56 protein-coding genes and 2 pseudogenes (2 of these 58 running past the window's edge) are annotated in these 54,438 nt (G+C 61.2%); 37 read left to right on the top strand and 21 right to left on the bottom strand.

All coding sequences use genetic code 11. The annotated features are described in order from the left end of the window. Positions 1-826: the beginning of a DUF3488 and transglutaminase-like domain-containing protein gene (locus LG371_RS10345; protein ID WP_225748427.1), read on the bottom strand. It extends 1,157 nt beyond the left edge of the window; the window shows 826 of its 1,983 coding nt (coding positions 1-826); its start codon is at positions 824-826; its stop codon lies off the left edge, out of view. Between the two features lie 145 nt (positions 827-971). Beyond that, entirely contained in the window at positions 972-1,496 is a 525-nt protein-coding gene (locus LG371_RS10340; RefSeq protein WP_067592448.1) for a hypothetical protein, read from the bottom strand. Between the two features lie 503 nt (positions 1,497-1,999). Between LG371_RS10340 and LG371_RS10335 the strand changes: the two genes are divergently transcribed. Together LG371_RS10335 and LG371_RS10330 are read left to right on the top strand one after the other, a co-directional pair. Then, the gene (locus tag LG371_RS10335) at positions 2,000-2,458 is read left to right on the top strand and encodes a hypothetical protein (protein ID WP_225748426.1); all 459 of its coding nucleotides are present in this window, start codon (positions 2,000-2,002) and stop codon (positions 2,456-2,458) included. Between the two features lie 59 nt (positions 2,459-2,517). Further along, entirely contained in the window at positions 2,518-2,907 is a 390-nt protein-coding gene (locus LG371_RS10330; protein ID WP_067592262.1) for a hypothetical protein, read from the top strand. A 157-nt stretch (positions 2,908-3,064) separates the two neighbouring features. Here the strand turns inward: LG371_RS10330 and LG371_RS10325 are convergent, their stop codons facing one another. From LG371_RS10325 to parC, 4 genes and pseudogenes are all read right to left on the bottom strand, one after another. Then, a complete protein-coding gene (locus tag LG371_RS10325; RefSeq protein ID WP_225748430.1) occupies positions 3,065-3,787 on the bottom strand; it encodes a class I SAM-dependent methyltransferase in 723 nt (240 codons plus the stop codon). A 323-nt stretch (positions 3,788-4,110) separates the two neighbouring features. Next, a pseudogene (locus tag LG371_RS12445) lies at positions 4,111-5,684 on the bottom strand (sigma-54-dependent transcriptional regulator). Then, complete coding sequence (locus tag LG371_RS10310; protein WP_225748424.1) at positions 5,677-7,278, bottom strand: PAS domain-containing sensor histidine kinase; 1,602 nt, start codon at positions 7,276-7,278, stop codon at positions 5,677-5,679. Before LG371_RS10310 ends, LG371_RS12445 begins: the two are co-directional and overlap by 8 nt. Further along, positions 7,278-9,587: a DNA topoisomerase IV subunit A gene (gene parC / locus LG371_RS10305; protein ID WP_225748423.1), complete on the bottom strand. Its 2,310-nt coding sequence runs from the start codon at positions 9,585-9,587 to the stop codon at positions 7,278-7,280. Before parC ends, LG371_RS10310 begins: the two co-directional genes overlap by 1 nt. Positions 9,588-9,848: 261 nt before the next feature. Between parC and LG371_RS10300 the strand changes: the two genes are divergently transcribed. The 4 genes and pseudogenes from LG371_RS10300 to LG371_RS10285 all read left to right on the top strand — a co-directional run bounded on the left by LG371_RS10300 (position 9,849) and on the right by LG371_RS10285 (position 11,912). Beyond that, positions 9,849-10,106, top strand: coding sequence for a SemiSWEET family transporter (locus LG371_RS10300; RefSeq protein ID WP_023886953.1), 258 nt, complete (start codon positions 9,849-9,851; stop codon positions 10,104-10,106). A 119-nt stretch (positions 10,107-10,225) separates the two neighbouring features. After that, positions 10,226-10,402, top strand: a pseudogene (locus tag LG371_RS10295) (cysteine methyltransferase); the annotation flags it as partial. 89 nt (positions 10,403-10,491) lie between these two features. After that, positions 10,492-10,752 carry a methylated-DNA--[protein]-cysteine S-methyltransferase gene (locus LG371_RS10290; RefSeq protein ID WP_305054844.1) on the top strand — a complete coding sequence of 87 codons (261 nt, stop codon included), beginning with the start codon at positions 10,492-10,494 and terminating at the stop codon, positions 10,750-10,752. A 158-nt stretch (positions 10,753-10,910) separates the two neighbouring features. Further along, positions 10,911-11,912, top strand: coding sequence for a BtrH N-terminal domain-containing protein (locus LG371_RS10285; RefSeq protein WP_225748422.1), 1,002 nt, complete (start codon positions 10,911-10,913; stop codon positions 11,910-11,912). A 242-nt stretch (positions 11,913-12,154) separates the two neighbouring features. On the opposite strand, the gene LG371_RS10280 is transcribed toward LG371_RS10285, so the two are convergent. Continuing rightward, positions 12,155-13,201: a 2,3-butanediol dehydrogenase gene (locus tag LG371_RS10280; RefSeq protein ID WP_067592291.1), complete on the bottom strand. Its 1,047-nt coding sequence runs from the start codon at positions 13,199-13,201 to the stop codon at positions 12,155-12,157. 167 nt (positions 13,202-13,368) lie between these two features. On the opposite strand from LG371_RS10280, the gene LG371_RS10275 reads away from it, so the two are divergent. From LG371_RS10275 to LG371_RS10255, 5 genes are all read left to right on the top strand, one after another. Further along, positions 13,369-14,262 (top strand): ABC transporter ATP-binding protein, encoded by an 894-nt coding sequence (locus LG371_RS10275; protein WP_225748421.1) that lies wholly within the window; start codon positions 13,369-13,371, stop codon positions 14,260-14,262. Positions 14,263-14,348: 86 nt separating this feature from the next. Further along, positions 14,349-15,596, top strand: a complete 1,248-nt coding sequence (locus LG371_RS10270; protein WP_225748420.1) for an ABC transporter permease — start codon at positions 14,349-14,351, stop codon at positions 15,594-15,596. After that, the gene (locus LG371_RS10265) at positions 15,593-15,883 is read left to right on the top strand and encodes a phosphopantetheine-binding protein (protein ID WP_370632689.1); all 291 of its coding nucleotides are present in this window, start codon (positions 15,593-15,595) and stop codon (positions 15,881-15,883) included. The genes LG371_RS10270 and LG371_RS10265 overlap by 4 nt, the downstream gene beginning before the upstream one ends. Before the next feature lie 78 nt (positions 15,884-15,961). Continuing rightward, positions 15,962-16,438: a hypothetical protein gene (locus LG371_RS10260; protein ID WP_225748419.1), complete on the top strand. Its 477-nt coding sequence runs from the start codon at positions 15,962-15,964 to the stop codon at positions 16,436-16,438. 3 nt (positions 16,439-16,441) lie between these two features. Then, a complete protein-coding gene (locus tag LG371_RS10255) occupies positions 16,442-17,557 on the top strand; it encodes a beta-ketoacyl synthase N-terminal-like domain-containing protein (protein ID WP_225748418.1) in 1,116 nt (371 codons plus the stop codon). A gap of 127 nt (positions 17,558-17,684) precedes the next feature. Here LG371_RS10255 and LG371_RS10250 read toward each other — a convergent pair whose 3' ends face one another. Then, positions 17,685-18,167, bottom strand: a complete 483-nt coding sequence (locus LG371_RS10250; RefSeq protein ID WP_225748417.1) for an SgcJ/EcaC family oxidoreductase — start codon at positions 18,165-18,167, stop codon at positions 17,685-17,687. A gap of 94 nt (positions 18,168-18,261) precedes the next feature. Then, the gene (locus LG371_RS10245) at positions 18,262-18,837 is read right to left on the bottom strand and encodes an NADPH-dependent F420 reductase (RefSeq protein WP_067592315.1); all 576 of its coding nucleotides are present in this window, start codon (positions 18,835-18,837) and stop codon (positions 18,262-18,264) included. Positions 18,838-18,954: 117 nt separating this feature from the next. On the opposite strand from LG371_RS10245, the gene LG371_RS10240 reads away from it, so the two are divergent. The 3 genes from LG371_RS10240 to LG371_RS10230 all read left to right on the top strand — a co-directional run bounded on the left by LG371_RS10240 (position 18,955) and on the right by LG371_RS10230 (position 20,881). Continuing rightward, positions 18,955-19,845, top strand: coding sequence for a LysR family transcriptional regulator (locus LG371_RS10240; protein WP_225748416.1), 891 nt, complete (start codon positions 18,955-18,957; stop codon positions 19,843-19,845). Positions 19,846-19,964: 119 nt separating this feature from the next. Then, positions 19,965-20,681, top strand: coding sequence for a beta-ketoacyl synthase chain length factor (locus LG371_RS10235; protein WP_067592319.1), 717 nt, complete (start codon positions 19,965-19,967; stop codon positions 20,679-20,681). Beyond that, positions 20,678-20,881, top strand: a complete 204-nt coding sequence (locus LG371_RS10230; RefSeq protein ID WP_067592321.1) for a DUF4926 domain-containing protein — start codon at positions 20,678-20,680, stop codon at positions 20,879-20,881. Before LG371_RS10235 ends, LG371_RS10230 begins: the two co-directional genes overlap by 4 nt. Before the next feature lie 106 nt (positions 20,882-20,987). Here LG371_RS10230 and aspA read toward each other — a convergent pair whose 3' ends face one another. Beyond that, positions 20,988-22,385, bottom strand: a complete 1,398-nt coding sequence (aspA, locus tag LG371_RS10225) for an aspartate ammonia-lyase (protein ID WP_067592328.1) — start codon at positions 22,383-22,385, stop codon at positions 20,988-20,990. Between the two features lie 130 nt (positions 22,386-22,515). On the opposite strand from aspA, the gene LG371_RS10220 reads away from it, so the two are divergent. Further along, entirely contained in the window at positions 22,516-23,298 is a 783-nt protein-coding gene (locus LG371_RS10220) for a polyamine aminopropyltransferase (RefSeq protein ID WP_067592330.1), read from the top strand. A gap of 113 nt (positions 23,299-23,411) precedes the next feature. Here LG371_RS10220 and LG371_RS10215 read toward each other — a convergent pair whose 3' ends face one another. The 3 genes from LG371_RS10215 to LG371_RS10205 all read right to left on the bottom strand — a co-directional run bounded on the left by LG371_RS10215 (position 23,412) and on the right by LG371_RS10205 (position 25,925). Beyond that, entirely contained in the window at positions 23,412-23,864 is a 453-nt protein-coding gene (locus LG371_RS10215; RefSeq protein WP_225748415.1) for a hypothetical protein, read from the bottom strand. A gap of 75 nt (positions 23,865-23,939) precedes the next feature. Beyond that, a complete protein-coding gene (locus LG371_RS10210; protein WP_225748414.1) occupies positions 23,940-24,098 on the bottom strand; it encodes a hypothetical protein in 159 nt (52 codons plus the stop codon). 204 nt (positions 24,099-24,302) lie between these two features. Then, entirely contained in the window at positions 24,303-25,925 is a 1,623-nt protein-coding gene (locus LG371_RS10205; protein ID WP_225748413.1) for a M48 family metalloprotease, read from the bottom strand. A gap of 142 nt (positions 25,926-26,067) precedes the next feature. Between LG371_RS10205 and LG371_RS10200 the strand changes: the two genes are divergently transcribed. From LG371_RS10200 to LG371_RS10185, 4 genes are all read left to right on the top strand, one after another. Then, entirely contained in the window at positions 26,068-26,292 is a 225-nt protein-coding gene (locus LG371_RS10200; RefSeq protein ID WP_156503508.1) for a hypothetical protein, read from the top strand. Between the two features lie 31 nt (positions 26,293-26,323). Then, positions 26,324-26,977 (top strand): (d)CMP kinase, encoded by a 654-nt coding sequence (gene cmk / locus LG371_RS10195; protein ID WP_067592336.1) that lies wholly within the window; start codon positions 26,324-26,326, stop codon positions 26,975-26,977. A 198-nt stretch (positions 26,978-27,175) separates the two neighbouring features. Continuing rightward, positions 27,176-28,852, top strand: coding sequence for a 30S ribosomal protein S1 (gene rpsA, locus LG371_RS10190; RefSeq protein ID WP_067592338.1), 1,677 nt, complete (start codon positions 27,176-27,178; stop codon positions 28,850-28,852). Between the two features lie 11 nt (positions 28,853-28,863). After that, on the top strand, positions 28,864-29,166 hold the full coding sequence (locus LG371_RS10185) for an integration host factor subunit beta (RefSeq protein WP_067592341.1): 303 nt from the start codon (positions 28,864-28,866) through the stop codon (positions 29,164-29,166). Positions 29,167-29,251: 85 nt separating this feature from the next. Here the strand turns inward: LG371_RS10185 and LG371_RS10180 are convergent, their stop codons facing one another. After that, on the bottom strand, positions 29,252-29,929 hold the full coding sequence (locus tag LG371_RS10180) for a hypothetical protein (protein WP_225748412.1): 678 nt from the start codon (positions 29,927-29,929) through the stop codon (positions 29,252-29,254). A 171-nt stretch (positions 29,930-30,100) separates the two neighbouring features. After that, positions 30,101-30,652 (bottom strand): nitroreductase family protein, encoded by a 552-nt coding sequence (locus LG371_RS10175; RefSeq protein WP_225748411.1) that lies wholly within the window; start codon positions 30,650-30,652, stop codon positions 30,101-30,103. A gap of 149 nt (positions 30,653-30,801) precedes the next feature. Between LG371_RS10175 and LG371_RS10170 the strand changes: the two genes are divergently transcribed. From LG371_RS10170 to LG371_RS10130, 9 genes are all read left to right on the top strand, one after another. Further along, positions 30,802-31,251: a peroxiredoxin gene (locus LG371_RS10170; RefSeq protein ID WP_067592347.1), complete on the top strand. Its 450-nt coding sequence runs from the start codon at positions 30,802-30,804 to the stop codon at positions 31,249-31,251. Between the two features lie 8 nt (positions 31,252-31,259). Continuing rightward, positions 31,260-31,724 (top strand): methylated-DNA--[protein]-cysteine S-methyltransferase, encoded by a 465-nt coding sequence (locus LG371_RS10165; RefSeq protein ID WP_067592349.1) that lies wholly within the window; start codon positions 31,260-31,262, stop codon positions 31,722-31,724. Further along, complete coding sequence (gene xerD / locus LG371_RS10160; RefSeq protein ID WP_067592358.1) at positions 31,718-32,623, top strand: site-specific tyrosine recombinase XerD; 906 nt, start codon at positions 31,718-31,720, stop codon at positions 32,621-32,623. The genes LG371_RS10165 and xerD overlap by 7 nt, the downstream gene beginning before the upstream one ends. A gap of 182 nt (positions 32,624-32,805) precedes the next feature. Beyond that, positions 32,806-33,330, top strand: coding sequence for an RNA pyrophosphohydrolase (locus LG371_RS10155; RefSeq protein ID WP_225748410.1), 525 nt, complete (start codon positions 32,806-32,808; stop codon positions 33,328-33,330). A 12-nt stretch (positions 33,331-33,342) separates the two neighbouring features. After that, a complete protein-coding gene (gene trpC, locus LG371_RS10150; RefSeq protein WP_225748409.1) occupies positions 33,343-34,134 on the top strand; it encodes an indole-3-glycerol phosphate synthase TrpC in 792 nt (263 codons plus the stop codon). 86 nt (positions 34,135-34,220) lie between these two features. After that, a complete protein-coding gene (locus LG371_RS10145; RefSeq protein ID WP_067592365.1) occupies positions 34,221-34,586 on the top strand; it encodes a hypothetical protein in 366 nt (121 codons plus the stop codon). Between the two features lie 96 nt (positions 34,587-34,682). Beyond that, complete coding sequence (guaA, locus tag LG371_RS10140; RefSeq protein ID WP_225748408.1) at positions 34,683-36,248, top strand: glutamine-hydrolyzing GMP synthase; 1,566 nt, start codon at positions 34,683-34,685, stop codon at positions 36,246-36,248. A gap of 171 nt (positions 36,249-36,419) precedes the next feature. Then, the gene (locus tag LG371_RS10135; protein WP_225748407.1) at positions 36,420-37,058 is read left to right on the top strand and encodes an MBL fold metallo-hydrolase; all 639 of its coding nucleotides are present in this window, start codon (positions 36,420-36,422) and stop codon (positions 37,056-37,058) included. A 218-nt stretch (positions 37,059-37,276) separates the two neighbouring features. Further along, positions 37,277-37,732, top strand: coding sequence for an MliC family protein (locus tag LG371_RS10130; RefSeq protein ID WP_067592371.1), 456 nt, complete (start codon positions 37,277-37,279; stop codon positions 37,730-37,732). A gap of 165 nt (positions 37,733-37,897) precedes the next feature. On the opposite strand, the gene glmU is transcribed toward LG371_RS10130, so the two are convergent. Together glmU and LG371_RS10120 are read right to left on the bottom strand one after the other, a co-directional pair. After that, the gene (glmU, locus tag LG371_RS10125) at positions 37,898-39,268 is read right to left on the bottom strand and encodes a bifunctional UDP-N-acetylglucosamine diphosphorylase/glucosamine-1-phosphate N-acetyltransferase GlmU (RefSeq protein WP_225748406.1); all 1,371 of its coding nucleotides are present in this window, start codon (positions 39,266-39,268) and stop codon (positions 37,898-37,900) included. Between the two features lie 134 nt (positions 39,269-39,402). After that, positions 39,403-39,690 (bottom strand): hypothetical protein, encoded by a 288-nt coding sequence (locus tag LG371_RS10120; RefSeq protein ID WP_067592376.1) that lies wholly within the window; start codon positions 39,688-39,690, stop codon positions 39,403-39,405. Between the two features lie 243 nt (positions 39,691-39,933). On the opposite strand from LG371_RS10120, the gene LG371_RS10115 reads away from it, so the two are divergent. Continuing rightward, positions 39,934-40,644 carry a hypothetical protein gene (locus LG371_RS10115; RefSeq protein WP_225748405.1) on the top strand — a complete coding sequence of 237 codons (711 nt, stop codon included), beginning with the start codon at positions 39,934-39,936 and terminating at the stop codon, positions 40,642-40,644. Between the two features lie 364 nt (positions 40,645-41,008). Next, positions 41,009-41,590: a hypothetical protein gene (locus tag LG371_RS10110; RefSeq protein ID WP_156503509.1), complete on the top strand. Its 582-nt coding sequence runs from the start codon at positions 41,009-41,011 to the stop codon at positions 41,588-41,590. 81 nt (positions 41,591-41,671) lie between these two features. Here the strand turns inward: LG371_RS10110 and LG371_RS10105 are convergent, their stop codons facing one another. Both LG371_RS10105 and LG371_RS10100 read right to left on the bottom strand, forming a co-directional pair. Then, positions 41,672-42,493, bottom strand: coding sequence for a class I SAM-dependent methyltransferase (locus tag LG371_RS10105; RefSeq protein WP_067592384.1), 822 nt, complete (start codon positions 42,491-42,493; stop codon positions 41,672-41,674). 262 nt (positions 42,494-42,755) lie between these two features. Further along, positions 42,756-43,421, bottom strand: a complete 666-nt coding sequence (locus LG371_RS10100) for a peptidoglycan DD-metalloendopeptidase family protein (protein WP_067592452.1) — start codon at positions 43,419-43,421, stop codon at positions 42,756-42,758. A 218-nt stretch (positions 43,422-43,639) separates the two neighbouring features. On the opposite strand from LG371_RS10100, the gene LG371_RS10095 reads away from it, so the two are divergent. The 7 genes from LG371_RS10095 (at position 43,640) to LG371_RS10065 (ending at position 52,263) form a co-directional block, all read left to right on the top strand. Continuing rightward, positions 43,640-44,272 (top strand): DJ-1/PfpI family protein, encoded by a 633-nt coding sequence (locus LG371_RS10095; protein ID WP_225748403.1) that lies wholly within the window; start codon positions 43,640-43,642, stop codon positions 44,270-44,272. A gap of 179 nt (positions 44,273-44,451) precedes the next feature. Continuing rightward, positions 44,452-44,937 carry an FxsA family protein gene (locus LG371_RS10090; protein ID WP_067592390.1) on the top strand — a complete coding sequence of 162 codons (486 nt, stop codon included), beginning with the start codon at positions 44,452-44,454 and terminating at the stop codon, positions 44,935-44,937. A 139-nt stretch (positions 44,938-45,076) separates the two neighbouring features. Beyond that, complete coding sequence (gene murI, locus LG371_RS10085; protein ID WP_067592393.1) at positions 45,077-45,892, top strand: glutamate racemase; 816 nt, start codon at positions 45,077-45,079, stop codon at positions 45,890-45,892. An 85-nt stretch (positions 45,893-45,977) separates the two neighbouring features. Next, entirely contained in the window at positions 45,978-46,598 is a 621-nt protein-coding gene (gene purN / locus LG371_RS10080; RefSeq protein WP_225748402.1) for a phosphoribosylglycinamide formyltransferase, read from the top strand. 12 nt (positions 46,599-46,610) lie between these two features. Beyond that, the gene (locus tag LG371_RS10075; protein WP_225748401.1) at positions 46,611-47,117 is read left to right on the top strand and encodes a hypothetical protein; all 507 of its coding nucleotides are present in this window, start codon (positions 46,611-46,613) and stop codon (positions 47,115-47,117) included. Between the two features lie 460 nt (positions 47,118-47,577). Then, the gene (locus tag LG371_RS10070) at positions 47,578-48,156 is read left to right on the top strand and encodes an opacity family porin (RefSeq protein ID WP_067592401.1); all 579 of its coding nucleotides are present in this window, start codon (positions 47,578-47,580) and stop codon (positions 48,154-48,156) included. Positions 48,157-48,576: 420 nt separating this feature from the next. After that, a complete protein-coding gene (locus tag LG371_RS10065) occupies positions 48,577-52,263 on the top strand; it encodes a DUF2339 domain-containing protein (RefSeq protein ID WP_225748400.1) in 3,687 nt (1,228 codons plus the stop codon). 80 nt (positions 52,264-52,343) lie between these two features. On the opposite strand, the gene gloA is transcribed toward LG371_RS10065, so the two are convergent. Together gloA and LG371_RS10055 are read right to left on the bottom strand one after the other, a co-directional pair. Then, the gene (gloA, locus tag LG371_RS10060; protein ID WP_225748399.1) at positions 52,344-52,739 is read right to left on the bottom strand and encodes a lactoylglutathione lyase; all 396 of its coding nucleotides are present in this window, start codon (positions 52,737-52,739) and stop codon (positions 52,344-52,346) included. A gap of 514 nt (positions 52,740-53,253) precedes the next feature. Then, positions 53,254-54,438, bottom strand: partial view of a replication-associated recombination protein A gene (locus tag LG371_RS10055; protein ID WP_225748398.1) — the 3' portion only. It continues 153 nt past the right edge of the window; the window shows 1,185 of its 1,338 coding nt (coding positions 154-1,338); its start codon lies beyond the right edge, outside the window; it ends in the stop codon at positions 53,254-53,256.

The following is a 54,438-nucleotide window of genomic DNA, read 5'->3' as shown; positions in this document are numbered from 1 at the left end:
AGGAAACCATGGTGGGGGTGAGGGCGGTGTCGGCGTTGCTTTCCACGAAGTTGTCGTCGGCGCTCCACTGGCTGCCGTCAAACTGGCTCATGGTGATGGCGCGCCAATAGAGGTCGGCGGGCTGGGGGGTGTAGCCGTTGTCGAAGGTGGCGTTGAAGGCTAGCTCGTTGCTCTGCACCAGATTGCTGATGCTGCCGGGCTGCATGGTGTCGGAGAGGCCGGTTTTGGCTTGGTTTTGGTTGGGCTGCGGAATGCGCCACAAAGGCTCGCTCATGCGCGGCACGGCCACAAACAATACGGCAGCCAGCGGAAGGGTGAGCAGCAGGGCAGTGGCGGCGTGGCGGAAGGCGAGGCGCAACGGCATATTGAGCAGCGCCACGCAGGTGGCGGTGCCGAACAGGGCGGCCAAGAGCCACAGGCCGATAAACATGTTTTGGTTGAGCAATACGGTGGCGCCGATGAGGAAAATCATGGCGGCCAGCAGCATGTGCCAGTCGCGCAGTTGGCGGCTTTCGAAGGTTTTCATCAGCACCATCAGCAGCAGGAGGGCGCTGCCGCCTTCGCTGCCGAACACGGTGCCCAGCTGGGAAAATACCAGGGCAAACAGCAGGATGCCGCCAATGGCGTTCAGCCACGGATTCAGCCCGCGCACATTGGCCAGCGTGAAGCCGAGCTGGATAAACCACAGCACGCCGAAGATGACGATCACGGAGGTGGGCAGGGCGAAGGCCAGCGGCAACACAATCCACAGCAAAAGCAGCAGAACGCCCAAACGCGGCAGGCGTTCGGGCGGGCGGTTGATGTATTCGGGGTTGAGGACGAGCATGATGTTTTGGTTTTGCAGAGCGCCACTTTGGCTGCAACGGTATGATTTTTCAGGTAGCCTTTGGTTTTTCAGGTAGCCTTTTCTTGGCGGGGCGGCTCGGGTGGTGTGCTGTGGAAAGCTGCCTTCCGGGTACCGGCCCGCACGTTTATTTGACAATGATGTCGGGCAGGGCGTGGCTCAGTTGCAGCGAGTTGCCGATTATACCCAAATCTGTGTCGGCAAAGCGGGCGTTTTCCAAAATCAGGCCGCCGTGCGGGCGGGTGGCGTGCAGGCTCATGCGCATTTGCGCGGGGGTGAAGGGCAGATTGTGTTTGCGGGCGTAGGCGGCGGCGCGGCGGTTGGCGGTTTGCAACATGGGAATCAGGGTGATGTCGAGGTGGAACACGCGCACGCCCAACACCAAAATGCGTGCGGCAAACCAATCGGCTTCTTCAGTGAACACTTCGGGGCTATGCTGCCCGAAATCGTGCCGTTCGGCGGCAATCAGGCAGGCGAGGGTGCGGATTTGCGGCAGCAGGGCTTCGCACAGCATGAAGTTTTTGTCTTGCGGGGTGCTTTCCTGCAAATCGGCGCGGTGTTGGTTGCCGTCTACGGCAAGGTACCAGCGTTGCAGCTCGGTGCGCGGCTGGGTGGCGGGGATTTGGCTGATTTGATGGGCTAGAGCGGTCATTTTGTGTTCCTGTTCGGCTGGGCTGTTCATAGTTTGATCCATGTTTGAGCGGCCTGCCGTGGGCAATAAAAAAACCGCTCGGGTGGTTCCGGGCGGTAGCTTCTCTTTGCTGCTGGCAGCTGCGTTTTATGCAGACGCCAAAAGATACCGCGCGGTTTGGCGGTACCAATAAAAGGGGGCGAAGGAGAAGTTTTGCGTTTTCATGGGGCGCAGTCTAAGGCAGGCGGGGAGGCGGTGTCAAGGATATTTGTTCTAAGAATGCTTGGCGGTGGGGCTTGTGGTTGGTGTTTTAGCTTCGCAGAAACTCAGCTTGGGCTAGGCCAAAACATCGGTCCACTTCGTTGAAGCTGCGCTTTCAGGTAGCCTTTATAGTGTAAAAAGAAGATTGGGAACAGTATATTGGGGTAAAGGCGGGTTAAACGGTTTCGAAATTGCTTGGAGGGCTGCTATGATGCCGGGCTTGCCGTTCTGCGGCCTGTGGAAACTATAACGAGGGATGAAGAATGTTGAAGTGTTCTAAGCTGTTGCTGTGTTTGATGCCGGTGTGGGTGTTGGCCGGCTGTGTGTCGCCGGAGGCGGCGGGCATCCGCCGGCAGCAGTCGCATATCAACTACAACGATGATGTGAAAATCGGCAGTTCGCGCACGGCATACGGTTTCCGCAGCCTGCCGGAGCGGGGCAGGGCGGAAGTGGAGGTGCAGAGCGACAAGGCGCCGGGCGAGGCCGCGCAATGCTTGCAAAAACAGCTGCAAACCCGCCTGCGACTGCCGGAAAACTTCATCCAGGTGCGCTCCTACACCAACTCGGGATACACGGTGGCGCTGCACAATCCGTTCACCAAGCGCGACGGCGTGCTGATGAACGTGCAGCAGCGCGGGGTGAGGAGCTCCACCATCCGGCTGTATGCCAACGGCACCACGCTTTCGCGCGTGTGGCGGGCCGTGCCGGCGGCGTGCAAGTAGCCGGGCGCGCATCGATGGCATTATAATGAACGCGTTTTAACCCACACAGGCAGATGCAGATGAAAAAATATTTCTTGGTATTGCTGCTGGCGTTTAGCAGCACGGTTTGGGCCTACCGCTTCCCCATCAACAGCATGGAAGTGGCAGTGTTGAAATCGGCCTCTTTCCCGCAGGTTACGCTTACTTCGGAAGGCTTTTCCTGGCTGCGCGTGCTGACTTTGGGCTGGCTGGACAACGGCGCGAAAACCTTCGATATGGTGCAGGGCGTGCGCATCAAAGACGAAAACAACCGCTTCATCACCCACGGCCAGCTGCCGAACTACACCGGCAAAGTGGTGGCGCTGCGCCGCAACGGCGCGGGCAATATCGTGGAAATGTGGATTCTCACGCCGCAGGAACACGAAGCGTTTAAAGAACGTGCAGCCTTGCTGGAAAGCCAGCAGCGCTGATACGCCGCAACAGATCAAACCAACCTCCCGCAGCCCGTGTGGCCGGCGGGAGGTTTTGTTTTCATGGCAGCCGCTGCTTGGGCTGCGCAGCAATTCGCTTTTCTTGTTTGAACTGCGTTGAAGCTGTGCTTTAGCTTCGCAGAAATTCAGCCTGTTTTCAGGTAGCCGCATCCGGGCTGGGCGACAAGGGGCGGTACACATCGAAGCGGGTGGATTTGCCGGTGTATTGGTAGTCGGGCTCTCGGCCGCAGAGGAACTCGCCCAGGTGCGGGCGCTTCACCACCACGCGGGCGGTGGCGGCGGCGAGGGCGGCGTCAAATAGGGCGGCATCATTTTGCGCGGTGCCGACCAGCTCGTGGAAGAAGGCCATTTCTTTTTTCACGGCGGCGGATTTGCGCCGTTCGGGGTACATCGGGTCGAGATAGACCACTTGCGGGCGGCCGGTTTGCGCGGCGAGCAGGGGCATGTGCGCGGCGGCATCGGTGAGGTGCAGGGTGAGGCGGCGGGCAGTTTCGGCGGTGTCGGGATGGTGCAGGGCGCGTGCGAGGCCGTCGGCGAGCAGGCAGTAGACGGCTGGGTGTTGCTCGAAAATGTGCACGTGCAGGCCGAGGCCGGCGAGGACGAAGCTGTCGCGGCCGAGCCCGCCGGTGGCGTCCCACACGGTGGGCTGTTTGCTGCGGCCGACGGCTTTGGCGAGCAGTTCGCCGCCGCCGTGCAGCCGCCGGTGTTGCGCGGTGCCGGCAGTGAAATCAACCCACACGCTGCCTTTGCTGCCGGCGCGGTGCAAGACGATGCCGTGCTCTTCGGCGGCGAGGTAGAGGCCGGAGGCGGGTGGGGTGTGGGTGATGACGAGGGCGGGGTGGCGGGCGTGTTTGGGCAGGGTGTGCGGGGCGGGGGCGAGGAGGGGATGGGGTGCATGGCTGGGATGGGTGTGGGCTGGCGTTTGCGGCGGGGTTTAACTTTAGTGTAGCCGGGGGTTTCAGGTAGCCTTGGCGGCAGGAGGGCTACCTGAAAAGAGATGTTGAGTATTTTACTCTTTCGGCTTGCCGTCCGGCGGGAGGGTATCGGCATGGCAACGCCGATTTACAATAGCATTTGCGGAAACGGGTGCAGAAAATGTTTTTGTATTCATGCGGATAAATTTTCAGGTAGCCTCAAAGGCTACCTGAAAATCTGCCACCTTGTTTCTGCCAAATGCTTCGGCTATTCGATTTCGAGGCGTTCCATGCGGTAGCGCATGGAGCGGAAGCTGATGCCGAGCAGTTTGGCGGCCTGGGTGCGGTTGTAGCGGGTTTTTTGCAGGGCTTGCTCGATGATCATGCGTTCGACGTCGTCGAGGTAGTCTTGCACTTGGGTGCGGCCGAGCACAAAGCCGGGCAGCTCGCTCGGCTGGCTGTCGTTGGCTGGGTGGGCGGCGTCGGGCTCGCTGTGGCCGGGGGGGCTGACGGCGGCGATGGCGCTGCCCCAATCGTCTTCGTCTTCTTCCAGCAGGGGGGAGCTGGAGAGCTGGAGGTCGGCGGCGTCGATGGTGTGGTCGGCGGCAAGGGCAACGGCGCGTTCGAGGATGTTTTCCAGCTCGCGGAAGTTGCCGGGGTAGCTGTATTGCAGGAGGGCTTGTTTGGCGGGCTGGGTGAGGGTGTAGTCGCCGCCTTGGCGGTGTTTACGCAGAAGCTGGGTGATGAGCTGGGGCAGGTCTTCGCGCATTTCGCGCAGGGGCGGCATGGTGAGGGAGACGACGTTGAGGCGGTAGAACAAGTCTTGGCGGAAGGCGCCTTTGGCCACGAGGCCGGCTAGGTCTTTATGGGTGGCGGAGATGATGCGCACGTCTACTTTCACTTCTTGCGCGTCGCCAATGCGGCGCACGGCTTTCTCTTGGATGGCGCGCAGGAGCTTCACCTGCATGTGCAGGGGCAGGTCGGCCACTTCGTCGAGGAAGAGGGTGCCGCCGTGGGCGTGTTGGAAGAAGCCGAGGCGGTCTTGGTCGGCGCCGGTGAAGCTGCCTTTTTTGTAGCCGAAGAATTCGCTTTCCATCAGGTTTTCGGGGATGGCGCCGCAGTTTACGGCCACGAAGGGGCGGCTGCGCCTGTCGGAAAGCTCGTGGATGCTGCGCGCGGCCTGCTCTTTACCGGAGCCGGATTCGCCGGCGATATACACGGGCACGGTGGTGCGGGCGAGCTTGCGGATCATCTGCCGCGCTTCTTCGATTTGCGGGGAGCGGCCGATTAGGCGGGGGATGTCTTCGGGTTGGCGGCGGGCTGTTTGGCGGGTGCGGCGGGGGCGAGGGGTGCTTCGGCTGCGGCGGGCTCGCTTTTTTCAGGTAGCCTTTCGGGCTGGGCGGCGGCCACGGGTTCGGCCGGCTCTGCTTTGGCGGCGGTGCCGGCCGGGCGGCTGTCTTCTTCGTTGATTTTGATGGCGGATTTCACCAGGGTGCGCAGCTGTGCCAGAGTGATGGGCTTTTGCAGGTAGTCGAAGGCGCCGGTTTTGATGGCCTGCACGGCCTGGTCGGCATTGCCGAAGGCGGTGATCACGGCCACGGGCACATCCAGCTCTTTTTCGTTGATGTATTCCACCACTTCCAGCCCGGAGCCGTCGGGCATGCGCATATCGGTGAGCACGAGGGAGAATTTTTTGTTGTCGAGCCACTTTTTGGCGGCATTGACGCCCTCGGCGGTTTCCACCGATAAGCCCATTTTCATCAGGGTCATTTCCATCAGGTCGCGGATATCTTGTTCGTCGTCCACAACCAATACCGGTTTTTGCAGGCTTTGTTTACTCATTGAGGTCTTTCGGCATGGTTAGTTCGAATCCCTTGATTTCGGGATGGTAGGAGAGCTGGCCGGAGTTGGCGTGGGCCAGCTCGCGTGCCACATACAGGCCCAGCCCGGTGCCTTCGGCGCGGGTGGTGAAAAACGGCTCGAACAGGCGCGGCTGGTTTTCCGGCGATACGCCGGGCCCGTCGTCCATCACGGTGAGCGATACGGCGATGCCGTCGTCGGTGGGCTTCACCATCACGGTGATGGAGTCGCGGCCTTGGCTGCCGTGTTGCCAGGCGTTGTTGATGAGGTTCCACAGAATCTGCTGCAGGTGCATTTTGTCGAAATACACTTTCAGCGGGCCGCCCTGCATATAGAGGTGAACTGCGTTTCTGGCTTCGGGGCGGGTGAGCAGGAATTCCTGCTTGAAATCGAGCCAGAATTTCATCAGGTTGATGCTTTGGCCGTTGAGGCGGTCGCTCTTGTTTAGGCTGCTCACTTCTTCCAGCATTTTGTCGATGCGCTGGATGTTGTTGTCGATGATGCCGCGCAGTTTGGCGGTCATCGGGTCTTCGTCTTCTTCTGCTAGGAGGTCATTGGATTGGCGGATGGCGGAGAGCGGGTTGCGGATTTCGTGCGCTAGGTTGGCGGTGAGCTGGCCGAGCGCGGCAAGCTTGGTGGCCATGGCTTCCACGGCCACTTCCTGATCGGAGCGGATAAACAGCATCAGCAGCGATTCGTCGCTGCGCACCAGCGGGCGGGCGCGCACCTGCACGCCTTGCCCGCCCAGCTCGGCATGGGTGATGAAGTTGCGGGTGGGCGCGCGCTGCCAGCGTTTCACCAGCAGGGCAAATATTTCTTCGTAGCGGTCTACCTGCACATAGGGGAAATAGTGGCCGGCCTGGCGGTTCATCAGCCAAATACGGCTGCTGGCGTCCACCACCACCACAGCTTCAGACACATGGTTCAGCACCAATTCGTTTAAGCCTTTGAGGCGGTCGAAGGCACGGCGGTGTTTGCTCAGGGTGGAGGCGGCGCGGTTGAGGAAGGAGGCGTAAAACGAGGTGAGCAGCGCCACCAGATAGCCTGCTGCGGAGAGCACCAGCGTGTGGATAATCGCATTACTGCCGCTCTGGGTGTTGGCTTCCAGCGGCCAATAGCGCAGCCAAGTGCCGATAATCAGCAGCAGGGCCACGTAGGAGGCATACAGCAGCGGATAGCGACCGTGGCTGAGCAGGCAGGATACGCCGATAAAGGGCAGGATCAGGATGCCGAAGCCGGAGGAAATGCCGCCGGCTAGGTGCATCAGCAGCACCATCATGGTGATGTCGGCCACCGCGCTGATGTTGGGCAGGTTGTTGTCTTGCCGCTGCCAGTTGGGGAAGGCCATGCTGAATACGATGAGGCCGCCGTAGGCCGCTGCCCAAATATAGAAGCGGCTGCTGAAGATGGGCATCGCCGCCAGCCGCGCCATGCCCACATTGCTGCCGTAGGCGTTTACCAGCACGTGGAAAGTAAGCAGTGAGAGCAGTAGGCTCACGCGGGCGATGTTCATCAGCCAGGGCAGGCGGTCGAACTGGCTGTCTATTTCCTGATCGGGGCGCAGAAAAGCGGGCATCACGAAGCCTCCTGTGTGGCAGAGAGTGCGGTGAGGCTACCTGAAACTTCCAGCAGCCGGCCTTTGTGCCCGCGTTTGCCTTCAATATCTTGCACGCGCAGCCGTTCGCGGTGCGCCGCGCCGCGCCTGCCCTTGCTTTCTGCCCAGAAATCCGGTGTGGACACCAAAGCTGCCAGTTGCAGCTTGTCGCCGCCGCGCAGCGACATCAGTTGCAGGCCGCGCCCCTTGGCCATCACTTTCAATTCGCCTATCGGGAAGGCGAGCAGGTATTTGCCCTCGCTGGCCAGCACCAAGCGGCAATCCGGGTTGATGAGCGAAGATTGGCGCACCGGCAACGGTGGCAGCATGGTTTCGCCGCTTTCCAGCTTCACCACTTCCTTGCCCGCTTTCACGCGCCCCACCAAATCGCCCAGCTTGGCGATGAAGCCGTAGCCACCGCTGCCGGCGAGTAGGTAGTGGTCTTGCGGCTGGCCGGCCAGCATGGCGAGCACGGCGGCACCGGGCTGTAATTCAATCAGCGAGGCCAGCGGCACGCCGTCGCCGCGACCGCCGGGGATTTCGGCCGGGTCGATGGTATAGCTGCGGCCGAGCGTGTCGAACACCACCACGGGGTCGACGGTGCGCGTTTCCAGCGTTTGCTGCAAGGCGTCGCCCTCTTTGAAGGTGGTGGCCGACAAATCCAGCCCGTGCCCGGAGCGGCTGCGTATCCAGCCCTGCTGCGAGAGGATGAGCGTTACCGGCTCATCGGCGGTGGTGTGGGTGAGCGCGGCGCGTTCGGCTTCGGCCACCAGCGTGCGGCGCGGGTCGCCAAACTGTTTGGCGTCGGCCTGTATTTCTTTGATGACGAGCTTTTTCTTGGCGCCTTCGTCGGCCAGCAGGTTTTTCAGGTAGCCTTCTTCTTCGCGCAGGTCGGCCAGCTCTTGCTCCAGCTTGAATCCTTCCAGGCGGGCGAGCTGGCGCAGGCGGATTTCCAAAATATCTTCGGCTTGGATTTCGGAGAGGCCGAAGGCGGCCATCAGTTCGGGCTTGGGCTCGTCGGCTTCGCGGATAACGCGGATAACCTCGTCGATGTGCAGGAAGGCGGTCATGCGGCCGTCGAGGATGTGGATGCGTTTGAGCACCTGTTCGAGGCGGTACGCCAGGCGGCGGGTGACGGTGGACACGCGGTAATCGAGCCATTCTTGCAGGATGGTTTTGAGGTTTTTCTGCGCGGGGCGGTTGTCGAGCCCGATCATCACCAGATTGGCCGGCACATTGCCTTCCAGCCCGGTTTGCGCCATTAGGGTGTTGATGAAGTTATCCGGCTCGATGCGGCTGGATTTGGGTTCGAACACGAGGCGCACGGGGTGTTCGCCGTCGCTCTCGTCGCGCACTTTGTCGATGAGCTCGAGCATCAGCTTTTTGGTGTTGAGCTGGTCTTGGTTGAGCTGTTTTTTGCCGGATTTGGGCTTGGGGTTGGTTTGCTCTTCGATTTCGGCCAGGATTTTCTGCGCGCTGGTGTTGGGCGGCAGCTCGGTGATGACGAGGCGCCATTGGCCGCGTGCCAGTTTTTCGATTTCGTAGCGGGCGCGCACGCGGATGCTGCCTTTGCCGGTTTCGTAGAGCTGGAGCAGGTCTTTGGCCGGGGTGATGATGTGGCCGCCGCCGGCGAAATCGGGGGCGGGAATGTGCTCCATCAGCTCGGCGGTGGTGAGCGTGGGCTTTTTGAGCAGGGCCACAGCGGCGGCGGTAACTTCGCCCAGGTTGTGCGGCGGGATTTCGGTGGCCATGCCCACGGCAATGCCGGAGGCGCCGTTGAGCAGCACCATGGGCAGGCGGGCGGGCAGGGCAACGGGCTCTTCAAACGCGCCGTCGTAGTTGGGCACGAAATCCACCGTGCCTTGGTGCAGCTCGGAAAGCAGCAGCTCGGCGATGGGGGTGAGGCGGGCTTCGGTGTAGCGCATGGCGGCGGCGCTGTCGCCGTCGCGCGAGCCGAAGTTGCCGATGCCGTCGATTAAGGGATAGCGCAGGGTGAAGTCTTGCGCCATGCGTACCATGGCGTCGTAGGCGGAAGCGTCGCCGTGCGGGTGGTATTTGCCCAGAATTTCGCCCACCACGCGCGCGGATTTCACCGGCTTGGAATTGGCGGCCAGCCCCATTTCCTTCATGGCAAACAGGATGCGCCGCTGCACGGGCTTTTGGCCGTCGCCCACGTCGGGCAGGGCGCGGCCTTTTACCACGCTCATAGCGTATTCGAGGTAGGCGCGTTCGGCGTAGGGGGCGAGCAGCAAGATGTCGCTGTTTTCAGCGGATGCGGTGTTTTCTGGCATGGTGTGGCTGGAGTTTCGGTTGCTAAACGCCGTAATTGTAAAGCAAGCAAGGGTTTTCAGGTAGCCTGCTGGGCGGTGGGGCTGGCTGAAACCATCGCGGGAGAACAGGTTAAGTTTTGTAGTGTGCCTTGCGGACGGCGGGGGAGTGGGTCTTATAATTGCACGCTTTCAGCTGGCCCGTATGGATACAGGCTACTTGAAACCGGGAAGCCGGCGCATACCGGCATGAAACGTCTGACTCACTTTTAAGAGGTAAAAATAATGACTGAAAAACAAATCAAGATTTTAGGCATCGTGGCCAGCATCATGGCTGTGGGCATGTATGTGGCCTACATTCCGCAGATTGCCGACAACCTGGCCGGGCATAAAGGCAATCCGGTGCAGCCCTTTGTGGCTTTTGTAAACTGCACGTTGTGGACTGGCTACGGCCTGTTTAAAAAACCGCGCGACTGGCCGATTGTGGTGGCCAACGTACCGGGCATCTTTTTGGGTTTGGCAGCCTGTTTTACCGCGCTGTAAACCTTTTAACTTCGCAGTAGCCACGTTTTCAGGTAGCCTTTTGCCAACACGGCAGGCTACCTGAAAACATTGCAGGGTTTCTGCCCAGCAAACACTTATCTAAACCCAACCACAAGCCCATGCTCTATCTGCACTCCTTCCCCTCGCCCTTGGGCAATATCCTTGCCGCCGCCAGCGAGCGCGGCCTGTGCCTGCTCGAATTTGCCGGCAGCCGGCGCATCGACGATGAATTGCGCGATCTCCAGCGCCTGCTCGGCTGCCAAACCAAGCAGGGCGAAAACGAACACACCCGACTGGTGCAAACCCAGCTGGGCGAATATTTTCAAGGTACGCGCCGCGAGTTTAGCGTGCCTCTGCACGCCCCGGCAGCCCGTTTCAGCGGCGGGTGTGGAACGCGCTGCAAACCATCCCCTACGGCGAAACCACCCATTATCAGGCGCTGGCCGAACAGCTCGGCAACCCTGCCGCCGTGCGCGCCGTGGCCGCCGCCAACGGTGCCAACCGCCTCTCCATCCTCATTCCCTGCCACCGCGTCATCGGCAAAGACGGCAGCCTCACCGGCTACGGCGGCGGCCTGCAGCGCAAACAATGGCTGCTCGACCACGAACACGGGCGGCATCAGGCGCAGCCCGATTTGCTCGGCTGATGCCGCGCGCCCGCTGCACGGAAACTTTGCCGCGCCGTATTTGAATGCGTTGAAGCCGCGTTTTCAGGTAGCCTTCCCGCCCGCCAAAGGCTACCTGAAATTCCACCTGCCCCCGTTTTCGCGTATCATCCGCCACCCCGTCCCACCGCACATCCGCCATGAATTTCACCCACCAGCACACCGCCCACTGCGAAAGCGGCGTCGTTTCCACCCTGCTCAAACACCACGGCTACGACCTCAACGAAGCCATGGTGTTCGGCTTGGCGCACGCGCTCACCTTCGTTTACCTACCCGTCGTCAAGCTCAATGGCATGCCGCTGATTTCCTACCGTGCCGCCCCGCGCAGCATCATCAAAAACGTGTGCCGCGCCTTGGGCATCCGTTTGAAACTGCAAAAATTTGCCCGCCCCGAGCAGGGCGCCGCCGCGCTGGATGCCGAGCTGGCGCAAGGCCGGCCGGTGGGCTTGCAGACTTCCGTGTATTGGCTGCCGTATTTCCCGCCCGAAATGTGCTTTCACTTCAACGCGCACAACCTCCTGGTTTATGGCCGCGAGGGCGGCGATTATCTGATTAGCGACCCGGTGTTCGAATGCCCGCAGCGCTGCCCCGCCGCCGATTTGCAGCGTGCCCGTTTCGCCAAAGGCACGCTTGCCGGCAAAGGCCTGATGTATACCGTGGATGCGCAAAGGCTACCTGAAAAACAGCAGCTGGCCGCGCGTTTGCCCAGCCTGTTGCGCGATGCCGTCCGCCGCAACGCCAAACACATGCTCGCGCCCGTATTTTTTGTGGGCGTGCGCGGCATGCGTACCGTGGCCAAGAAAATCGAACGCCTGCCGCAGGCGGATGCCAAATACCAAAAACTGTGGCTTGGCCACCTGGTGCGCATGCAGGAAGAAATCGGCACCGGCGGCGCCGGCTTCCGCTACCTCTACGCCTACTTCCTCGAGCAGGCCGCCGATATTTGCGCGCGCCCCGATTGGCAGGCCGCCTCGCAGGAAATGACCGACATCGGCGATCAATGGCGCCAGCTCGCCAGCTTGTGCGTGAAGCAGTGCAAACGTCCGGGTGAACAGGGCTGCGCGCAAATTGCCACTTTCCTGCGGGAGATTGCGGATAGGGAAGAACGGCTGTGGCGCGGGCTGTTGCGTGGCGCAAAATAGCAGCTGCGCGGATGGCAAGAGGCTACCTGAAAATATTCTTGCCCAATATGGCAGGCATGGCCGGCAGGTTTTCAGGTATAGCGAACCAACTTAACTTTCGCTACAGTGTTAGCTCGCCTTGCCGTACTCCTGTACTGTCTGCGGCTCGCTGCCTGGTATCGAAAGCCAATTTGATTCGCTATAGCCAGCAAAAACCGCCCGCACGGTTTCCCATGCAGGCGGTAGCGGCTTGAAACAAGCGATTAGTTCGGAGACACGAGGATTTTCACCTGGCTCTTCTCTTTCACCAGTGCTTCAAAGCCTTCGTTCACGATGTCTTCCAGCTTGATGCGTTTGGTAACCAGTTTTTCTTTCGGGAAGTAGCCTTGTTCCATCAGTTGCAGCACGGCGGGGAAAATATCGCGGTAGGCGATGATGCCTTTCACGGTTTTTTCCTTGATCACGATTTCGTTCGGGTGGATGGAGGCTTCGTTTTCCCAAATGCTCACGATCACGCATTCGCCGTCGTTTTCCACGCATTCGATGGCTTGCTTGAGCACGGGGGCCACGCCGGTTACTTCAAAGGACACGTTCACGCCGCCGTCGGTTTCGGCTTTGATGTGTTCCACTACGTTCACTTTGGAGGGGTCGATCACCACGGCGCCCAGTTCGCGGGCTTTTTCCTGGCGTTCGGGAGAAAGCTCGATGGCGTAGATGGTGGTGGCACCGGCGGCGCGCAGGGCTTCGATGGTGAGCAGGCCGATGGGGCCGCAGCCGAACACGGCGGCGGTGTCGCCGGCTTTCAGTTTGCTCTGGCGCACGGCATACAGAGCCACGGCAGCGGGCTCGGTGAGCGCGCCTTGTTCGAAGTCGATGCTGTCGGGCAGCTTGTGGCACAATTCGCCGTCTACCACGCAGTAGCTGGTGAAGCCGCCGTCGGCAGCCAGGCCTACGAAGCCGAGGTTTTTGTCGAGGTTGTATTTGCCTTTGAGGCCGTCTTTGGCCAAAATCGGCTCAACGGTAACGCGGTCGCCCACTTTCACGTTGGTCACGTCGGCGCCCACTTCCACGATCTCGCCGGAGAATTCGTGGCCGAGGGTGAGCGGGGCTTTGCGGCCGGAATAGGGGTGCTCTTTCTCTACCGGGATAAAGATCGGGCCGCCGAGGTATTCGTGCAGGTCGCTGCCGCAAATACCGGTGTATTTCACGGCGATTTTCACTTGAGAGGGGCGTGTGATTTCGGGAACGGCTACGTCTTCCACGCGGATGTCGCGGCGGCCGTACCATCGTGCAGCTTTCATTTTGCTCATGTCAGCAATCCTTATGTTGGGTTGGAAAGGAGTGCTGATTGTAGGAACTTTGGGCGGGAGTTTCAAGCGGATTTGTTATATTATTTCGATATTATTTTTTTATGAGCGCGGCGGGGAGAAGCACAGGGCGGAAAGCAGCGGCGCTTTGCGGGCGAGTGTGAATATTTATGATTGAAATACAAGAGATTACTTATCGCTACCCGGGCGCGCGGGAAGAAACGCTGCGCGGCGTGAGCCTGCCGGTGGCCGAAGGCTCGGCGCTGGGCCTGCTCGGGCCCAACGGTGCGGGCAAAACCACGCTGATGTCGCTTTTGGCCGGGCTCTTGCCTGTGCAGGGCGGGCAGATTTTGTTTGACGGCGTGCCCCTGCAGAAGCTACCGGCCAAGGAGCGGCAGCGCGTGTCGCTGGTGCCGCAGGATTTTGCGTTTTATCCGCTGCTTTCCGTGTGGGACAATATGCGCTTTTTCGCTGCGCTGTATGCCGTGCGCGATGAAGGCTACCTGAAAAACCTGTTGGCGCAAACCGGCCTCTCTGAACACCGAGCCAAACTGGCCAAACACCTCTCCGGCGGGCTCAAGCGGCGCCTGAATTTCGCCATCGGCCTCATCAACCGCCCCAAGCTGATTTTTCTCGATGAAATCACCGTGGGCATCGACCCCGAATCGCGCCGGTTTATTTTAGACAGCGTGGCCGGGCTTACCCGCCAAGGCATCACCGTGGTGTACACCTCGCATTATTTGCAGGAAATCGAGCTGCTGTGCCGCGACATCGCGCTGCTGCACGGCGGGCGGCTGGTGTATCACGGCGGGCTGCACGATATTTTGCGGCAAGGCGCAGAATCCGGCCTCAGTCTGCGCACCGAGCCGCCGCTGCCCGATGGCGAGCTGGCCGCGTTGCAAGGCCGCCGTGCCGCCGACGGCACGCTGCATTTCGACACCGCCGCTCCCGCCGAGCTGCTGGCCGCGCTGCACGCCCGAGGCTACACCGCGCAGGCCTGCCGTTTCGGCTTTGCCTCGTTGGAAAGCTTTTATTTGGATTTTCTGGCCAAACAGGCTACCTGAAAAAAGGCTACCTGAAAAATTTGCGCACGAACTGTTGATAACAAAGCAATGAACCTTCATCCCCACCCCCGCGCCGGAGCTGCCGAATGCTAGCCGCCGCCATCGTTAAAGAGATCAAGCTGCTCAGCCGCGACCTGCACGGCGTGGCCGTGCTGTTTGTGATGCCGATTTTGTTTATGCTGATTATGTCGGCCGCCTTGAGCAGCAGCCAGGAAAACCTCAATCCCGACGCGCAAATCGTGCTGCTCGGCAAGCCCGACAGCCGGCTCAACCGGCAATTCCTCCAAGCCCTGCAAAACGAAAAACTGCATGTGCGGCTGGCCGAGCCAAGCCGCCTTGCCGATTTTCAGGTAGCCTTGCAGCGCGGCGAGGCCGATTTGCTGCTGCTCAACCCAAACGATGAAACCACCCCGCTGGGCGAAGAGCAGCCGCTGCGCCTGTGGCTCCAGCCCGATGCCGACCGCGGCTGGCTGCTCGGCATCAAAGGCCTGATGCAGCAGCACTACACCGAAGCGCGGCTGGCGCAGTATTTTGACGGCAACGAAATTGTGTTGGACAACAACAAAAATCCCGCCGTGCGCCGCATTCAAGACCAAGTGAACAAAGAGCTGGACGGCAAATTCAGCCAAATCGAGGCCTACCTCGGGCGCAAGATGTGGCAGGAAACCTACCTCAACCGCCAGGGCGAGGCCGTGCAGCAGCCCAATTCGGTGCAGCACAGCGTGCCCGCCTGGCTGATTTTCGGCATGTTTTTCATCATGATACCGCTTTCCAATGTGATGGCGATGGAGAGCCAAACCAACACGCTCACCCGCCTGAACATGGCGCGTGCCCCCGCTTGGAAACTCTTGGCTGCTAAGCTGATTCCCTACTTTTTAATCAACCAGTTGCAGTTTGCCGGCATGGTGGCGCTGGGCGCGTGGGTGTTGCCGCTGCTGGATATGCCTGCCTTCGCGCTGGCCGGCGGCTGGGCGGGCTATGCCGCCGTGTCTTGCGCCGTGAGCCTGGCCGCGCTGGGCTATGGGCTTTTGGTGAGCGTGCTGGCCAAAAGCACCGAGCATGCCGTGGTGTTGGGCGGCGGCGGCATCATCATCATGGCCGCGCTGGGCGGAGTGATGGTGCCCGTGCACATCATGCCCGAGCTGATGCAGCGGCTCTCGCAGCTCTCGCCGATGGGCTGGGGCTTGGCCGCTTTTCAAAAATTATTGTTAAACCACTACACCTTGGCGCAAATCGCGCCGCAGCTGTGGCAGCTCGCCGGCTTCGGCCTGGCCGCGCTCGCCGCCGCCGCCGCGCTCTACCGCCGCCAACTGATCACCCAGGCAAGATTCTGATGAACACTCCCGATTTGAGCTCCCCCGCGCTGGAGCAGGCGCTGAAAACGCTGATTGTGCGCGAAACCGAAAAACAAGACGAGGTGGACATGGCCGCCTTCGCCGACGACACGCCGTTGTTCGGCCCCGAAAGCCCGATAGGCCTCGATTCGCTCGATGCCCTGCAAATCACCGTGGCGCTGCAAGCCCGCTACGGCGTGCGCCTCAACGGCGACCGCATGGTGCGCAAACACATGATGAATGTGCGCGATTTGGCGGCGTTTGTCCGCGAACAGCGCGGGGCGTAGGGCTACCTGAAAAAAGGCTACCTGAAATTTGGTTTCCCTATTTTCAGGTAGCCTCCATCCCCTAAATCCTCCCGCCAGATGAACCCAAAAATCACCCAACTCCAACAGCGCCATGCCCAAGCCCGCCTGCTGAAGCGCTACGCCTTTCTCGGCATCGAAGCCGTGCAAGGCAGCGATGGCGAGATTGCCCGTCGGTTTGTGGATAGAGGCATCTACCGCATCGACCGCCCGGCTGCCGCTGCCTTCCCGGTTCATGAAAACGGCATCATCAACCGCGCGCTCCGACAAGCTCAGCACCAAGCCGCCCGCGCCGATATGCTGCGCCGCATCCGCGCCTTGCTTGCCGATAAGGCGTGGATAAGCTTAAGCGACAACGGCTTCGGCTTCTGGGCGCTCGTCTCCCTGCCCGCCCTGCAAGCCGTTTTGGCTAATTGGTTTGCACAACACGGCGATTTCGAGCTGTATTTGGAAAACGGCCATGCGCTGGCCATCCACGAGGCAGAATACGAATGGGAAGTGTTGGAAACGCAGGGCAACCCGCTTGAGGCTACCTGAAAAATGAACATCAAAAGCCACCCGCTCCGCGCCGCCTATTTGTGCGGCAGCAACTATTGGTGCGCACAAGGGCAGGGCAGCCGCCGCTTCGGGCCGCCCGAACACCCGTTTGCGCCGCCTGCCGCCCGCACCGCACACGGCCTGGGGCAGCCGCGCGCGCTGCCGTATTTCGTCGCCTTTCCCGCCGAGCTGGCCACGCTGGCGCAGCTGTGCCGCTGGGCAGAAGCCGAAATCCGCCGCGCCGCCGCCGATGCCGGCTGGAGCGAAGCCGAATTGGCCGGCCTGCCCATCTTCCTCGGCTCCACCTCCTATGTGATGTCCGACCGCGAAGCCGCGCGGCCCGTGTGTACCGAAGCAGAACGCTTCACCCTGTGCGAAATCGCAGGCTACCTGAAAACCCGTTTCGCCAGCGAAAACGTATTCAGCTTCGCCACCTCCTGCACCTCCTCCGCCCAAGCCCTGCTCGCCGCCGCCCGCAGCATCGAAAACGGGCTGGCCGAGCGCGCCGTGGTGCTGGGCATCGAAAGCTTCAACCGCCTCACCTTCGAGCATTTCCACGCCATGAACCTGCTGGAAACCGAGCCGGGCAGGCTGCCGTTTTGCGATGCCGGCGGCCTAGTGCTGGGCGAAGCCGCCGCCGCGCTGGCCCTGTCTGCCCGTCCGCACCCAAGCTACGCCTGCCGCCTGCGCGGCCTCACCGCCCAAACCGACCACGCCAACCTCACCGCCTCCTCCGCCGAACCGCTGCACCGCCTGCTTGCCGAATGCCTGCGCCGCGCCGGCACCGCCGCCCGAGATTTGCGTGGCGTGAAAGCCCACGGCAGCGGCGGCCTCAGCGACGCGGTGGAAATGCAGGTGCGCGAAACGCTTTGGCCGCACACGCCCGCGCTGCTGTTCAAGCCCTATGCGGGGCACACGCTCGGCGCCGGTGCCGCGCTGGAAACCGCGCTGCTGCTCGCCGCTCTGCAACAAGGCCGCCTACCGCCGCTGCCCGCAGCCAGCACCGGTTTCCCCCTACCCACCCTGCACGGCCGGCCCCTGCCTAACGGCAGCTATCTCAACTACTTCCTCGGCTTCGGCGGCAGCCATTGCGCCTGGCTGCTGGATTGGCAGGCTTGAAGGCTACCTGAAAAATATCGGGCTACCTGAAAACCGATTCCCGGTGTTTTCAGGTAGCCTTTGGAAGATGCGGCAAAAGGCAAACCAGCCGGTGAAAGTGGTTTGCCCTGGCTTTACGATGGAAGCGTTAGTGCGATTGGTTGAACATATAGCGAGCGATTTTCCATTGGCCGTTTACTTTTTCCATCACCCAAAGTTCGCGGAAGTCATCGGGCGCAGTTTGGCGGGTGGATTTGACGGTAACCGGGCCTTTGGAAGTGGAGCGCACGAAGGCGTATCTGCCCAGCACGTTCATTTCCAGCACGGTGAAATCCAAATCCAAACCGACATTGGCAAACAGCCCCGAGTAGTTGCCCTCCAGCCCCTGCTTGCCGGCAGCCGTGGGCGAGGAATACGGCATAACCACGCCGTTTGCCGTAAATAGGGCGGCAACGGCTTGCGGCGATTCGGCTTTGAGTGCGGCGGCGTAATCGGCCAGCAGGCGGTTGATGGCGGTTTGGTCTTGGCGGCTGGCATGAATCACGGCATCGGGTGCGGTTTGGGTGTCGGCATAGGCGGCGGGTGCAGCGAATGCGGCGGCGGCCACGAGGATGGACATCAGTTTTTTCATGTGTTGGCTCCTTAAAGAAGGAAAAGTGTCGGTTGGCTGTGGTGAGGCTACCTGAAAAGCCGTTTTGCTTTTTCAGGTAGCTTTTCGGGCTGAATCAGTCAAACAATGCAAAGCCGCCCGTCCAGCCGATTTGCTCGCGCACGGCCAGGGTGATGGCGAGGAAGCCGAAGGCTTCCAGCTCGCGCGCCCGTTTCAGGCTGCCCGCGTCTTTGCTGTGCACGCCGCTGCCTTTCAGTGCGTCGGCCAGCTGCTGTTTGGCTTCACCGCTGTCGCCGGCAATCAGTACGGTGGTTTCTGCTTTGTCGGCCACTTTGCGGCTGGCCAGGGTGGCGGCAAAGTTGGTGTTGAAGGCTTTGAGTACGCGGCTTTGCGGCAATTTGGCGGCGATGTGTTCGGCGGCCGAGCTGCCTGCGGCAACGGTTAGGCCGTCCAGCGTGTCAAAATTGACCGGATTGCTGATGTCCACCACGGTTTTGCCTGCAAGCTGCGCGGCGTATTGGCTGATGATGTCGTCCACAGCGGCAAAATATACGGCCAGCACTACGATGTCGCCCAGCTGTGCGTTTGCCTCACCGCGTTTCACAAACGAAACCTGATGCCCTGCCGCCTGAAACAGACTGCCGATGGCGTTGCCCATATTGCCTTGTCCGAAAATAGAAATGTTTGCCACTTTTTGCTCCTGGATACGAGTTGAAGAGAATTGCTTAACCTTGGAGCGCATTGTATTCGGATAAGCATTGCTTGATAATCCGTGTATTTCTTGAAACAGTTTGAAGCAGAACTTGAAATGGAAAAGGCGAAACTGCTGCTGATTTTTGCCGAAGTGGCCAAACAGGGCAATATGAGCCGTGCCGCCGTGCCGCTGGGCATGACCGCCAGTGCGGTGAGCCAGCACATACGGCATTTGGAGCGGCTCTACGGCGTGAAACTGCTCAACCGCAGCACGCGCCGCCTGGAGCTGACCGAAGCCGGCCAGCTGTTGCTGCGCCATGCCGAGCATTTGGCGCAAACCATGCGGCAGGCCGACGACGACATGGCCGCGCTGAAACACCGCCCGAGCGGGCAGGTGCGGATTTCGCTGCCCACAGGCTTCATCAATGCGCCCGAAACCCGCCGCCTGCTGGACACGGTGCGCGAGCGCCATCCCGATATCCGCATCAGCCTGATGGCGCAAGACGAAGCCGTCGATTTGCAGCACAACGATGCCGACATCGCCATCCGCGCCGGCGAAATTGCCGATTCGCCCGACAATGTTTCCCGCCGCCTCGCCGCCTGCCCAATGCACATCTGCGCTTCGCCCGATTATCTGGATGCCCACCCCGTGCGGCGTGTGGAAGACCTGCTTTCCGCGCACTGGTTGTGCCACAGCGAAACCATTCTGCGCGCCGCCTTGGACGAACTCGGCCTGTCTGGGCGTTGGCCCGACAGCCTGACCGAATGCCCTTCATCCGCCGCCAGCGCCTACTATCTTGCCGCCGAAGGGCTGGGATTAACCCTTGCCCTGTCGCTCGAAATCGCCCCGTTGCTCGACAGCGGGCGCCTGAAAATCGTGTTGCCACAGCACCGGCTGGCAGCAAGAAATATTTACGCCGTCGTTGCCCATGCCAAACAGTCGGCGAAAAACACGGCGGTGCTGGAAGCGTTGAAAGAAGTGTTTGGCGGAAAGAGGGCTACCTGAAAAGCAGAGCGAATTAAATTTAAACCAGGATTGCGTTGCCCCGCCTTGCCACCTTGTTCTGATTCAAATTTAATCCACTATATCGGGCTACCTGAAAACAGAAAGGACGATTGCCGAATATGCTGGCAGATTTTCCCCTTAATCGGCCGCTGTGCCGCATTCAGGCTGGCAGCCGCTTCCTGGCCGAGCCGCAGCAGACAGACGGCGAACTGCGCCGACTCCTGCGCGAACAATACGGCATCGACGCGCGCCGCCTGAGCCGTTTCACCCTGCTTGCCCTGCTGGGCGCGCTGCCGCTGTGCCAAGGGCTACCTGAAAACCCGGCCGTATATCTGGCTTCGCCGTTCAGCTCGCCCGGCCGTTTGGCGGCGATGCGGCAGAAACTGGCGGCCGGGCTGCCTTCGCCGCTGGATTTCATGGCCAATATCCACAACGCCGCCACTTTCCATCTGGCGCAGATTCTCGGCAGCAGCGGCAACAGTGTGTTTCTGGCGGCGGAAGCGGAAGATTGCTGGGCGGCGCTGTATGCCGCGCTGAACGAGATGCTGGCCGAACCCGGGCAAACCGTGCTGCTGGGCTGGGCGTATGAGCGTGCGGCGGAGGGCGAGCCGGAAGGCAGCGTGTGGTGGAAACTTTCAGGTAGCCTGTTGCCGCGGGCAGAAGGCGGCAGGATAAGCGTGGCCGGGGAAGGCGAAGCGGCATCGGCGCTTGTGCCTGCGGCGGCGGGCTTTCTGCCTGCGGTGCTGGCGTGGGAGGATCGGGCGCGGCAGGGCGGGGCAGTGTTGCCGCGGCGCGGGATGTGGCCTGCTTTGCGGGTGGAATGGGGCGAAAGATGAGGGAATATCGGCTGCTGGATGTGGTGCGGCTGAAGCGGGATTGGCGGGAACACGGCTTGCGCGCGGGCAGCATCGGCACGGTGGTGGACGTGTATGGGCGCGATGCTTACGAGGTGGAGTTTGCCAACCAAAGGGGCGAAACGCTGGCTTTGCTGGTGTTGCATGCGCCAAGGGATTTCGAGCAGTATGAGACTGCCTGAAAAAAGTGCAGCGCAGGGGCGTGTCTGCGCAGTTGAAATTTTCAGGTAGCCTTTATGCTTGGCTACCAAACGAAGGGATGGCGAACCATCCCTTCTTGCATATCGCTCAAGAATCGATGTTCACCAAATTCTCCGGCGCCAGGATGCGGTCGAGCTCGGCTTCGCTCAAGAGGCCGCGCTCCAGCACCACTTCGCGCACGCCTTTGCCGGTTTGGGCGCAGATTTTGCCCACCAAGTCGCCGTTTTCGTGGCCGATATAGGGGTTGAGGTAGGCGACCAGGCCGATGGAGTGGAATACATAACGCTCGCAGATGTCGCGGTTTACCGTGATGCCGCGCACGCATTTGTCGGCCAGCGTGGCGGCGGCGTTGCCCAAAAGCGAGATGGTTTCAAACATGCATTGCGCAATCACCGGCTCCATCACGTTCAGCTGGAGCTGGCCGGCTTCGGCGGCGAAGGTGATGGTGGTGTCGTTGCCGATCACCTTGAAGCAGATTTGGTTCACCACTTCGGGAATCACCGGGTTTACCTTGGCCGGCATAATGGAGGAGCCGGCCTGCATTTCGGGCAGGTTGATTTCCTTCAGGCCGGCGCGCGGGCCGGAGGAGAGCAGGCGCAAATCGTTGCAGATTTTGGAGAGCTTCACTGCCGTGCGCTTGAGCGCGCCGTGCACCATCACATAGGCGCCGCAGTCGGAAGTGGCTTCAATCAGGTTTTCGGTGAGCTTGCAGGGCAGGCCGCTGATGGCGGAAAGTTTTTGCACCGCCAGCGGGGCGTAGCCCGGGGGCGTGTTCACGCCGGTGCCGATGGCGGTGGCGCCGAGGTTCACTTCCAGCAGCAGCCGGCGCGTGCGCTCCAGATTGAGGATTTCTTCTTCCAGCAGCACTTGGAAGGATTTGAATTCCTGCCCCGCCGTCATCGGCACGGCATCTTGCAGCTGGGTGCGCCCCATCTTCAGCACTGTTTTGAATTCTTCGGCTTTTTGCGTGAAGGCGTTTTTCAGGTAGTCTAATTTGCCCAGCAGCCCTTCCACACTTTCATACACGGCTAGGCGGAAGCCGGTGGGGTAGGCATCGTTGGTGGATTGGCTGGCGTTCACGTGGTCCATCGGGTTTACGATGTCGTAGCGGCCTTTGGCGTGGCCGAGGATTTCCAGCGCCAGATTGGCGATCACTTCGTTGGTGTTCATGTTTACCGAAGTGCCGGCGCCGCCTTGGAATACGTCGGAAGGAAATTGGTCGAGGCAGCGGCCTTTTTCCAGCACTTCGTCGCAGGCGCGGGCGATGGCGTCGGCAATTTCCGGCCGGAGCGCACCCAAATCGCCGTTAGCCTGCGCCGCCGCTTTCTTCACCATCACCATGCCGCGCACAAACTGCGGCACGTCGGAGATTTTCTGGCCGGAAATCTGGAAGTTTTCCATGGCGCGCAAGGTGTGGATGCCCCAATAGGCGTCGGCGGGGATGCTGCGCTCGCCCAAGAGGTCGTGTTCGGTGCGGGTGTTCATGATGTTTCCTTTGCGTGGAGGGATGGCGGGATGATACCAAGTTCCGCCGTTTTCGGCTTGCCCCGGCCGCCCGATTGCCGTCGGGGAAATGTGCTAGAATTCGCGCCCTCTTCAATAAAGGTTTGTTTCTATGGCACGTCATCCCTACCGCCGGCTGCGTTCCGCCCGCGCGGCCATGCCCGAAGTGGGCATTTCCGAGCTCGGCAACATCCGCTCGCTGCATTTGGGCAGCGAAACGGTGCAAAGCTCGATGAATGTGGACGACCCCGCCGAGCTGGTGCTTTCCTACAGCCGCGCCATGATGGCCTGGCTGCTGTTTGCGCCTTCGGTGCGGCACATCACGCAAATCGGCTTGGGCGGCGGCTCGTTTACCCGCTGGATTGATGCCTGCCTGCCCGAGGTGGCGCAAACGGCGGTGGAAATTAACCCGCAGGTGATCAGCGTGGCGCGCGGGCTGTTTGAGCTGCCGTTTGAGGGCGAAAAGTTTGAAATCATCGAGGCCGACGGCGCGGAATACATCAAAACCCTGCGCGGCGGCACGGATATTTTGCTGGTGGACGGCTTCGACGGCGAGCAGATTATCGATTCGCTGGTGGGCGAGCCTTTCTTTGCCGACTGCCGCACCGCCTTGAGCAGCCAGGGCATTTTCGTGACCAACTGGTGGAGCGGCGATAAGCGCTACCCGCTTTTCCTGCAACGGCTGTCGAAAGTGTTTGAGCAGCGCGTGTTGTGCGTGCTGGCGGAAACGCACGGCAATGTGGCGGTGCTGGCCTTCCAAAGCTGGACGCCGCAGCCTTTGGCGGCATTGCAGAAAAGGGCGGCCGAGCTCGACAAGCAGTTCCGGCTGGGCTTTAAAAACATGCTGCATCGGGCGGAGCCGCCGCCGGGCAGCGAGTGGAAATGGCTGCGCTGAGGAATTTTCAGGTAGCCTTTGAGGCTACCTGAAAAATATCCGCCACGATTGAGTAATGGTTGTATGAAAGGCTACCTGATTTTCAGGTAGCCTTTTTGCCATGCCGAGAAGCGCTATTCCGGCTCGCCTGCTTGCTTTACCCAGTAGTCTGCGGCGGCTTGGCCTTCGGCGGTGTCCCGGTTGGGGGCGGAGAATGTGTAGTATTGCCACAGGCGGTGGGCGGCGGCGCGGTCGCCGTGTTCGGCCAGGCTTTGCACGCGGGCGAGCTGCTGCGGCTGGAGGTGGTAGATGCTGCCGGTGCATATCGGGGCGGCTGGGTTGTAGCGCTCTTCATCCAGCACGGCTTGCAGGCGCGGGGGCAGGGCGACGCCACGTTGTTTCAGCTCGTATGCCCAGGCGGCAGCGTCGAAATAACGGTAGGTGGCGAGGTGCTCTTCGGCGGCGGCGAGGATTTCTTCGTTGGTTTTCGGGGGCGTCGGGCTGGAGGTGGCGGTGGGCATGGCGGCGTCTTTCTGACAGGCAGTGAGGAGGAAGAGGGCAGCGAGGAGGGGAAGCGGGCGTTTCATGCTTTCTTCTTGGGCGGGCTTGGGTTGGGAGGAAGGCTACCTGAAAACTGGCGGCGGGAAGGTTTCAGGTAGCCTTTAGCCGCGGCGGTCGGCGGCGCCGAAGTGCCAGGCGCCAACGTCAAGGCGCACGCAGAGGTAGCGCCACAGCAGGGGCTGGCTCACGGCTAGGGTGGCGGAGAGGGGGCGCAGTAGGGCGGTTTTGGCGGGATTGGTGAGCAGTAGGGCGCCTTTCACGGCGGTTTGCAGCTGTTGGGGGGAGCTCGGCGGCGCGGAGGAGGGCTTGGCGGCGGGTGTTGGGCGAGGTGGCCGGGCGGGGGGTGGGGGCGAGGTAGGCTTTGAGCAGCAGCCAAAGCTGGGTTTGCTCGCGGCTGGCGCTCTGTTGGCGGAAGTGGCATCGGATTTGGTCGAGCACGGCTTGCTGGGCGCTGTCTTCCTGCATCACGAAGGCGGGCAGGAGGTGTTCGAGCAGCTCAGTGCTGGGCAGCAGGGGGTGTTGCCACAGGCGGGCGAGCTGTTGCCCGACGAAGGGGGTGAGGGCGACGGTGTGGCTTGGCTGGGTTGTGCTGCGCAGAAAGCCGTTGCGCTGTGTTTGCACTGCGTTGAAGGCGGCGCTTTCAGGTAGCCTGTGGATTTGGAATAGGCAGAGCAGGGCGGCGGAGGCGTATTCGCCGTCGAGGGCGGCGGCCTGCCAGTCGGCGTGGAGCGGCAGGTGCGGGGTGGTGGGGCGGTAGCGGCGGATGCGTGCCTGCATGGTGGCTTGGCGGTGGCGGTAGAGGGCTTCGCTTTGGTCGGCAACGGGGTCGGCTTCGGCGGCGGGGCAAGCGGAAGTATCTTCGGCGAAGTAGACGGGGCCGTTGGCGCCTTTGAGCTCGGGGGCGAGGCGGCGGGCGGCAGCGGGTCGAGCCGGCGGATGCGTTCGATGATGGGGGGATGGGTGGCGGCGAGGCTGCCGGAGGTGATGCGGCCGAACATCATGTGGGCGTATTCGGGGCCTTGGGCGGAGCGCAGGCGGCAGCTGCCGCTGCGGGCGATTTTGCGCAGGGCTTCGATGAGCGGGGCGGTTTGGCGGGTGAACTGCACGGCGGAGGCGTCGGCGAGGAATTCGCGCTGGCGGCACACGGCGGCTTGCAGCCAGCCGGCAAACAGGCTGCCGATGGAGCCCAGCGCAATCATCAGGATGCCGAAGACTTGCAGCGGCAGGGTTTGCATGATGATTTCGATGCCGTTGTCGAAGGGGTGGTTGTCTACGTTTTTATTGCGGCGGTATTCGAGGTAGTGTTCGTCGTCGCGGCCTTCGAGGAAGTAGCGGCCGCTGCTGGCGATGCCTTGCAGGCCGTGCAGCCAGGCGGAGAGGCGGAGGTTGAGGCGCATGTCGCCGTGGAGGATGTGGCTGAATTCGTGGGCAATCACGGCTTGCAGCTCGTCGCGCTTGAGGCGGTGTACCGCGCCTTGGGTAACGCCGATTACGGCACGGCGGCGGCTGAGGCCGGCGGCGAAGGCGTTGATGCTGCCGTCGCGGCGCAGGAGGTACACGGGCGGAGTGGGCAGGCCGGCGGCCAGGGCGGTTTCGGCCACCACGTTGAGCAGGCGGCGTTCGGCAAAGCTGGCTTCTTGCAGTTGCAGCTGCTCGCCGCCGAGGCGTTTGGCCACGGCTTCGCCGCCGAGCCGCAGTTCGCGCAGGCGGTGCAGGCTGAGGCCGATGGTGAGCAGGCACACGAGGATGGCGGGCGGCAGGTAGTACCACCACAGGCTGTGGCGCGGGCTGCCGAAGCCGAAGATGAGCGGCAGGCTGCCGAGCACGGCGGCAGTGAGGACGACTGTGCCGGCCAGCGCGAGCGCATACAGCGCCACCAGCCGGGTGCTGCGGCGGCGTGCTTGCTGTTGGCGGCGGAAGAAGCGCATGGGGGAATCCGTGTTCGGGAGGGATGGGCTGAATATAGCCAATCCGGCGGGGTTTGGCAAAGGGTGGAGGCTACCTGAAAAATGGGGGGCTTGGTTTTGGGCTTTGCAGAAACCCGCCAAGCTGGTTTGACTGCGCTGAAGCTGGCGTTTTAGCTTCACAGAAACTCAGCCTTGGCTTCGCCAAGACATCGGTCCACTTCGTTGAAGCTGACGCTTTCAGGTAGCCTTTTGCCTGATGCGGAATGCTTGGGAGGCTACCTGAAAATGGTTTTGCGGCGGGGGGGTGGCCGATGCAAAGAGAATGAGCCGGCAACGTATTCTAACTCTGGCGGCGATTATTTTTCAGGTAGCCTGTTTGCCGGCTAGGAGGCTACCTGAAAAAGTAGAAACGGAAAAAATAGAAGCAAACCAAGCATTCCGCAAAAGCAAGGTAACAAATTTTCAGGTAGCCTTTGATCTGCCGACAAGGCTACCTGAAAACCCCGTTGCCGGCACGCCCGCCCCGCGCCGACGCAATCTCGGGTAAGATAGCGCTTTTTCGGATTTCGGAGACAGCTATGCCGCAGAAAGTAATCGCAATCGACGGGCCGAGCGCATCGGGCAAAGGCACGGTGGCGCAGCGCGTGGCCGAGGCGCTGGGCTGGGCGTATCTCGATTCCGGCGCGCTCTACCGCATCACCGCGCTGCATGCCCGCCGCCGAGGCGCGGATTGGGCAGACGAAGCCGCAGTGGCCGCCTTGGCGCAGGCCTTGCCGGCCGAGTTTGCCGCCGGCGCGGTGCTGCTGGACGGGGAAGACGTGTCGGCCGCCATCCGCAGCGAGGAAATCGGCATGGGCGCTTCGCAGGTGGCGGCACTGCCCGCGGTGCGGGAGGCTTTGTTGCAACGGCAGCGCGCGTTTCTCGGCGAACAGGGCTTGGTGGCCGACGGGCGCGACATGGGCTCGGTGGTGTTCCCCGATGCCGTACTCAAAATATTCCTCACCGCCGGGGCGAAAGTGCGTGCCGAACGCCGCGCCCGGCAAATCGGCGAGCCGCTTTCTGGCGAGCGTTTCGAGCGCATCCTGGCCGCCATCGAAGCGCGCGACGAAGCCGACCGCAAGCGCGCCGTTGCGCCGCTGCAAAAGCTGCCCGAAGCCCGCCTGCTCGACACTTCTGCGCTCACCATCGAAGAATCGGTAAAAAAAGTGCTTGATTGGTATCGGGAAAAATAAACTTGCTGTATAATGCCGCACTTTCGGCGCATCCGCCCCGTTTTGAGGCGCGTGTGCTGCATAACCGGTTGATTGATTGCTTTTCCGTTAAAGACAAGCAAACAGATTAAACCCCTGCCTGCCGTGCCAAGGGCGGCAGGCTTTTAGCAACCTCAACCCTCCGCACTCCTTGGCCGTGCGTGGAAAAGACAAAACCTTATGGAAAATTTTGCCCAGTTACTGGAAGAATACTCAGCCGTACAAGAAATGAACCAGGGCGAGGTGATCACCGCCGAAGTGGTGGCGATTACCGACAAACACGTGATCGTGAATGCCGGCCTGAAATCCGAATCCCTGATTGATCTGGACGAATTCAAAAACGCCCAGGGCGAGCTGGAAGTAAAAGTCGGCGATTTCGTTACCGTAACCATCGAATCCGTGGAAAACGGCTTCGGCGAAACCAAACTCTCGCGCGAAAAAGCCAAACGCGCTGCCGATTGGCTGGCTTTGGAAGAAGCCATGGAAAGCGGCGAGATCCTCTCCGGCGTGATCAACGGCAAGGTCAAAGGCGGCCTCACCGTGATGATCAACAGCATCCGCGCCTTCCTGCCCGGCTCGCTGGTAGACGTGCGCCCGGTGAAAGACACCTCTCACTTTGAAGGCAAAGAAGTAGAATTCAAAGTGATCAAACTGGATAGAAAACGCAATAACGTCGTGGTATCCCGCCGCGCCGTGCTGGAAGAAACCCTGGGCGAAGAGCGCCAGGCCCTGCTGGAAAGCCTGCAGGAAGGCACCGTGGTGAAAGGTATCGTGAAGAACATCACCGACTACGGCGCATTCGTGGACTTGGGCGGCATCGACGGCCTCCTGCACATCACCGATTTGGCATGGCGCCGCGTGAAACACCCGAGCGAAGTGCTGGAAGTGGGTCAGGAAGTGGAAGCCAAAGTGCTCAAGTTCGACCAAGACCGCAGCCGCGTATCTCTGGGCATGAAACAGCTGGGCGAAGACCCCTGGAGCGGCCTCGCCCGCCGTTACCCCGCCCGCACCCGCCTGTTCGGCAAGGTAACCAACCTCACCGACTACGGCGCGTTTGTTGAAATCGAGCAGGGCATCGAAGGCTTGGTACACGTTTCCGAAATGGACTGGACCAACAAAAACGTTCACCCGAGCAAAGTGGTGCAGCTGGGCGACGAAGTAGAAGTGATGATTCTGGACATCGACGAAGACCGCCGCCGCATCAGCTTGGGCATGAAACAATGCCAGCCCAACCCGTGGGAAGAATTTGCCGCCAACTTCAATAAAGGCGACAAACTCACCGGCGCCGTGAAGTCCATCACCGACTTCGGCATTTTCGTGGGCCTGCCCGGCAACATCGACGGCTTGGTACACCTCTCCGATCTTTCTTGGAGCGAAAGCGGCGAAGAAGCCGTGCGCAAATACAAAAAAGGCGAAGACGTGGAAGCCGTGGTTTTGTCTATCGATGTGGAGAAAGAACGCATCAGCCTGGGCATCAAACAGCTCGAAGGCGACCCCTTCGGCACCTACATCAGCATCAACGACAAAGGCGCCTTGGTGAAAGGCACCGTGAAATCCGTTGAAGCCAAAGGCGCCGAAGTGCAGCTGGCCGACGAAGTGGTGGGCTACCTGCCCGCTTCCGAGTTCGACAGCGAGCGCGTGGAAGACCTGACCACTAAGCTGAAAGAAGGCGACGAAGTGGAAGCCGTGATCGTTACGGTAGACCGCAAAAACCGCAACATCAAGCTTTCCGTGAAAGCCCGCACCGCCAAAGAAAACCGCGAAGCGCTCAATACCGTGAATGCTGCGGCCAGCCACGCCGGCACCACCAGCCTGGGCGACCTCCTGAAGGCCAAGCTGGGCGGCGACAACGAATAAGGATGCTGTAAATGACCAAATCAGAGTTGATGGCCCATATGGCCGAAAAATACCTGGCTCAGGGGCATGCTCGCCTGGCAGTGAAAGACGTGGAGCAGAGCGTGAAAGTTTTGGTGGATGCCATGACCCGCGCCCTGGCCCGCGGTCAGCGTATCGAGATTCGCGGGTTTGGCAGTTTCGACCTGAACCACCGCCCGGCCCGCGTGGGCCGCAATCCGAAAACCGGTGAAAAAGTGAACGTGCCCGAGAAATACGTGCCGCACTTCAAAGCCGGCAAGGAGCTGCGCGAACGCGTGGACCAGGCCGCCAAGTAAGACTGGCTTAAGCTGAAGAAAAGGCTACCTGAAAATTTCAGGTAGCCTTTTTATGTATGTTTGGGCAAACGGGATTGTTTTAAATTTATTTGAAATTCAGAACAGGTGAAATAACCACAGAAGTTTGTACTTGATTAAACTCTGGCCTGAACGGGCTTTGATCAGTTAGCTCAAAACGATACCGACCAATGGGAAGTTCGAAACAACCACGTGCTATGTTGTTGGCAATATTTCTCGGATTATCTGTGTTGGCACCGTATGAATCTTCAATGACGAAATTGGTGTATTCCTTTTGGAACATCAGCGTTTCTTGGCGCAGGCCTTTCCGATATACCCGCATCCGAATGGTGTACATTGGTTCGCTTTCTTCCGATAAATCACCTAGGCCGGTAAAGGCTTGCTGCATTTTTTGAGCTTCTTCATTGAGGGGGCCAAAAACGCCTTTATCCGCATCCGGTCCCCATAGGTTGATCATGCCGTCAATGAATTCAATTTTTGTCCAGAGGCAGTAGCGGTGTTTGAGATAAATTGTTTCGTTGAACTCAAGCCGTTTGTGTTGGCCTAGAGGAAAATCTTGATAAGCTGGGGTAGGTAGAAACTGAAGAATCAAACTGCGGGAGAAGTCGCAACTGACCAGTAGACATGACACGACGCCGAGAATAGCCAATTTTTTTAATAGCGGCGCGTATTTTTTCAGGTAGCCTTTGAGTTTGCCGGAAGGTTGGCGTGGCGGCGTGGGCGGCGGGTTTGTGGCTTCACTCATATTCAACCCTTTCTTCAGTAGATAGTTGAAGTAGATAGAACGAGGGAATTGTACGCCTGCTGTGCAGGGAAACCAAATACCAGCTCGTGTGGCAATGATTGGTAGAGGGGAAAACTAAAGGCTACCTGAAATATTTTTCAGGTAGCCTTTTATCCGGGCAAAGCAAGCGCCTTACCAATAGCTCACCAGCTCCGACAAATCGGTATTCTTGCCACCGTCGGCGGTTTTTTGCGCGGTGCCGATCATCAGCAGGCCGATGATTTTGTCGTGCTCTTCGCAGGCAAAGGCTTCGCGCAGGGCGGCGGTATTGACCCACAGGCCGGTGAGCCACACGTTGTCGAAGCCTTGCGCCTTGGCAGCCAGCTGGATGGCGTAGGCGGCGCAGCCGGCGCTGAGCACTTGTTCCCACTCCGGCTTGGGCTTGAGGCAGTTTAGATTGGGCTTGGCCACCACGCCGATCATCAAGGGCGCCATCTGCCCCAACACCTCGGCCTTGCGCGCCGCTTCGCCGCCGATTTCGGCCGCGCATTGGCCGAGCACGTGGCGGAAGGTTTGCCAGCCCGCTTCGCTTTGCACCACGACAAAGTGCCAAGGCGTGTGGTTGCCGTGGTCGGGCACTTGCGTGGCGGCCTGCAAAATAGTTTCCAGCTGGGCGGCATCGGGGCCGGGCGCGGTGAGGAGGCGCACGGAGCGGCGGGTGGTGAGCAAATCCAGGGTGTTCATATTGTTCAGATTCCTTGTGTGCGTTGTAAACGGAAATGCCGTGCTTATACCACACGCCCCGCATTCAGGCTACCTGAAAAAATTGCCGGCTTCGCCCCGTGCCGTTTGGCGATATAATGCGCCCGTCTCCCATCCTTTGAAAGCCCGCCATGAGCGCCAAGCCTCTCTTCACCCTGTCCGACCAAAACGGCCACGATTTCTCCGCCGCCGAACACTTGCCGCTGGTGCTGTATTTCTACCCCAAAGACAGCACGCCCGGCTGCACCGCCGAAGCGCAGGAATTCAGCGCGCTGCTGCCCGAATTTCGGGCGCTCGGTTTTCAGGTAGCCGGCGTATCGCGCGACAGCGTGGCCAGCCACCAGAAATTCGTGTGTAAATACGCGCTGGAAGTGCCGCTTTTGTCGGACAAAGACGAAACCGTGTGCCGCCTGTTCGACGTGATAAAAGAGAAAAACATGTATGGCAAGAAAGTGTTCGGCATCGAGCGCAGCACCTTTGTGCTGGATGCGCAAGGCAATATCGCGCGCGAATGGCGCAAAGTGAAAGCCGCCGGCCACGCCCAAGCCGTGCTCGACGCGCTGCGGGAACAGGTGGAATAGGGGCAGCGATGCAATACCGCTACGAAGCCCCGTTCGGCACGCTGATCTGCCGTTTTGACGGCGACAGGCTCACCGAAATCCTGCTCGGCAACGAGCGCATCGACTTCCTGCCCGCGCTGCCGGAAAACAGCGCGCTCGCCCGCGGGCTGGACGGCTATTTTTCAGGTAGCCTCCACGCCCTGCCCAAAGTGGCCGAAATACCGCCCGGCACGCCGTTTCAGCGCAAAGTGTGGGCGCAGATTGCCGCCATCCCGCCCGGGCAAACCCTCAGCTACCGGCAGATTGCCGAGCGTATCGGCAGCCACCCGCGCCCCGTGGGCGGCGCCTGTGGCAAAAACCCGCTGCCGCTCTTGATACCCTGCCACCGCGTATTGTCGGCAAGCGGGCTGGGCGGCTTCAGCATGGGCGGCGATACCGAGCGCGGCCTGGCGGTGAAACGCTGGCTGCTCAAGCACGAGGGCATCGCATGGTGAAAACAGCCGAGCCGCTGCCGCCGCGTTGGCAAGAGCCCATCGAGCAAACGCTAGACGACCTCTTCCTCACCCGCCAGCGCTCTGCCAACACCTTGGCCGGCTACCGGCGCGACTTGGAAAAAGTCGCCCGCCGCCTGCAAGCGCGCGATACCGATTGGCTCCAGGCCGATGCCGCCGGGCTGGCCGAAGCCGTGTATGCCCCCGGCGAGAAACCCGCCTCCCAAGCCCGCGCCCTCTCCGCCGTGAAGCAGCTCTACGGCTTGCTCCAGCTGCAAAACCGCCGCAGCGACAACCCCACGCAATCCCTTTCCCCGCCGCGCAACGGCCGCGCCCTGCCGCCGCTCATCAGCGAAGCGCAAATCGACGCGCTGCTCGCCGCGCCCGACACCGGCACCATCTTCGGCCTGCGCGACAAAGCTGTGCTCGAAACCCTGTATGCCTCCGGCCTGCGCGTATCCGAAGCTGCTGAAATGCAGTTGCAGGATTTGGATTTGCAGCGCGGCGTGGTGACCGTAATCGGCAAGGGCAACAAGCAGCGTATCGTGCCGCTGGGCGCCGAAGCCGTGCACTGGCTGGAACGCTACCTGAAAGAAGCGCGCGGCTCGCTGCTCAAGCAAGCCCCGTGCAACGCCGTATTCGTGGGGCAGAAGCGCATGGGCATCAGCCGCCAGCTGGTGTGGCAGATGGTGAAGCGCTACGCGGCCGAAACCGGCATCAGCTCGCTCAGCCCGCACAGCCTGCGCCACGCCTTTGCCACCCATCTGGTGAACCACGGCGCCGATTTGCGCAGCGTGCAGATGATGCTCGGCCATGCCAGCCTGAACACCACGCAAATCTACACCCACGTGGCCAACGAGCGGCTCAAGCAGATGGTGGAGCAGCATCATCCGCGGGGCTAGCGGCGGCAGAAAGTGCATGATCGTTTTCAGGTAGCCTTCAAGGCTACCTGAAAAATTTCCGTGCATCCCAACAGGCAAGCTACCCCGCCCGGCAGGCCGCCCGCCAGCTTTTCAGGTAGCCTGCCAGGCCGTTTTGTGGGAAAATCCGCACGTTTAAAATTATTCAAATCGGGCGAAATATTATGTTGGACAGAGAAGGTTATCGCCCCAATGTCGGCATCATCATCACCAACCAGCGCAACGAAGTGTTTTGGGGCAAACGCGTGCAGGAGCATTCCTGGCAGTTTCCGCAGGGCGGCATCAAGCCCGGCGAAAGCCCCGAAGCCGCCATGTATCGCGAGTTGGCCGAAGAAGTGGGCCTTCTGCCGCACCACGTGAAAATCCTCGGCCGCACGCGCGACTGGCTGCGCTACGACGTGCCCGGCAACTGGGTGCGCCGCCAATGGCGCGGGGCATACCGCGGGCAGAAGCAGATTTGGTATCTGCTGCGGCTCATCGGCCGCGAAAGCGATGTGCACCTGCGCGCCAGCAGCCAGCCCGAGTTTGACGCCTGGCGCTGGCACGACTACTGGGCGCCCATCGAAGAAGTGATTGAATTTAAAAAAGACGTTTACACCAATGCCCTGCAGGAGCTTTCCCGCTTCCTGCACAATCTGGAAAGCCTGGAGCAGTTTAACCAGCGCCAGGCCTCCCTGCCCAAAGAGTGAAAGACACCGCCGATGAGCGACATCCTCACCCACATCCTCGCCACCAAACATCAAGAAGTGGCCGCCGCGCAAGCCGCGCTGCCCTTGACCGAAGTGCGCGCCCGCGCCGCCGATATGCCGCCGCCGCGCGGCTTTGTGCAAGCCATGCGCGCCAAGCATGGCCAAGGGCAGGCCGCGCTGATTGCCGAAATCAAAAAAGCCAGCCCCAGCAAAGGCCTGATCCGCCCCGATTTCCAGCCCGAGCAGCTGGCGCGCGCCTATGAGGCCGCCGGCGCCGCCTGCCTTTCCGTGCTCACCGACGAGCAGTATTTCCAAGGCTCGGCAGGCTACCTGAAAACCGCCCGCGCCGCCGTGGCGCTGCCCGTGTTGCGCAAAGATTTTATGGTGAGCGCCTATCAAATCTACCAATCCCGCGCCATGGGCGCCGACGCCGTGCTGCTGATTGCCGCCGCGCTCGGCCAAGCCCAGCTTGAAGAGTTGGAGGGCATCGCGCACGAATTGGGCATGGCCGTGCTGCTGGAGCTGCACGATGCCGGGGAGCTGGAAAAATGCCGCCGCCTCGCCACCCCGCTTGTCGGCGTGAACAACCGCAACCTGCGCACCTTTGAAGTGAGCCTGCAGCAAACGCTGGATTTGCTGCCCGAAATCGCCGGAGAAGGCCGCGTAATCGTTACCGAAAGCGACATCCGCAGCCGCGAAGACGTGCAGTTTATGCGCCGCCACGGCGTGCACAGCTTCCTGATTGGCGAAACTTTTATGCGTGCCGCAGACGTGGGCGCGGAAGTGGAAAAACTGTTTGCTTGAGTTTTCAGGTAGCCTTTTGCAGAGCTGGGGCTACCTGAAAAAGTTCATGGCAGGTTTGAGGCTTGATTTTGACGCAAGGAGTAGGCATGAAACGTTTTCCAGCCATGCTAGCGCTGCTGTTGCTGCCTGCCGCCACCCTGGCCAAACAGCCGGCAGGGCAGGCGCCATGCCCGCAGGTGAACCGCGACAGCATCGAGGTGCTCACTTATCTGTATGCCTGCACCAATCACGATGCCGCCGAGCTGCCCGCCGCCGCCGAGCAGCAGTCCGACAAACTGATGCAGCTGGCCGGCCAATGCTCCGGCAGCGACCAAGAAACCTGGTGGCGGCAAAACGGCGCACAGATGGCCGCCGAGCGCGCCCGCTACGAGCCCGCGGCCGATGTAGACACAGCGGCGGTGTGCCGCCAGCGCAGCGCGCATATCCGGCGCATCCTGCGGCGCTACCGCTGAATTGCAAAATATTTCAGGTAGCCTCAAGCTGCTTTGAGGGCAGGGCAGGCTACCTGAAAAAAGAAACCCCATTCGAAACCACCCAGAGACATCGATATGACCCAAGACAAAATCCTGATTCTCGATTTCGGTTCGCAAGTAACCCAGCTCATCGCCCGCCGCGTGCGCGAGACGCATGTGTATTGCGAGCTGCACCCCTACGATATGCCGCTTGCCGAGATTAAAGCCTTCAATCCCAAAGGCATCATCCTCTCCGGCGGCCCCAATTCGGTGTACGATTCCGACTATCAGGCCGACACCGGCATTTTCGACTTGGGCGTGCCCGTGCTCGGTATCTGCTATGGCATGCAGTTTATGGCGCACCACCTCGGCGGCAAAGTCTCCCCCGGCGACCAGCGCGAATTCGGCTATGCCGAAGTGAAAACCACCGACAGCCCGCTCACCGCCGGCCTGAGCGATGGCGAGCCGAACACGCTGGAAGTGTGGATGAGCCACGGCGACAAAGTGTCCGCCCTGCCCGAAGGCTTCCGCATTTTCGGCGACACGCTCTCCTGCCCCGTGGCCATCATGGGGCACGAAGCCAAACGCTTCTACGGCATCCAGTTCCACCCCGAAGTCACGCACACCAAACAAGGCCGCGCCCTGCTCAACCGCTTCGTGCTGGACATTTGCGGCGCCAAGCCGGGCTGGACTATGCCCAATTATGTGGATGAAATGGTGGCCAAAATCCGCGAGCAGGTGGGCGATGAGGAAGTGATCCTCGGGCTTTCCGGCGGCGTGGATTCCTCCGTGGCCGCCGCGCTCATACACCGCGCCATTGGCGACCAGCTCACCTGCGTGTTTGTCGATCACGGCCTGTTGCGGCTGGACGAGCGCACCGCCGTGCTCGATATGATGGGGCGGCATTTCGGCGTGCACGTGGTGCATGTGGATGCCTCCGAGCAGTTTTTGGGCAAACTCGCCGGCGTAACCGACCCCGAGCGCAAACGCAAAATCATCGGCGCCGAGTTTATCGAAGTGTTCCAACGCGAAGCCGCCAAGCTGAAAAACGCCAAATGGCTGGCGCAGGGCACGATTTATTCCGACGTGATCGAAAGCGCCGGCGCCAAAACCAAAAAGGCGCACGCCATTAAGAGCCACCACAACGTGGGCGGCCTGCCCGAAACCCTCAACCTGAAGCTGCTCGAGCCCCTGCGCGACCTGTTTAAAGACGAAGTGCGCGAGCTCGGCCTCACCCTCGGCCTGCCCAAAGAAATGATCTACCGCCACCCCTTCCCCGGCCCCGGCTTCGGCGTGCGCATTTTGGGCGAAGTGAAACGCGAATACGCCGAGCTCTTGCGCCGCGCCGACGCCATCTTCACCGAAGAGCTGCGCAACACCTTCAATGAAGAAGGCCAATCGTGGTACGACCTCACCAGCCAGGCCTTCACCGTATTCCTGCCGGTGAAATCCGTGGGCGTGATGGGCGACGGCCGCACTTATGAATACGTGGTGGCACTGCGCGCCGTCATCACCAGCGATTTCATGACCGCACATTGGGCCGAGCTGCCCTACGATTTGCTGGGCAAAGTGTCGAACCGCATCATCAATGAAGTGCGCGGCATCAACCGCGTGGTGTACGACATCAGCGGCAAACCGCCCGCCACGATTGAGTGGGAATAACCGGTGCAGGATTTTCAGGTAGCCTCAGCATGAATACAGGCTACCTGAAAATATTTGCTACAGATAAACTGCCTGTTATAGAAACGAAACCATCAGCTATATTTTCAGGTAGCCTCCCCGCTTTGCAGGCTACCTGAAAATCCTTTCCAACCCTCCACCCACAACACCGCCATGGCCCTACAACTCAACCTCTTCCCCGTTACCCCCTTCCACCAAAACTGCTCCCTGCTGTGGGACGAACAAAGCAAAGAAGCCGTGTGGATCGACGTGGGCGGCGAAGCCGAATGGCTGCAGGGCGAAGCCGCCAAACTCGGCTTGCAGCCCAAAGCAATCTGGCTCACCCACGGCCACCTCGACCATGCCGCCGGCGTGGCCGACATGATCGCCCGCACCCCGCTGCCCGTTATCGGCCCGCACCGCGCCGACCAATGGCTGCTCGACAGCCTGCCCGACACCACCGCCGGCTTCGGCTTCCCCGTTTCCCCGCCCGTGCAGCCCACGCGCTGGCTGGAAGAGGGCGACGAGCTTAGCGTGGGCGGCTACCGCTTCCAAGTGCTGCACGCCCCCGGCCACACCCCCGGCCACGTTGTGTTTTACTGCGCCGAAGCCAAACTCTTGATTGCCGGCGACGTATTGTTCTACGAATCCATCGGCCGCACCGACTTCGAGCGCAGCAGCCATGCCGACCTCCTGCGCAGCATCCGCGAAAAACTGCTGGTGTTGCCCGAAGACACCATCGTCGTGCCCGGGCACGGCCGCACCACCACCATCGGCCACGAAAAGCGGCACAATCCCTTCCTGCTCGGCTAGCTCAACCCGATTTCCCCTGCCCAAAGCCGCTGTGGTAGGGGAAAATCAGCCTGCCCCGCGCAAGATAATTGCAAAGACGGCCACCGTTAAGATGCATGCATTCCGCTGCCGCCGTAAATCTTGGTTAATCCCTCTTTTTATGCCCAAACCTTTAGACTAAGATAGCTCCACCCCTGCCCAGTGCAGGCGGCATTTTCTAACCTTATAGGAAAAGCATGATGAAAGTACGTACTTGGGCTGTGCCCGCCTCATTGGCTCTGCTGCTGACCGCCTGCGCGGCGCCCATGCATGCAGACGACGGCGACCACAACCGGCCGCCCCCCCATCGTTATGAAGAGCAGCGCCGCGACGACATGCAAGATCGCCGCGACGACCGCGACCATCAGCGCCGCCCGCGCCACGAACGCCACGGCCGGCAAGGCATCGAGCGCTTCAGCTGCGAAAACGGCTTGAGCGTGAGCGTGCGCCAGGAAGGCACCGGCCGCGTGAGCCTCCAGCTCGACGACAAACGCGCCGTGCTTACCAGCGCCGTTGCCGCTTCCGGCGAGCGCTACACCAGCAACCGCGGCCTGTTCGGCAGCGGCGCGGAATGGCACCGCAAAGGCAACGAAGCCGTGTTCAGCTTCAAAGACCCCTACGGCAACCAGGTGGAGACCTCCTGCCAACGCCGTTAATTTGATTTGAATTCAATCGCCGCATGAGTGAAATCAGGCCGGCAGCCGCGGAGCAATCCGCTGCTGCCGGTTTTTGCTGCCTGCAAGAAAAGGCTACCTGAAAAATCTGCCGTGGGATTTTCAGGTAGCCTTTTGTGTGCCGATAATGCTTGTTCAGGCAAGGGCTTATTTTTCCTCTTTCTCGGGGCGTTTCCAGCCGGTGAGCGTGGTTTGGCGGGTGCGGGCGAGGGTGAGCGCATCTTCGGGGCAGCTGCGGGTGAGCGTGCTGCCGGCGCCGGTGGTGGCGCGGTGGCCGATGGTGAGCGGGGCCACGAGCATGTTGCCGGAGCCGATGCGCACTTCGTCGCCGATAATGGTGCGGTGTTTGTGCACGCCGTCGTAGTTGCAGGTGATGGTGCCGGCGCCGATGTTGCTGCGGCTGCCGATTTGGGCGTCGCCGAGGTAGGTGAGGTGGTTGGCTTTGCTGCCGCGGCCGATGGTGCTGTTTTTCACTTCCACGAAGTTGCCGATGTGTACTTCGTCGGCAAGGTCGGCATGGGGGCGCAGGCGGGCGAAGGGGCCGATGCGGGCGCTGCTGCCGATGCGGCAGTTTTCGAGGGGGGAGAAGGGCTCGATAACGGTGTGGCTGCCGATCACGGCGTTTTTGATCACGCAGTTGGCGCCGATGGATACGTTGTGGCCGAAGCGGTTTTCGCCTTCGAGCACCACGTTCACGTCGATGACCACGTTTTGGCCGTGTTCGAGGCTGCCGCGCAGGTCGAAACGCTCGGGGTCGCGCAGGGTGAGGCCGGCTTGCAGCAGGGCTTCGGCCTGTTCGCGCTGGAAGATGCGTTCGAGCTCGGCGAGCTGGGCTTTGTTGTTCACGCCGGCGGCGAGGTGGGAGGCGGCCACTTGTACGGGGTGCACGGCCACGCCGCTTTGCCGGGCGAGGCGGATCACGTCGGTGAGGTAGTATTCGCCTTGGGCGTTGTTGCTGGAGAGTTGGGCGAGCCAGCCGGCGAGGTGGCGGTTGGGCAGCACGAGGATGCCGGTGTTGATTTCGCGGATGGCTTTTTGCTCGGGGCTGGCGTCTTTTTCTTCCACGATGGCGTCCACTTGGCCTTCGGCGTTGCGGATGATGCGGCCGAGGCCGAAGGGGTTGGGCGGGATGTCGGTGAGCAGGCCGACTTCGTCGCCGGCGGCATCGAGCAGGGCTTGGAGCGTTTCGCGGTTGATGAGGGGCACGTCGCCGGAGAGGATGAGGGTGCGGCCTTCGGCGCCGAGGTGGGGCAGGGCGGTTTGCACGGCGTGGCCGGTGCCGAGCTGCTCGGTTTGTTCCACCCAGTTTACGTCGTTGCGGCTTATTTTTTCGCGCACGAGCTCGCGGCCGTGGCCGATGACGACGTTGATGCTTTGCGGCTTCAGGCTTTGCGAGGTGCGGATAATGCGCTCGAGCATGCTTTGGCCGCCGATTTGGTGCAGCACTTTGGGCAGGGCGGAATGCATGCGGGTGCCTTTGCCGGCGGCGAGGATGACGATGTGGAGGGGGGTGGGCATGGCTGGTTTTCTCGGATTGGTTGTTGGGCGGGCAAATTGTTTGCGGTGTTTTCCCGGCTTTATGAAGCGGGGGAATGGGTTTCAGGTAGCCTTTGAGGCTACCTGAAAATGTTGGGGCTGCCTGAAACGGTGTTTTATTGGGCGGGGTGAATGGTTTGCCCGCCGGAGGTGTCGGGGGCGGCTTCGTTGCTCCAGGTGGTGCGCGGCACGCTGTGCTGGTGTTCTTCGCGGGTAACGGGCACGGGCACGGGGCGGTATTCGTTGTAGCGCTGGTTGCGGGAGAAGGTACCGTCTTGATACACGACGGGGGTGCCGGGGGCGTAGCGCTGGCGTAGGCCGGTTTTGCCGTGTTGGTCTTGGTAGGTTTCCCAGGTGCAGGCGGAGAGGGAGAGGAGGGCGAGCAGTAGGACGGCGGGGCGCATGATGTTTCCTTTGTGTTGTTGGGGTTGCTTGGGTCATTATAACGCGAACGGCGGGGGCTGGCTGTGGGGCTGCTTGAAAATGGTGTTGCCTGTTGCGGGGCGGCGATTTCGGGTGGGCTTGGGCGGCTGGTGTGGGGCTACCTGAAAATGGCGGGGCGGGCTTTGAACGGCTTATTTTTCAGGTAGTCTTTTGCGATACAATCCGCGCAGTTTTGAATTAGCGCTGAAGATAAAAGGGAAAATATGCATAAACGGGAAGACGATCGTTATGCACCGCCGCTGAGTGTGGCGGAAGAGGCGGACGTGGTGGCGAATGTTGAAGCCGGCCGGTTGCCGGCGTGGCGGGCGTTTGTTTGGTTTGGGACGGCTTGGGCTTTGTTTTGGCAGCGGGCTGGCTGGTGGTTTGGGCTGGTGTTGGCTTGGACGATTTTGTCGTCTGTGCTGGCTGCGCTGGCAGAGCTGATCACGCCTACTCTGATTTCTTTTTTCCCTGCGGTGCACGATTTTGCCGTGGTATTTGCTACGGCGGGGGCGGCTTATGCGGCGGAGCGGGTGGGGCGGAAAGTCCGTGTTGATTGGCGTGCGGGCTTGGTGGTGTTGGTGCGGTGTGCCGGGGCGTTGGCGCTGCTGGGTTTGCTGAATGTGGTGTTTGACCAGTTATTGCTTCGGGTGGAGGGGTTGCTGGGGATTTATGTGGTCAATATGCGGGGTAAACCGTCATCGCTGCTGAGTGGAGCGGCAGACTGGATCATGTATTGGAATTGGCTGTTTTTTATATTGGCATATCTGTTGCCGAACGGGGTGGCGCCGGTGCTGGTGGTGTGCCGCCGGGCGGGGTGGCGAGGGCTTGGGCGGCGGGTTGGCGCGGAGTGGGACGTAATGCGGGCGGGGTGGCACTGGCTGTGGTGTTGGCTACCTTGTTGGGTCTGGCGGTGCGGGTGGTGTTGGGCATAGCTGTAGCGCTGGCTCAACCTAAAGTAATATCGATAGCGGCGATGGATACGGTGCCGCCCGTGTGGCTTTGGCGGATAGTGGCTCTGGCGGACAATATGTTTGGCTTATTTTTGATGCTGGTGCTGTATGCGGCGTGTCGGGATGTGTTTTTTGAGAAAAAGGATGAATGAAGCAGGCTGCTTGAAAGCGTAGCGGCGTTTCCGCGCGGCTCAAAATTTTCAGGTAGCCTTTTGCTTGCTGGTGTGAGAAAGGTCTCTGCTTTGAGTCTACCTGAAAATAGGTGGTGTTCTGGCTGCTTCGGCGGTGGGGTGGTAGAGTGGCGGGGCGGCGCTGTGCCGTTTAACCGATTGGAAAAAAGGAGAAAATGATGAAACGTTTGGCTTGGCTGCTGGCGGCCGCTTTGGCGGCGGGGAGTGTGCAGGCGGCGCCGGAGGGGGATACGGGCTATGCGCACGGGGCGAACCATTGCTATGGTTTCCGTGTGCCGGCGGGCTGGATTCAGGATAACCGGCTGTTGGCGGACAAGGGCGTGCCGATGGTGTTTCTGCCGCAGGAGGGCGGGCTGCGTGCGGCGCGGGTGATGATGTATACGGGCAGCATTGCCCCCCGGCCGGGCGGGAGCTTTGCCGAGGCGGTGCGGGCGCAGGTGAACGATGTGGCGGCGCAGTATGCCGGGTCGGGTGAGCAAATCCGGCCGGCGATGGTGCGACGCATCCGTTCGCGCGGCAGCTCGGGCGAGCTGTGGCGCTTTACGGGCTATCGCAGCGGCGGGCAGGAGCTGGCGGCGTATTTTCCGGGCCGGCGCTCGGTGAATTATTTTGTGGCGCAGGTGCCGGCGCGGGCGGATGCGGCGGCAGTGGAGTCGGCTTTGCTCCGGCTGGCGGGCAGCTACCACGAGCGGGAATCTTGCCCGCCTTGCCGCGAGCAGGGGTGTGCTGGGGAGTAATGGTGCGGTGAGGCAAACAGGCTACCTGAAAAGTGGTTTGCCAGTTTCCAGGTAGCCTTTAAATGGCACTTGGCTGGCGGGCTAGGGCAGCTCGATTTTGATAATTTTCTGGTCAAACAGCCGCTTGCCCCAGCCGGTGCGGTAAATCAGGCGGAAGAGCCAAGGGTAGCGGTGGCCGCAGCGCCGGCTCAATCTGCCCACCACGCGCACTTTGCTGCCGGGCAGCCATGCTTCCATCACCCGGGCATCGGGCAGCGACCATTTGAATTCGGGCGACTGCGCCATTTTGCCCAGCGCATCGTGCCGCTTGGCGCGGCCGACGGCCACCGGCGGCAGCATGTCGAACACCAGCACGGCGTGCGGCAGCGTGCGGGCAATCATGGCCAGCAGGGCTTTGACCTGCGCTTCTTCGAAATACATCAGCACGCCTTCGGTGAGCAGCAGCACTGGTTTGCCGTGTGCGGCGGCGGTGTGCGCCCAGCTTTCGTCAAACATGGAGGCGGCTAGGTAGTGGTTGCCCGATTCGGGCAGCAGTTGGCGCCGGATGCCGATGACGTTGGGCAAATCCAGGTCGTACCAGGCGGTAACGGGCGGGCGGCCGAGGCGTTCGAAGCGTGCGTCCAGCCCGGCGCCGAGCTGCACGACCACGCAGTCGGGGTGTTGCGCGATAAAGCGTTGCGCCTCTTCGTCGATGAGGGCGGCGCGGGCGCAGCAGCCGGGCTGCGACAGTTTCGATTTGGCGAAGATGCTGAAATCGTAGTTGATTTGCCGCAGCATCTGCACGGCGGCGGCGTCTTTGATGAGGGCGTCGGCACGATCGTATTCCACCGCCTTGGCCCACAGCGGGATGAGCATGGTGGTGGAGAGTTGGCTGATGGTGTCGGAGGAAAGGCGTTGGTTCATGGAAACTCCCGAGAGAGACAAAGAGCGTGGGCAGGCTACCTGAAAGCGTGGGCTTCAACGAAGTTAAAGCGTGCGCTTCGGCGAAGCTGAAAATATTTCGGTGTAGCCGGAAAGGGATGGGGGTTCGGGAGCGGTTGGTGTATTGAGTAGGTTGCCGTTTTATTCGGTTGACATTTGTGTTTCGGGCAGCCTTTGCTTATGTGGCGTGGGTAAAAGAGGCTACCTGAAAAATGGTGGGCAAAGTTTCAGGTAGCCTTTTGCTTTATTTCGACAGGTAGTCCAGCGGATTGACGGCGCGGTTGTTGATGCGCACTTCGAAGTGCAGCTTCACGCGGTCGGTGCCGCTGCTGCCCATGCTGCCGATGGTTTGCCCGGCGGATACCTGCTGGCCTTCGCGCACGCTGATTTGGCTGTTGTGGGCGTAGGCGGTGAGCATGCCGCCGGTGTGGTTGATGAGGATGAGTTTGCCGTAGCCGCGGATGCCTTCGCCCACGTAGCTCACGCGGCCGGGCGCGGCGGCTTTCACGGGTGTGCCGGCAGTGCCGGCGATGTCGATGCCTTTGCTGGAGCCGCCGTTGAACGGGGTGATGATTTCGCCGCGTGCCGGCCATTGCAGGCTGCTGGGCGCGGCGGTGGTGCGCTCGGCGGGGGCGCGGCTCACCGGCCGGTTGGCGGCGGTGCTGCTGCGGGCATTGCTGCCGCCGCGGGCGTGGCCCACGCGCAGGCGCTGGCCCACTTCGAGCTGGGAGGGGTTTTTCAGGTTGTTCCATGCCATCAGGCGGGATACGGGCTGGTTGAAGCGGCGGCTGATACGGTAGAGCGTGTCGCCGCGCTGTACGCGGTAGTATTGGTCGCCGGTGCCGGTGCCGACGCAGGCTGCTAGAAGGGTGGTACACAAGAGAACGGTGCAGGCGGAAGAGAATTTCAAGGTGTGCACTCCGGTTGAAGCGGCAGCAGGGCTACCTGAAAAGGAAAGATACAGCGGGCGCGGGCAAACCGATTTGGCCGTTTGCCGGGCTCGCTGCCGAGAAGGTGTGCCTATCATACTATAGGAAATGGCAGGGAAACAAACCGGGCGGGCGGCTAAGGCGCTTGCAAACGGGGTATGATAGGGCCGTTTGCCAAACACCGCGCAAGGAGTGAGCCATGCCTTCTGCATTCAACCCGCAGGCCGAAGCCGAGATTTACTGCCTGCTGTTCGAACAATACGAAACGCTGGATTTAATGGGGCCGGTGGAGTTTTTATTCCGCCTGCCGCGAGCTAGGCTGCATTATGTGTCGAGGGGCGGCGGCATGGTGGACAGCCGGCAGGGTTTTGCCGTGCAGACGCAGCGGCTGGAAAGGCTACCTGAAAATGCTGTCTTGCTGATACCGGGCGGGCAGGGCACGCGGCCGCTGGTGCGGGATACGGCTTTCCTGCGCGATTTGGGCGCATGGCTGGACCAGGCCGCCTGCTGTTTGGCGGTGTGTACCGGCGCGGCGCTGTTGGCCGCCAGCGGCAGGCTGGACGGCTTGCCGGCCACGTCAAACAAAAAGGCTTTCGATTGGGTGCGCTCGGTAAACGACAAGGTGGCTTGGCAGCCGGCGGCACGTTGGGTGGCGTCGGGGCGGTTCTACACTTCTTCGGGCGTATCGGCGGGCATGGACATGGCGCTGGGCTTCATCGCCGACCACTACGGCCGCGCTCAAGCGGAGGAAATCGCCGCGCATTGCGAATATATTTGGCACAGCAATCCGGCGGGCGACCCGTTTGCCAGCCGCTCAGGAATTTTCAGGTAGCCTCTGCCGGCTGCGCAAAAGCCGGGGAAACTTTGCAGAATGGGCGCTTGATTTTGCGCTTGGCGGGCAGATATAGGGGAGGGCGCGGTGCTGTGGCCGAGCCGAGGCTACCTGAAACGGGGTAAAGCACAGCTTCGGCGAAACTCAACGTTAGAAAGATTAGTTTGAAAGGAAACTCAATGCGTTACCTAGGGATTTGGCTCTTGCTGCTGGCGGGGGCGGAAGCGGCTTCGATTGTGATGGTGGCCGAGCGGCTCGGCGGGCTGCCCACGCTGCTGCTGATGATTTTGTCGTTTATGGCTGGGCTGGCCATGCTGCGCAATCTGGGCTTTTCTTCGGTGATGCTGGCCGGCTCGCTGTTTCACAATCAGGGCGAGCTGTCGTTTTACCAAATGCTGTGGCCGCTGCGCTATATTGTGGCGGCGCTGCTTTTGATGTCGCCGGGCTTTGTGTCCACGCTTTTGGCCTGCGTGCTGATGCTGCCGATTAAGGGCGGCCCCTCGGCGGTGCGCCCCGAGCAAATGGGGCAGGGTTACCGCGCTTCGGGCTACCGCGCAGACGGCGACATCATCGACGGCGAGTTTGAAACCGTGCGCCCGCAGGAAGAGCGCGGGGAAACCCGCCTGCTGGAACAGCACGACGGCGAGCCGCCGCGCCAAGGCTGATTCCAGCCCAACTCTTTTAAGTCTAACTCCGCGCAAAAAGGCTACCTGAAAAATATACACGCTGTTTTTCAGGTAGCCTTTCCCTTATCCGCCGCGCGTGTACAATACGCCTTTTCCCCGTAATGGCAAATCCGGCAACATGAAACCCAACAGTCTCACGCAACGCCCCATCGGCGTATTCGACTCCGGCGTCGGCGGTCTCACCAACGTGCGCGCCCTGATGGAGCGGCTGCCCAACGAAAACATCATCTATTTCGGCGACACCGCCCGTGTGCCCTACGGCGTGAAATCGCGCAGCACCATCGAAACCTACACCGGGCAAATTGTAGAATTCCTCATGCAGCACGACGTGAAAGCGCTCGTGATTGCCTGCAACACCATCGCCGCCGTGGCCGGCGCCAAAGTGCGGCAGATGGCCGGCAGCATGCCCGTGCTCGACGTGATCAGCGCCGGCGCACAGGCCGCCCTGCGCACCAGCCGCAACGGCCACATCGGCATCATCGCCACCTCCACCACCGTCAATTCCAACGCCTACGCCCGCGCCATCCACGCGCAAAACCCGCAGGCGCGCGTGCCCTCCCAAGCCTGCCCGCTGCTCGTGCCGCTGGTGGAAGAAGGCTGGCTCGAGCACGAAGTCACCCGCCTCACCGTGCGCGAATACCTCAAGCCGCTCCTAGCCGAAGACATCGATACCCTCGTGCTCGGCTGCACCCACTACCCCCTGCTCAAACCCCTGCTGCAAAGCGAAGCCCCGCACCTCGCCCTGGTGGATTCCGCGCTCACCACCGCCGAAGCTACCGCCGAAGCCCTCGCCGCCGCCGGCCTGCTCAACACCGGCGCCGCCCCCGCCGACTACCGCTTCTACGTGAGCGACATCCCCCTGCGCTTCCGCACCATCGGCGAACGCTTCCTCGGCCGCAGCATGGAGCAGATAGAAATGATGCGGCTGGGATGAGGGCGCCCAAACATTTTCAGGTAGCCCTGAGCGGCATCACAGGCTACCTGAAAAATATTTCCACCACTTTTCAAATAATCACATCATGACCAAAACCGTTATCCTCATCTCCGGCCGCGGCAGCAATATGCAGGCCGTGGTGCAAGCCAATATTCCCAACCTGCACATCGCCGCCGTCCTCTCCGACAACCCCCAAGCCCCCGGCCTCGCCTGGGCGGCAGGGCAGGGCATCCCCACCGCCGCCCTCAACCCCAAAGACTACCCCGGCCGCGCCGCCTTCAACCAAGCCATGCTCGAGCTTGTGGCCGGCCACGAGCCCGACCTCGTCCTCCTCGCCGGCTACATGCGCATCCTGCCGCCCGAATTTTGCAGCCGCTTTGCCAATAAAACCATCAACATCCATCCCTCCCTGCTGCCCGCCTTCCCCGGCTTGCACACCCACCAGCGCGCCCTTGACGAAGGCTGTCGCCTCGCCGGCTGCACCGTACACTTCGTCACCGCCGAGCTCGATTGCGGCCCCATCATCGCCCAAGGCGCCGTGCCCGTGTACGATTCCGACACCGCAGACACCCTCGCCGAGCGCGTGCTCAAGGTTGAACACCGGCTGCTGCCCCAAGCCGTGGCCGACTTCGCCGCCGGCCACCTCCGCATCCAAGGCAAACGCGTGTTTAACCGCCGCAGCGCAGGCGAAGCCGGGCTGGATTAAGGGAGCAAACCCATGAGCTATCTCGTTTACCTGCTCAACGACCGCCCCGCCAAACAGCCCAAAATTCTCGATAGTTTCAGCGACACCGCCCGCCTGCTGAAAGAACAGTTTCAGCTCGAAGCCTGCCACGATGCCAGCGGCAATTTCATCTGCTTCGCCCCGCCCGAACAGGCCGAAAGGCTACCTGAAAACGAGCATAGCGAGTTTCTGCGAAGCAAAAATACGCAAAGCGAATTTTCGCGAAGCAAAAACAAACAGAGTGAGTTTCTGCGAAGCCAAAACGAGCTAGGCGAAGACACCGCCGTCTTCTACCAACACAACGAGCAAGAAGGCGGCAGCCTGTGGCTGAAAAACCCAAGCGAAAGCCAGCTCCAATTGTTGCTCGACATCATGCTCGCGCTCAACGACGGCAGCTATGTGCTCGGCGATGCGGGCGAAAGCTACCGTGTAAAGAAAGGTGCAGTTGTCTACACCGAACCGCCCGAACCGCCTTCGGGCTGGCGGGGTAAAGCCCTCTAATTTTGGTATTCTTGGGGTTTCTCGATGACTTTGGCCATCCTGTTTTTATTGGTGCAACTTATCTTGCACCGCCTCGGCTGGATGTAGGGTAGGCAGGGAAGGCGCCGCAATTTGCTGGCACAAAATGCCGGAGCGTGGCGTGGCAGGTTTAAGCAACCTGCCCGCCATTTCTTTTTTCAGGTAGCCTCTCCGCGCCCGAAGGCTACCTGAAAAATAGAGCGGCTAGGGCGGATTAATATGCAATGATACAAAGCGAGCCGGTTAAGTTAATTCGCTATAAAACGCTACCCTCGGCGCGGCTTGCACACTTCATTGCAATATTCCAACAATCTGCTTCGTTAAAATAGTTTAAGATTGTTAATGCTACCATTACGCAATACAATTCAGGCAGCAAAAGGAGTAAACACAATCCGTTGCCTATTCACAATCATCTTATCGATTTCATATTAAGGAGAACATCATGAAAAAAGTTTTGGCCACGCTGCTCGTCCTTTCCCTTCCCGCCGTCGCCCTGGCCGACGACAACCGCGGTTTCTATGTGCAAGCCGACCTCGGCCATGCAAGGGTGAAGCTGCATGACAGCGAAGAAGCCCTGAGCGCCAAAGGCTTCAGCCCGCGCCTGTCTGTGGGCTACGATTTCGGCGATTTCCGCGTGGCGGCCGACTACACCCACTATAAGAGCGAAAGCGGCCACGAAACTTATCCGGTAGGCGGGGAAGATTGGGAATACAAATTCCGCAGCTTCGGCGTGTCTGCCATTTACGATATCGACTTGAACGCCCCGGTGAAGCCCTATGTAGGCGCGCGCATCGACGTCAACCACCTGTCGTTCGACGATCATGACTACGCTCCCGGTTATGACGACAATTACCACTTCAGCAAAACTAAAACCGGCGTAGGCGCCCTGCTCGGCGTGGGCTACAACATCACCCAAAACATCACCCTGGATGCAGGCTACCGCTACAACTACTGGGGCAAATTCGACGGCACGAAGCTGGATTCCCACGAAGTTTCCGCCGGCCTGCGCGTGAGATTCTGATTTGCCGCAACCTGCGTGCCGCAAACCGCCCGAAGCTGCTAGGCTCGGGTGGTTTTTTATTGGCGCGGGGCGGGCAATCTTTTTCAGGTAGCCTCTCCCTGCTTGGAGGCTACCTGAAAAACAGGGCAAGGCTCGTTTGCATATAAATGCCCACCCGCCAGCCTCCCCGCCGGCAACGGATACGGCTATAATCTGGCCGAAGTAAATACTCTGAAGCCTTTGCAAACTCCCCGTCTTTGGCACACTTCTTCGCGATGCGCTTCTCAAACGATTGCCTACCCGCACGGTATGTCTGCGCGTTTTGCGATGCTATCGCTTTGAATTGTGCCCAAATCCGAGGCTTTGCAAAGGCTTCAGGTAAATCCAACCATTTTCTATTTTCAGGTAGCCTGCGGCCTGCCTGCCCAAACGAGGTGTGATATGGCTTTCGTGATAACCCTATTGCTGTTGCTGTTCGGCATTATCGTGGGGATGCTGTTTCAAACCCGCATGCAGCAGCAGGATCTGGCCGAAAAATTATCGCGGCTGCAAACGGAAGTGGAAAAACTGCGCCGCTGCCCGCCCGTTTCAGAGCAAAAGCTACCTGAAAACGCAGCAGGCGAGTCTCCGCGCAGCACAGCCGGGCGCGGCGAACTGCCGCCAAGCCAGCAAGGCGGCCTCTATGCCAGCGCCCGCAGCGAGCCGCATACCGGCGCTTCGCAGCCCGATTTCGGCGGCTGGCCGTACAACCCCGATGTGCCCACTGCCGCCGCTTCCGGCGCGACAAGACCTCATTTCTCCGCATACGATTCCCTTTCTCCCGCAACTTCCGCCCGCCTGCCTGCCGATGCCCAGCCGGCCGACGTTTCGGTGCATCCGCTGGCGGCGCCATCCGCCCCATCTGCGTCCGAGCCAACCCAGCCGCCGTTTTCAGGTAGCCTCACGCCCGAGGCGGCTGCTGCGCCACTTCATCCACAATCTCCTGTTTCTCCTGCCGCTCCTGCTTCTGCCGCTCAGCCCGCTCCCGCAGCTTCGGGCAGCGGCGTGGTGCCGGGCAGCCGACCGGGCACGGTAAAAATCCGCAAACGGGTGCAGCCGGGCGAGCCGCATCTGGCGCCAACGCCTGCCCAGCCGCACGAACAGGCTGCGGCACGTGCGCCCTCTGCCGAAACCGGCCAAACTGCAAGCCAAGCCCGCCGTGCCGCCCGCCGCGCCGAGCCGCAGCGGGAAAGCGCGTTTGCCCCGCTGGTTGATTGGCTGATGCACGGCAACCTGCTGCTGAAAACCGGCATCGTGGTGCTGTTTTTGGGGCTGGTATTCCTGCTGCGCTTTGCTTCGGAGCGGATTCATGTGCCGATTGAAATGCGCTATCTCAGCGTGATGGGCTCCGGCTTGGCGGCAGCCGTGGCGGGCTGGGTGTTGCAGCGCCGCCGCCGCGAATACGGCCTGATTTTGCAGGGCTTCGGCATGGCGGTGATGTATCTTACCGTGCTGGCGGCGGTGAAGCTGCACCCGCTGCTGCCTTCGGGCACGGCCTTTGTGCTGATGGTGGCGCTGGTGTGCGCGATGGCGCTGATGGCGGTGCGGCAGGATGCCAAAATCATGGCGCAGGTGGCGCTCATCGGCGGTTTGGCCGCGCCGATGCTGGTGTCGGACGGCAGCGGCAGCCATGTGGTGCTGTTTACTTATCTTGCGCTGCTCAACACCGGCGTGGCGGCCATCGCCCGCTTCAAAACCTGGCGAAGCCTGAATTTAATCGGCTTTATCGGCACGCTGGCCATCGCGCTGATGTGGGGCACTTCGGAATACACGGTGGAGCGCTTTGCCAGCACCGAACCTTTCCTGCTCTACCATTGGCTGCTCTACACATTGGTGGCCTGCCTCTATGCGCTGCATCGCCGCGACGAAGCCGAAGAACACCACGTGCCCGACAATGCGGATCTGGACGAACTGGCCGACAGCCTGCTCACCCACGGCATGATCATCGGCGCCATCGACGGCATGCTGCTGTTCGGCACGGCTGCGGCGGCGTTTATGCTGCAATACCACATGCTGCCCGAGGGCGCGAACCATCTGGCGGCGGGCGCGTCGCTCGGTTTTGCCGGGGTTTATACCCTGCTGGCGGCCTGGTTTACCGGCAGCCGCGATTTCCCGCTGCTGCGGCAGGCTTTGGGCGCGCTCTCGCTGGTGTTTGTTACGCTGGCGGTGCCGCTGGCCTTCGAGCGGGAGGCTACGGTGGCGCTGTGGTCGCTGGAGGCGGGCTTGGTGTATGTGTTTGCGCTGCGCCAGAGAAGGCCGCACACGCGCGTGCTGGCGGCGCTGGTGTATCTGCTGTCGCTGGGCGCGCTGTTGGGCAGCGGTTTTGCGTTTGCGCCGGGCGGGGCAAACGAGCCGCTGCTGGACGGGCCGCTGGCCTCCACGTTTGCGGCGGCGCTGGCCGGCTTGGTGATGTATGCGGCCTGGCTGCGCTGGCGTTGCCGCGGGTCGGCCTATTGGGAGGCTTGGTGGCAGCAGGGCGTGCTGGGCGCGGGGCTGCTGCTCACGGGGCTGCTGCCGCTGATGAGCCTGCCGCAGCATTGGGCGATGGCGGCTTTGGCCGCGCTGGCTTGGGCGGCAGTGCGCGCGCAGGCCGAGCTGTTCCGCCGTTTTGCCGGCAATGCGGATTTTTCAGGTAGCCTCTTGGCGGAGGAAGATGAAGACGAAGGCAATGATGAAGCAGGCGATTCGCCGGAGCTGCCCGTGGGGCTCAACCTGCTGCTGGCGGCGGCTTTGGGCTACGGCACGGCGGTGCTGCCGCTGCTGGGGGACGCGTTCGGCATGGCGGGCTGGGCGGCTACTGCGGCCTGCTGGGCGGCCACGCTGCTGCTGGGTGCGGCCGGCTATGCGCTGCACCATACAAACGAAACGGCGCCGGGCTACAGGCTACCTGAAAATGAGCGAAGCGAGTTTCGCCAAAGCAAACGCGTGGCGCGGCTGCGCAACCAACACCTTCGCCAAAACAGCGGCGGCCTGCCGCTAAACCAAGGCGCGGGCGGGCTGCTGACGGGCATGGCGCTGTTTGGCACGCTACTTTCCGCCGCCAATCTTTTGGGACACTTGCCCGAAGCGTGGGCGGATACGGCGCGGCTGTGGTATCTGCTGCTGCCGTTTGCGCTGTGGGCGGCGGCGGTGGCCTGGCTGGATTGGCGGCAGGGCAGGCGGACGGCGCTGCTGCTGATACCGCTGATGCCGTGCCATGCGATGTGGCTGGCAGGCTGGCTGAACCGTGTGGGTTTTGCGCCGTATGCGTTTTCAGGTAGCCTGATGCTGGTGCTGCTGGCTCTTTTGCTGTTTGCCGTGTTGCGCATGCAGCGCTTCGGCTCGCCGGAAACGGAGCGGGCTTGGGGCGTGGCGGCGTTTATGCTGTGGGCGGCGCAGGCCACGGGCTTTGCGGGCATGCTGGGCGGCGAAACGCTGCCGGGCGTATGGGCGCAGCTTGCTTGGCTGGGGCTGCCGCTGGCTTTGTGGCTGCTATTTTACCTGGCGCGGGAGCGGGATGCGCTGCGGCCTTATGCGGCGGTGTGTTCGCTGCTGTGCGGGATGTATGCGCTGCTGTGGCTGGTGGGCAATAATGTGCTGGAGCCGCGCGCGGTGGCGCCGCTGGGCTATTGGCCGCTGCTCAATCCGATGGATTTGGCGGGGCTGGCGGTGGGCGCGCTGTGGCTGAGGAGCGCGGAAATGTGGCAGGAGGATTTCGAGCTGGAAGGGGAGGGGCTGCGCCTGCATTTGGCGGGCTCGGTGCTGGCGGGCCTCACGCTGGTGAGCGGGGCGGTGTTGCGGCTGTGGTATTTCTATATGGGGGTGGAATGGACGCTGCCGGGAATTATGGCTTCGTTCGGCTTGCAGGCGGCGCTGTCGATTGTGTGGGCTTCTGCGGCAATCGGGCTGATGGTGTCGGGCCACCGCTCGGGGCGGCGCATCCGCTGGATGGCGGGCGCGGGGCTGATGGGCGTGGTGGTGCTGAAGCTGTTTACGGTGGAATTGGGCGGCAGCGGGGGCATTGCGCGGATTGTGTCGTTTATCGGCGTGGGCCTGCTGTTGCTGCTGGTGGGCTGGTTTGCGCCGGTGCCGCCGAGGGAGGGGGATTAGCGGGGTTTGTTTGGACAAAAGGCTACCTGAAAACGATGGATTGGTTTTCAGGTAGCCTTTTTTGCCGGGGCGGCAAGGGTTTAATCTTGGCGGCCGTGCTTTTGGATGAATTCGATTTTGTAGCCGTCGGGGTCTTCCACGAAGGCGATTACGGTGTTGCCGTGTTTCATGGGGCCGGCTTCGCGCACCACCTTGCCGCCTTTGGCGCGCACGGCGTCGCAGGCGGCGTAGGCGTCTTCCACTTCGATGGCGATGTGGCCGTAGGCGTTGCCGAGGTCGTAGGAGTCGGTGTCCCAGTTGTGGGTGAGCTCGATTACGGCGGTGTCGTCTTCTTCGCCGTAGCCGACGAAGGCGAGGGTGAAGCGGCCTTCGGGGTAGTCTTTGCGGCGCAGGAGGCGCATGCCGAGCACTTCTTGATAAAAGGCGAGGGAGGTTTCGAGGTTGCCGACGCGCAGCATGGTGTGGAGGAGTCGCATGGTTTGTCCTTAGTGTGGGATGAAAGGGCGGATTGTAGCAAAAGATAAGGGCTACCTGAAAAAAGTAAACAGCTGTTTTCAGGTAGCCTATATTAATTCCCGTGAAGCCCGGGTGTGTAATAATTTAATTGAAAAGAGTAAGTTGGGATTCTGGAGGCTTGCTGGCTTTCAGATAGCCCCATCATTTCTGCTTCGTTTCCCTTTGCGCCTCATGCCGGCGCGGGCACCTACTTTTAGCTGCGCAGAAACTCGTCCTCCTGCGGAGACCTCGTTTTCTTTGCTTCGCCAAAGAAAAGGAAGCAAAAGAAAGGCGACTGCGGGCACAGGTTTGGCTTCGCCAAACTTCCCTCACTCCACGTAATTTTTCGGGCGGGCTCGCAACTTGCGGCTTCGCCGCTTCGAACATGCAAGCCCTTGTTCCCCGAAAAACCGCGCTCCGTTCGGCTGTGCCAGCAGAGCAGGACGTAGCCCAGCCGTTAGTGCCAAATATTTTGCGCTTAGATTTGTGGAAAAATTATTTATTGCTGTCGCTACTATCGCCAACGGCTTCGTCGAGGCTTTTGAGCCAGGCGAGTTTGTCGGCGATTTTGGTTTCGAGGCCGCGGGGGACGGGCTGGTAGAAGTCGGGCTCGGGCAGGTGGTCGGGCATATAGGTTTCGCCGGCGGCGTAGGCGTTTGGTTCGTCGTGGGCGTAGCGGTAGGCGCGGCCGTAGCCGAGCTCTTTCATGAGCTTGGTGGGGGTGTTGCGCAGGTGTACCGGCACTTCGGCGCTGCCGTTTTGCTTCACAAACTGGCGCATTTGGTTGTAGGCGGTGTAGCCGGCGTTGGATTTGGCGGCGGCGGCAAGATAGAGCACGGCTTGGGCGAGGGCGAGCTCGCCTTCGGGGGAGCCGAGGCGTTCGTAGGTTTGGGCGGCTTCGTTGGCGATGGTAAAGGCGCGGGGGTCGGCAAGGCCGATGTCTTCCCAGGCCATGCGGACGATGCGGCGGGCGAGGTAGCGGGGGTCGGCGCCGCCGTCGAGCATGCGGCAAAACCAATAGAGGGCGGCGTTGGGGTGGGAGCCGCGCACGGATTTGTGCAGGGCGGAGATTTGGTTGTAGAAGCTTTCGCCGCCTTTGTCGAAACGGCGGATTTGGCTGCCGAGGCTGTCGGCGAGGAAGGCGGTGTTGAGCCGGCTGATGCTGCGGGTGTGGGCGGCGCGCAGGAGCTGTTCGAGCAGGTTGAGCAGGCGGCGGGCGTCGCCGTCGGCGGTGTGCAGCAGCAGGGTTTCGGCGTCTTCTTCGATGGTGAAGCCGCTGTATTCGGGCAGGGTGAACACTTTGCGGCTGAGCCGGCGCAGGTCTTCGGTGGAGAGGGGCTGGAGGGTGTATACCTGGGAGCGGCTGAGCAGGGCGGGATTGACTTCGAAGGAGGGGTTTTCGGTGGTGGCGCCGATGAAGGTGAAGAGGCCGTTTTCCACGTAGGGCAGGAAGGCGTCTTGCTGGGATTTGTTGAAGCGGTGCACTTCGTCTACAAACAAGATGGTGGCCTGGCCGCGCTGGAGGGCGATCTCGGCTTTGTTTACGGCTTCGCGGATGTCTTTGATGCCGGCAAACACGGCGGATACGGGCAGGAATTGGGCATGGAAGCTCTGCGCCAGAATGCGGGCGAGGGTGGTTTTGCCCACGCCGGGCGGCCCCCAAAGCAGCATGGAGTGGGG

Source organism: Eikenella sp. Marseille-P7795, assembly GCF_916618725.1.
GTDB classification, from domain to species: Bacteria; Pseudomonadota; Gammaproteobacteria; order Burkholderiales; family Neisseriaceae; genus Eikenella; species Eikenella longinqua.
Note: the sequence above shows the minus strand (reverse complement) of the source record. Positions and strands in the feature narration are given on the sequence as shown.

Excerpts from the sequence above, each read along its gene's own strand:
- LG371_RS10340 (WP_067592448.1), bottom strand. The coding sequence starts at position 1,496 with ATGACCGCTCTAGCCCATCAAATCAGCCAAATCCCCGCCACCCAGCCG.
- LG371_RS10335 (WP_225748426.1), top strand. The coding sequence starts at position 2,000 with ATGTTGAAGTGTTCTAAGCTGTTGCTGTGTTTGATGCCGGTGTGGGTG.
- LG371_RS10330 (WP_067592262.1), top strand. The coding sequence starts at position 2,518 with ATGAAAAAATATTTCTTGGTATTGCTGCTGGCGTTTAGCAGCACGGTT.
- LG371_RS10310 (WP_225748424.1), bottom strand. The coding sequence starts at position 7,278 with ATGCCCGCTTTTCTGCGCCCCGATCAGGAAATAGACAGCCAGTTCGAC.
- parC (WP_225748423.1), bottom strand. The coding sequence starts at position 9,587 with ATGCCAGAAAACACCGCATCCGCTGAAAACAGCGACATCTTGCTGCTC.
- LG371_RS10300 (WP_023886953.1), top strand. The coding sequence starts at position 9,849 with ATGACTGAAAAACAAATCAAGATTTTAGGCATCGTGGCCAGCATCATG.
- LG371_RS10285 (WP_225748422.1), top strand. The coding sequence starts at position 10,911 with ATGAATTTCACCCACCAGCACACCGCCCACTGCGAAAGCGGCGTCGTT.
- LG371_RS10280 (WP_067592291.1), bottom strand. The coding sequence starts at position 13,201 with ATGAGCAAAATGAAAGCTGCACGATGGTACGGCCGCCGCGACATCCGC.
- LG371_RS10275 (WP_225748421.1), top strand. The coding sequence starts at position 13,369 with ATGATTGAAATACAAGAGATTACTTATCGCTACCCGGGCGCGCGGGAA.
- LG371_RS10270 (WP_225748420.1), top strand. The coding sequence starts at position 14,349 with ATGCTAGCCGCCGCCATCGTTAAAGAGATCAAGCTGCTCAGCCGCGAC.
- LG371_RS10260 (WP_225748419.1), top strand. The coding sequence starts at position 15,962 with ATGAACCCAAAAATCACCCAACTCCAACAGCGCCATGCCCAAGCCCGC.
- LG371_RS10255 (WP_225748418.1), top strand. The coding sequence starts at position 16,442 with ATGAACATCAAAAGCCACCCGCTCCGCGCCGCCTATTTGTGCGGCAGC.
- LG371_RS10250 (WP_225748417.1), bottom strand. The coding sequence starts at position 18,167 with ATGAAAAAACTGATGTCCATCCTCGTGGCCGCCGCCGCATTCGCTGCA.
- LG371_RS10240 (WP_225748416.1), top strand. The coding sequence starts at position 18,955 with ATGGAAAAGGCGAAACTGCTGCTGATTTTTGCCGAAGTGGCCAAACAG.
- LG371_RS10235 (WP_067592319.1), top strand. The coding sequence starts at position 19,965 with ATGCTGGCAGATTTTCCCCTTAATCGGCCGCTGTGCCGCATTCAGGCT.
- LG371_RS10230 (WP_067592321.1), top strand. The coding sequence starts at position 20,678 with ATGAGGGAATATCGGCTGCTGGATGTGGTGCGGCTGAAGCGGGATTGG.
- aspA (WP_067592328.1), bottom strand. The coding sequence starts at position 22,385 with ATGAACACCCGCACCGAACACGACCTCTTGGGCGAGCGCAGCATCCCC.
- LG371_RS10220 (WP_067592330.1), top strand. The coding sequence starts at position 22,516 with ATGGCACGTCATCCCTACCGCCGGCTGCGTTCCGCCCGCGCGGCCATG.
- LG371_RS10215 (WP_225748415.1), bottom strand. The coding sequence starts at position 23,864 with ATGAAACGCCCGCTTCCCCTCCTCGCTGCCCTCTTCCTCCTCACTGCC.
- LG371_RS10200 (WP_156503508.1), top strand. The coding sequence starts at position 26,068 with ATGAGCCGGCAACGTATTCTAACTCTGGCGGCGATTATTTTTCAGGTA.
- cmk (WP_067592336.1), top strand. The coding sequence starts at position 26,324 with ATGCCGCAGAAAGTAATCGCAATCGACGGGCCGAGCGCATCGGGCAAA.
- rpsA (WP_067592338.1), top strand. The coding sequence starts at position 27,176 with ATGGAAAATTTTGCCCAGTTACTGGAAGAATACTCAGCCGTACAAGAA.
- LG371_RS10185 (WP_067592341.1), top strand. The coding sequence starts at position 28,864 with ATGACCAAATCAGAGTTGATGGCCCATATGGCCGAAAAATACCTGGCT.
- LG371_RS10180 (WP_225748412.1), bottom strand. The coding sequence starts at position 29,929 with ATGAGTGAAGCCACAAACCCGCCGCCCACGCCGCCACGCCAACCTTCC.
- LG371_RS10175 (WP_225748411.1), bottom strand. The coding sequence starts at position 30,652 with ATGAACACCCTGGATTTGCTCACCACCCGCCGCTCCGTGCGCCTCCTC.
- LG371_RS10170 (WP_067592347.1), top strand. The coding sequence starts at position 30,802 with ATGAGCGCCAAGCCTCTCTTCACCCTGTCCGACCAAAACGGCCACGAT.
- LG371_RS10165 (WP_067592349.1), top strand. The coding sequence starts at position 31,260 with ATGCAATACCGCTACGAAGCCCCGTTCGGCACGCTGATCTGCCGTTTT.
- xerD (WP_067592358.1), top strand. The coding sequence starts at position 31,718 with ATGGTGAAAACAGCCGAGCCGCTGCCGCCGCGTTGGCAAGAGCCCATC.
- LG371_RS10155 (WP_225748410.1), top strand. The coding sequence starts at position 32,806 with ATGTTGGACAGAGAAGGTTATCGCCCCAATGTCGGCATCATCATCACC.
- trpC (WP_225748409.1), top strand. The coding sequence starts at position 33,343 with ATGAGCGACATCCTCACCCACATCCTCGCCACCAAACATCAAGAAGTG.
- LG371_RS10145 (WP_067592365.1), top strand. The coding sequence starts at position 34,221 with ATGAAACGTTTTCCAGCCATGCTAGCGCTGCTGTTGCTGCCTGCCGCC.
- guaA (WP_225748408.1), top strand. The coding sequence starts at position 34,683 with ATGACCCAAGACAAAATCCTGATTCTCGATTTCGGTTCGCAAGTAACC.
- LG371_RS10135 (WP_225748407.1), top strand. The coding sequence starts at position 36,420 with ATGGCCCTACAACTCAACCTCTTCCCCGTTACCCCCTTCCACCAAAAC.
- LG371_RS10130 (WP_067592371.1), top strand. The coding sequence starts at position 37,277 with ATGAAAGTACGTACTTGGGCTGTGCCCGCCTCATTGGCTCTGCTGCTG.
- glmU (WP_225748406.1), bottom strand. The coding sequence starts at position 39,268 with ATGCCCACCCCCCTCCACATCGTCATCCTCGCCGCCGGCAAAGGCACC.
- LG371_RS10120 (WP_067592376.1), bottom strand. The coding sequence starts at position 39,690 with ATGCGCCCCGCCGTCCTACTGCTCGCCCTCCTCTCCCTCTCCGCCTGC.
- LG371_RS10115 (WP_225748405.1), top strand. The coding sequence starts at position 39,934 with ATGCATAAACGGGAAGACGATCGTTATGCACCGCCGCTGAGTGTGGCG.
- LG371_RS10110 (WP_156503509.1), top strand. The coding sequence starts at position 41,009 with ATGATGAAACGTTTGGCTTGGCTGCTGGCGGCCGCTTTGGCGGCGGGG.
- LG371_RS10105 (WP_067592384.1), bottom strand. The coding sequence starts at position 42,493 with ATGAACCAACGCCTTTCCTCCGACACCATCAGCCAACTCTCCACCACC.
- LG371_RS10095 (WP_225748403.1), top strand. The coding sequence starts at position 43,640 with ATGCCTTCTGCATTCAACCCGCAGGCCGAAGCCGAGATTTACTGCCTG.
- LG371_RS10090 (WP_067592390.1), top strand. The coding sequence starts at position 44,452 with ATGCGTTACCTAGGGATTTGGCTCTTGCTGCTGGCGGGGGCGGAAGCG.
- murI (WP_067592393.1), top strand. The coding sequence starts at position 45,077 with ATGAAACCCAACAGTCTCACGCAACGCCCCATCGGCGTATTCGACTCC.
- purN (WP_225748402.1), top strand. The coding sequence starts at position 45,978 with ATGACCAAAACCGTTATCCTCATCTCCGGCCGCGGCAGCAATATGCAG.
- LG371_RS10075 (WP_225748401.1), top strand. The coding sequence starts at position 46,611 with ATGAGCTATCTCGTTTACCTGCTCAACGACCGCCCCGCCAAACAGCCC.
- LG371_RS10070 (WP_067592401.1), top strand. The coding sequence starts at position 47,578 with ATGAAAAAAGTTTTGGCCACGCTGCTCGTCCTTTCCCTTCCCGCCGTC.
- LG371_RS10065 (WP_225748400.1), top strand. The coding sequence starts at position 48,577 with ATGGCTTTCGTGATAACCCTATTGCTGTTGCTGTTCGGCATTATCGTG.
- gloA (WP_225748399.1), bottom strand. The coding sequence starts at position 52,739 with ATGCGACTCCTCCACACCATGCTGCGCGTCGGCAACCTCGAAACCTCC.